Annotated in this window: 53 protein-coding genes and 2 pseudogenes (2 of these 55 running past the window's edge); 32 read left to right on the forward strand and 23 right to left on the reverse strand. The window is 36.3% G+C overall.

Features of this window, described 5'->3' with window-relative positions; all coding sequences use genetic code 11:
• Positions 1-2,491, reverse strand: partial view of a TonB-dependent receptor gene (locus MTQ00_RS03610; RefSeq protein WP_273647783.1) — the 5' portion only. The gene continues 320 nt to the left of window position 1, outside the view; only the first 2,491 of its 2,811 coding nucleotides appear in the window; the start codon lies at positions 2,489-2,491; the stop codon falls past the left edge of the window.
• A 350-nt stretch (positions 2,492-2,841) separates the two neighbouring features.
• On the opposite strand from MTQ00_RS03610, the gene MTQ00_RS03615 reads away from it, so the two are divergent.
• Both MTQ00_RS03615 and MTQ00_RS03620 read left to right on the forward strand, forming a co-directional pair.
• Positions 2,842-5,484, forward strand: a complete 2,643-nt coding sequence (locus MTQ00_RS03615; RefSeq protein WP_273647784.1) for a glycoside hydrolase family 2 TIM barrel-domain containing protein — start codon at positions 2,842-2,844, stop codon at positions 5,482-5,484.
• A gap of 121 nt (positions 5,485-5,605) precedes the next feature.
• Positions 5,606-6,928, forward strand: coding sequence for a serine hydrolase domain-containing protein (locus tag MTQ00_RS03620; protein ID WP_273647785.1), 1,323 nt, complete (start codon positions 5,606-5,608; stop codon positions 6,926-6,928).
• Positions 6,929-6,974: 46 nt separating this feature from the next.
• Here the strand turns inward: MTQ00_RS03620 and MTQ00_RS03625 are convergent, their stop codons facing one another.
• Positions 6,975-7,409 carry an organic hydroperoxide resistance protein gene (locus tag MTQ00_RS03625; RefSeq protein WP_273647786.1) on the reverse strand — a complete coding sequence of 145 codons (435 nt, stop codon included), beginning with the start codon at positions 7,407-7,409 and terminating at the stop codon, positions 6,975-6,977.
• 357 nt (positions 7,410-7,766) lie between these two features.
• Here MTQ00_RS03625 and MTQ00_RS03630 point away from each other — a divergent pair, with 357 nt between their 5' ends.
• Positions 7,767-9,047 carry an epoxide hydrolase family protein gene (locus tag MTQ00_RS03630; RefSeq protein WP_273647787.1) on the forward strand — a complete coding sequence of 427 codons (1,281 nt, stop codon included), beginning with the start codon at positions 7,767-7,769 and terminating at the stop codon, positions 9,045-9,047.
• A gap of 74 nt (positions 9,048-9,121) precedes the next feature.
• Here MTQ00_RS03630 and MTQ00_RS03635 read toward each other — a convergent pair whose 3' ends face one another.
• A complete protein-coding gene (locus MTQ00_RS03635; protein ID WP_172283382.1) occupies positions 9,122-9,526 on the reverse strand; it encodes a hypothetical protein in 405 nt (134 codons plus the stop codon).
• A gap of 158 nt (positions 9,527-9,684) precedes the next feature.
• Positions 9,685-10,884 (reverse strand): MFS transporter, encoded by a 1,200-nt coding sequence (locus tag MTQ00_RS03640; protein WP_273647788.1) that lies wholly within the window; start codon positions 10,882-10,884, stop codon positions 9,685-9,687.
• Between the two features lie 364 nt (positions 10,885-11,248).
• Between MTQ00_RS03640 and MTQ00_RS03645 the strand changes: the two genes are divergently transcribed.
• Complete coding sequence (locus tag MTQ00_RS03645; RefSeq protein WP_273647789.1) at positions 11,249-12,826, forward strand: Na+/H+ antiporter; 1,578 nt, start codon at positions 11,249-11,251, stop codon at positions 12,824-12,826.
• Here MTQ00_RS03645 and MTQ00_RS03650 read toward each other — a convergent pair whose 3' ends face one another.
• Entirely contained in the window at positions 12,827-13,162 is a 336-nt protein-coding gene (locus MTQ00_RS03650) for a hypothetical protein (protein WP_273647790.1), read from the reverse strand.
• Between the two features lie 566 nt (positions 13,163-13,728).
• Here MTQ00_RS03650 and MTQ00_RS03655 point away from each other — a divergent pair.
• Positions 13,729-13,938, forward strand: a complete 210-nt coding sequence (locus tag MTQ00_RS03655) for a hypothetical protein (protein WP_228457038.1) — start codon at positions 13,729-13,731, stop codon at positions 13,936-13,938.
• Between the two features lie 150 nt (positions 13,939-14,088).
• Here the strand turns inward: MTQ00_RS03655 and MTQ00_RS03660 are convergent, their stop codons facing one another.
• The gene (locus MTQ00_RS03660) at positions 14,089-14,736 is read right to left on the reverse strand and encodes a DUF1349 domain-containing protein (RefSeq protein WP_172283374.1); all 648 of its coding nucleotides are present in this window, start codon (positions 14,734-14,736) and stop codon (positions 14,089-14,091) included.
• 106 nt (positions 14,737-14,842) lie between these two features.
• Between MTQ00_RS03660 and MTQ00_RS03665 the strand changes: the two genes are divergently transcribed.
• The 12 genes and pseudogenes from MTQ00_RS03665 (at position 14,843) to MTQ00_RS03720 (ending at position 26,483) form a co-directional block, all read left to right on the forward strand.
• A complete protein-coding gene (locus MTQ00_RS03665; protein WP_273647791.1) occupies positions 14,843-15,595 on the forward strand; it encodes a response regulator transcription factor in 753 nt (250 codons plus the stop codon).
• Between the two features lie 93 nt (positions 15,596-15,688).
• Positions 15,689-16,084, forward strand: coding sequence for a helix-turn-helix domain-containing protein (locus tag MTQ00_RS03670; RefSeq protein WP_172283371.1), 396 nt, complete (start codon positions 15,689-15,691; stop codon positions 16,082-16,084).
• A 59-nt stretch (positions 16,085-16,143) separates the two neighbouring features.
• Positions 16,144-16,899: an SDR family oxidoreductase gene (locus tag MTQ00_RS03675; RefSeq protein WP_172283370.1), complete on the forward strand. Its 756-nt coding sequence runs from the start codon at positions 16,144-16,146 to the stop codon at positions 16,897-16,899.
• A 251-nt stretch (positions 16,900-17,150) separates the two neighbouring features.
• A complete protein-coding gene (locus MTQ00_RS03680) occupies positions 17,151-18,407 on the forward strand; it encodes an aminotransferase class I/II-fold pyridoxal phosphate-dependent enzyme (protein ID WP_273647792.1) in 1,257 nt (418 codons plus the stop codon).
• 8 nt (positions 18,408-18,415) lie between these two features.
• Complete coding sequence (locus MTQ00_RS03685) at positions 18,416-19,054, forward strand: TetR/AcrR family transcriptional regulator (protein WP_172283368.1); 639 nt, start codon at positions 18,416-18,418, stop codon at positions 19,052-19,054.
• Between the two features lie 92 nt (positions 19,055-19,146).
• Positions 19,147-20,232: a DNA polymerase III subunit gamma/tau gene (gene dnaX, locus MTQ00_RS03690; protein WP_172283367.1), complete on the forward strand. Its 1,086-nt coding sequence runs from the start codon at positions 19,147-19,149 to the stop codon at positions 20,230-20,232.
• 281 nt (positions 20,233-20,513) lie between these two features.
• Complete coding sequence (locus tag MTQ00_RS03695) at positions 20,514-20,849, forward strand: hypothetical protein (RefSeq protein ID WP_172283366.1); 336 nt, start codon at positions 20,514-20,516, stop codon at positions 20,847-20,849.
• 411 nt (positions 20,850-21,260) lie between these two features.
• Positions 21,261-22,339: pseudogene (locus MTQ00_RS03700) on the forward strand (chorismate mutase).
• Positions 22,340-22,612: 273 nt separating this feature from the next.
• Positions 22,613-23,539 carry a ribosome small subunit-dependent GTPase A gene (gene rsgA, locus MTQ00_RS03705; protein WP_172283364.1) on the forward strand — a complete coding sequence of 309 codons (927 nt, stop codon included), beginning with the start codon at positions 22,613-22,615 and terminating at the stop codon, positions 23,537-23,539.
• A gap of 8 nt (positions 23,540-23,547) precedes the next feature.
• On the forward strand, positions 23,548-24,363 hold the full coding sequence (locus MTQ00_RS03710) for a helix-turn-helix domain-containing protein (RefSeq protein WP_172283363.1): 816 nt from the start codon (positions 23,548-23,550) through the stop codon (positions 24,361-24,363).
• 125 nt (positions 24,364-24,488) lie between these two features.
• Positions 24,489-25,679 (forward strand): multidrug effflux MFS transporter, encoded by a 1,191-nt coding sequence (locus MTQ00_RS03715; RefSeq protein WP_172283362.1) that lies wholly within the window; start codon positions 24,489-24,491, stop codon positions 25,677-25,679.
• A 387-nt stretch (positions 25,680-26,066) separates the two neighbouring features.
• Complete coding sequence (locus MTQ00_RS03720; RefSeq protein ID WP_034687444.1) at positions 26,067-26,483, forward strand: nucleoside-diphosphate kinase; 417 nt, start codon at positions 26,067-26,069, stop codon at positions 26,481-26,483.
• Between the two features lie 127 nt (positions 26,484-26,610).
• Here the strand turns inward: MTQ00_RS03720 and MTQ00_RS03725 are convergent, their stop codons facing one another.
• Positions 26,611-28,449 carry an alpha-L-fucosidase gene (locus tag MTQ00_RS03725; RefSeq protein WP_273647793.1) on the reverse strand — a complete coding sequence of 613 codons (1,839 nt, stop codon included), beginning with the start codon at positions 28,447-28,449 and terminating at the stop codon, positions 26,611-26,613.
• Between the two features lie 117 nt (positions 28,450-28,566).
• Between MTQ00_RS03725 and chrI the strand changes: the two genes are divergently transcribed.
• Complete coding sequence (gene chrI / locus MTQ00_RS03730; RefSeq protein WP_273647794.1) at positions 28,567-29,082, forward strand: chryseobasin maturation helper ChrI; 516 nt, start codon at positions 28,567-28,569, stop codon at positions 29,080-29,082.
• A 211-nt stretch (positions 29,083-29,293) separates the two neighbouring features.
• On the opposite strand, the gene rpe is transcribed toward chrI, so the two are convergent.
• Positions 29,294-29,944 (reverse strand): ribulose-phosphate 3-epimerase, encoded by a 651-nt coding sequence (gene rpe, locus MTQ00_RS03735; protein WP_172283359.1) that lies wholly within the window; start codon positions 29,942-29,944, stop codon positions 29,294-29,296.
• A gap of 107 nt (positions 29,945-30,051) precedes the next feature.
• Entirely contained in the window at positions 30,052-31,128 is a 1,077-nt protein-coding gene (gene chrP, locus MTQ00_RS03740; protein WP_172283357.1) for a chryseobasin maturation metalloprotease ChrP, read from the reverse strand.
• 71 nt (positions 31,129-31,199) lie between these two features.
• Here chrP and MTQ00_RS03745 point away from each other — a divergent pair, with 71 nt between their 5' ends.
• Positions 31,200-31,883, forward strand: coding sequence for a DUF4294 domain-containing protein (locus MTQ00_RS03745; RefSeq protein WP_442868041.1), 684 nt, complete (start codon positions 31,200-31,202; stop codon positions 31,881-31,883).
• A 13-nt stretch (positions 31,884-31,896) separates the two neighbouring features.
• Here MTQ00_RS03745 and MTQ00_RS03750 read toward each other — a convergent pair whose 3' ends face one another.
• Positions 31,897-32,313 (reverse strand): NUDIX domain-containing protein, encoded by a 417-nt coding sequence (locus tag MTQ00_RS03750; protein ID WP_172283353.1) that lies wholly within the window; start codon positions 32,311-32,313, stop codon positions 31,897-31,899.
• Positions 32,314-32,484: 171 nt separating this feature from the next.
• A pseudogene (gene mnmD / locus MTQ00_RS03755) lies at positions 32,485-33,161 on the reverse strand (tRNA (5-methylaminomethyl-2-thiouridine)(34)-methyltransferase MnmD).
• An 85-nt stretch (positions 33,162-33,246) separates the two neighbouring features.
• Between mnmD and MTQ00_RS03760 the strand changes: the two are divergent.
• From MTQ00_RS03760 to MTQ00_RS03775, 4 genes are all read left to right on the forward strand, one after another.
• Entirely contained in the window at positions 33,247-34,320 is a 1,074-nt protein-coding gene (locus tag MTQ00_RS03760) for a branched-chain amino acid aminotransferase (RefSeq protein ID WP_172283349.1), read from the forward strand.
• Positions 34,321-34,410: 90 nt separating this feature from the next.
• Complete coding sequence (locus MTQ00_RS03765) at positions 34,411-34,920, forward strand: hypothetical protein (protein ID WP_172283347.1); 510 nt, start codon at positions 34,411-34,413, stop codon at positions 34,918-34,920.
• A gap of 78 nt (positions 34,921-34,998) precedes the next feature.
• Positions 34,999-36,036 carry a peptidylprolyl isomerase gene (locus MTQ00_RS03770; RefSeq protein WP_172283516.1) on the forward strand — a complete coding sequence of 346 codons (1,038 nt, stop codon included), beginning with the start codon at positions 34,999-35,001 and terminating at the stop codon, positions 36,034-36,036.
• Between the two features lie 188 nt (positions 36,037-36,224).
• Positions 36,225-37,388, forward strand: a complete 1,164-nt coding sequence (locus MTQ00_RS03775; RefSeq protein ID WP_273647795.1) for a retropepsin-like aspartic protease — start codon at positions 36,225-36,227, stop codon at positions 37,386-37,388.
• Positions 37,389-37,516: 128 nt separating this feature from the next.
• On the opposite strand, the gene MTQ00_RS03780 is transcribed toward MTQ00_RS03775, so the two are convergent.
• From MTQ00_RS03780 to MTQ00_RS03810, 7 genes are all read right to left on the reverse strand, one after another.
• The gene (locus MTQ00_RS03780) at positions 37,517-38,881 is read right to left on the reverse strand and encodes a M28 family peptidase (protein ID WP_172283343.1); all 1,365 of its coding nucleotides are present in this window, start codon (positions 38,879-38,881) and stop codon (positions 37,517-37,519) included.
• A 2-nt stretch (positions 38,882-38,883) separates the two neighbouring features.
• Complete coding sequence (locus tag MTQ00_RS03785) at positions 38,884-40,242, reverse strand: M20/M25/M40 family metallo-hydrolase (protein WP_273647796.1); 1,359 nt, start codon at positions 40,240-40,242, stop codon at positions 38,884-38,886.
• Position 40,243: 1 nt separating this feature from the next.
• Complete coding sequence (locus tag MTQ00_RS03790) at positions 40,244-41,275, reverse strand: M28 family peptidase (RefSeq protein ID WP_273647797.1); 1,032 nt, start codon at positions 41,273-41,275, stop codon at positions 40,244-40,246.
• 430 nt (positions 41,276-41,705) lie between these two features.
• Positions 41,706-42,950: a DUF1015 domain-containing protein gene (locus MTQ00_RS03795; RefSeq protein WP_273647798.1), complete on the reverse strand. Its 1,245-nt coding sequence runs from the start codon at positions 42,948-42,950 to the stop codon at positions 41,706-41,708.
• A gap of 2 nt (positions 42,951-42,952) precedes the next feature.
• Positions 42,953-43,918: a D-2-hydroxyacid dehydrogenase gene (locus tag MTQ00_RS03800; RefSeq protein ID WP_172283336.1), complete on the reverse strand. Its 966-nt coding sequence runs from the start codon at positions 43,916-43,918 to the stop codon at positions 42,953-42,955.
• 122 nt (positions 43,919-44,040) lie between these two features.
• Complete coding sequence (gene serC, locus MTQ00_RS03805; protein WP_273647799.1) at positions 44,041-45,105, reverse strand: 3-phosphoserine/phosphohydroxythreonine transaminase; 1,065 nt, start codon at positions 45,103-45,105, stop codon at positions 44,041-44,043.
• A 119-nt stretch (positions 45,106-45,224) separates the two neighbouring features.
• Complete coding sequence (locus MTQ00_RS03810; protein WP_048510542.1) at positions 45,225-45,575, reverse strand: 4Fe-4S binding protein; 351 nt, start codon at positions 45,573-45,575, stop codon at positions 45,225-45,227.
• Between the two features lie 58 nt (positions 45,576-45,633).
• On the opposite strand from MTQ00_RS03810, the gene MTQ00_RS03815 reads away from it, so the two are divergent.
• From MTQ00_RS03815 to MTQ00_RS03830, 4 genes are all read left to right on the forward strand, one after another.
• Positions 45,634-46,668 carry an acyl-CoA reductase gene (locus tag MTQ00_RS03815; RefSeq protein ID WP_273647800.1) on the forward strand — a complete coding sequence of 345 codons (1,035 nt, stop codon included), beginning with the start codon at positions 45,634-45,636 and terminating at the stop codon, positions 46,666-46,668.
• 24 nt (positions 46,669-46,692) lie between these two features.
• Positions 46,693-47,148 carry a peptidylprolyl isomerase gene (locus MTQ00_RS03820; protein WP_273647801.1) on the forward strand — a complete coding sequence of 152 codons (456 nt, stop codon included), beginning with the start codon at positions 46,693-46,695 and terminating at the stop codon, positions 47,146-47,148.
• A gap of 29 nt (positions 47,149-47,177) precedes the next feature.
• The gene (locus tag MTQ00_RS03825; protein ID WP_273647802.1) at positions 47,178-47,864 is read left to right on the forward strand and encodes a Bax inhibitor-1/YccA family protein; all 687 of its coding nucleotides are present in this window, start codon (positions 47,178-47,180) and stop codon (positions 47,862-47,864) included.
• 133 nt (positions 47,865-47,997) lie between these two features.
• Positions 47,998-48,366 carry a hypothetical protein gene (locus MTQ00_RS03830; RefSeq protein ID WP_172283320.1) on the forward strand — a complete coding sequence of 123 codons (369 nt, stop codon included), beginning with the start codon at positions 47,998-48,000 and terminating at the stop codon, positions 48,364-48,366.
• A gap of 122 nt (positions 48,367-48,488) precedes the next feature.
• Here the strand turns inward: MTQ00_RS03830 and MTQ00_RS03835 are convergent, their stop codons facing one another.
• The 5 genes from MTQ00_RS03835 to MTQ00_RS03855 form a co-directional block, all read right to left on the reverse strand.
• Positions 48,489-48,737, reverse strand: coding sequence for a DUF6952 family protein (locus MTQ00_RS03835; RefSeq protein ID WP_027375263.1), 249 nt, complete (start codon positions 48,735-48,737; stop codon positions 48,489-48,491).
• 2 nt (positions 48,738-48,739) lie between these two features.
• The gene (locus tag MTQ00_RS03840) at positions 48,740-49,045 is read right to left on the reverse strand and encodes a thioredoxin family protein (protein WP_172283318.1); all 306 of its coding nucleotides are present in this window, start codon (positions 49,043-49,045) and stop codon (positions 48,740-48,742) included.
• 61 nt (positions 49,046-49,106) lie between these two features.
• Positions 49,107-49,739 carry a peroxiredoxin gene (locus tag MTQ00_RS03845; protein ID WP_172283316.1) on the reverse strand — a complete coding sequence of 211 codons (633 nt, stop codon included), beginning with the start codon at positions 49,737-49,739 and terminating at the stop codon, positions 49,107-49,109.
• Between the two features lie 149 nt (positions 49,740-49,888).
• Positions 49,889-52,828 carry a M16 family metallopeptidase gene (locus MTQ00_RS03850; RefSeq protein WP_273647803.1) on the reverse strand — a complete coding sequence of 980 codons (2,940 nt, stop codon included), beginning with the start codon at positions 52,826-52,828 and terminating at the stop codon, positions 49,889-49,891.
• Positions 52,829-52,840: 12 nt separating this feature from the next.
• Positions 52,841-54,034, reverse strand: coding sequence for a pyridoxal phosphate-dependent aminotransferase (locus MTQ00_RS03855; protein ID WP_172283312.1), 1,194 nt, complete (start codon positions 54,032-54,034; stop codon positions 52,841-52,843).
• Positions 54,035-54,155: 121 nt separating this feature from the next.
• Between MTQ00_RS03855 and MTQ00_RS03860 the strand changes: the two genes are divergently transcribed.
• The 5 genes from MTQ00_RS03860 to MTQ00_RS03880 form a co-directional block, all read left to right on the forward strand.
• Positions 54,156-55,493, forward strand: coding sequence for a M20/M25/M40 family metallo-hydrolase (locus MTQ00_RS03860; protein ID WP_273647804.1), 1,338 nt, complete (start codon positions 54,156-54,158; stop codon positions 55,491-55,493).
• A gap of 87 nt (positions 55,494-55,580) precedes the next feature.
• Positions 55,581-56,216 (forward strand): 16S rRNA (guanine(527)-N(7))-methyltransferase RsmG, encoded by a 636-nt coding sequence (gene rsmG / locus MTQ00_RS03865; RefSeq protein ID WP_273647805.1) that lies wholly within the window; start codon positions 55,581-55,583, stop codon positions 56,214-56,216.
• Between the two features lie 62 nt (positions 56,217-56,278).
• Positions 56,279-56,683, forward strand: coding sequence for a hypothetical protein (locus MTQ00_RS03870; RefSeq protein ID WP_273647806.1), 405 nt, complete (start codon positions 56,279-56,281; stop codon positions 56,681-56,683).
• A complete protein-coding gene (locus MTQ00_RS03875; RefSeq protein WP_273647807.1) occupies positions 56,683-57,219 on the forward strand; it encodes a DUF922 domain-containing protein in 537 nt (178 codons plus the stop codon). Before MTQ00_RS03870 ends, MTQ00_RS03875 begins: the two co-directional genes overlap by 1 nt.
• On the forward strand, positions 57,216-57,671 hold the 5' end (the start) of the coding sequence (locus tag MTQ00_RS03880; protein ID WP_273647808.1) for a PD-(D/E)XK nuclease family protein. 2,244 nt of this gene lie beyond the right edge of the window; the window shows 456 of its 2,700 coding nt (coding positions 1-456); the start codon lies at positions 57,216-57,218; its stop codon lies off the right edge, out of view. Before MTQ00_RS03875 ends, MTQ00_RS03880 begins: the two co-directional genes overlap by 4 nt.

Raw genomic sequence — 57,671 nt, forward strand, 5'->3', positions numbered from 1 at the left:
ATCCTACATCTGTTCTTTCCACACCTTCTTCGTTCGTAATTCCTTTGGCTTTGGATTTAGTATAGGTATAATTAACATATACTCCAAGACCCTTCCAGAATGCCCCCGGAATAAAGTCCAGCTGTCTCTGTAAAGCGACCTCAAAACCATAGATGTCTACATTATCTCCATTTCTTTGTTGCGTAAATCTCCAGTTACTCTCCCCGTCAGGAATAGGATTGGTCTGACCTGTAAAATCTTGTGAAAAATCCGCCGCTGTATAGTTTTTTCTGGAATAGGTATAAATAAAGTCTTTCAGGTTTTTATAAAAGACACCTCCTGAAAGAATCCCCACTGATTTAAAGTACTTTTCTGCCATGAAATCGAAATTATACGCATATGTTGCTTTAAGATTTGGATTTCCTGCAGATATCAGCTCATCTGCCGAAATAACGTTTAAGAAAGGTACGAGTGCATAATAATTAGGACGTGCCAAAGCCGTAGTAAAAGCAGCCCGGAAAACAAGATTCTGTTCCGGAACATATTTGAAGGAAATATTAGGTAAAATATTAGTGTATGTGTTTTTATTATTGATCTTTCCTACAAGATTTTCTTCATCCATTACATAGTTTCCTGTATAATCAATTGTGGTCGTTTCAAGACGCGCACCGGCAATCATAGAGAATTTGTCACTGAGATCCTGATCCCATCGGATATATCCGGCATATATATGCTCTTTTGCACGGTAGTTACTGGAAAGGAATTCTTCCGGCTTAAGTTCTCCTTTAAATAGATTGGGATTAAACAGATCCAGTCCTCCCATGTACGACGTACTTACAAAAGCCCCCGGAACATAATTACCCGGCTGAAAGTTATAACCATCAAAATAGGTAGTTGGAACCGTTAAAAGACTTCCCAAACTGTTAAGCGGTTCAAAAGCATAATAATCATTTTCTCTTTCTTTTTGTTTTATACGTAAACGCGCTCCCACACGTAATCTTCCTTTCTGATCCTCAATCACAGAAAGTGGGAAACGTAGATTTACTTTTGCTCCGAATTCCTTTTCCTGGGTGAAACTGTTGGAATCAGAAAGATCACTTAATTTATAACTCCCGAGATTATCTGATGTTGCAGGATTGATCATTGGTCTTTCCGGATCACTGAGGTCACTCAGGAAATTTACGTTTTTACGTTCAAACTCTATATGTCGTTCATGAGGCTTTTTTTCACTGGCGGTAGCATAATTCATAGACCAGTCCAGATCAATTTTGGAACCCAGGAGATGTTCTCCTCTTAATGCATAGTTCTGAACTTTCTGTTTTTCAAGACGCGTATTATCGTTAGCAGTATCTCCACCTTTATCTTGTCTCGTAATACTTCCGCTCCATCCTGTGATTTCAGTTTCATCCGTATTATACACAGGTTTTATTTTGTAGCCCAAAGCATACCTGTTTTCCTTATCATTCCTGAAATTATACATTGCAGAAGCATAAATTTTGTTTTTCGAATTGAATTCATAATCCATATTCAGGTCAAAACTATGTCGTATACGATGTTCATTATAATAACGAACTCCCATTTTACTGACATAGGCTGTCTTTGCAATATCTTCGGCAAGGCTCCAGGTCGGTTCTATATTATCCGATCCGAAATTGTTATTATTATAGGAAAAACTAAAAACGGCACCCAGTTTATTATTCAGAAATCGGTTTCCATATACGAAGCCTGCGGTATAATTTCCCTTTTCACGAATCGGATTGTATCCGCCTGCTAATGTTGCGGAAATTCTTTGCCCGTTAGGTGAAGCTCTTGTAATAAGATTTACAGATCCACCTATTGCATCCGCATCCATATCCGGCGTCAATGTTTTGTTGACTTCAATTGTTGCAATCATATCGGACGGAATCAGATCCATTTGAACATTTCTGTTATCACCTTCTGCAGATGGGATACGGTCACCGTTTAAAGTCACCGAATTCAGATTGGGAGCGAGCCCTCGGATGATAAGATTTCTTGCTTCCCCCTGGTCATTCTGTATCGTAATTCCAGGAACTCTTTTCAAAGCATCCCCAATATTGGCATCCGGAAAACGCCCAATCTGATCAGAAGAGATTACATTGGTAATATTGGCATTATTCTTTTGTTTATTCAGGGCTCTGGCCTGGTTCCGTAAAGTGGCCCCGGTTACCACAACCTCTTTAATCTGGGTTTCTTTTCTGGTAAAAATGATGTTTTGTCTGGTGTTTTTATCTGCTTCCACCACAATGTTGTATTCATTACTGCCATATCCCATATAATCTACCTTCATTGTATAATTTCCCGCAGGAACATTCAGGAAAACAAAATTTCCATGCTCATCCGATGTCGTATAAATGTTTCCAGGTGCAAGGGAGATCTTTGCTCCCGGTAATGTAATTTTCGAATCATCATTGATATTTCCGGAAACGGTCCCGGATTGTGCATAAAAATAGATGGATGCACACAATAGAACAGACGTTAAAATTTTCTTCACTTTAGTATATTAATTCTCAGTGTAAAAATAGGTTCTAAAGCTTGGAACGGGCTGAAATTAAGATGAACGTTGCTTTAATAAATTATTAATAATATGTGAGTTTTTATGTTTAAATTTTAATGTAATTATAAACAAATAAAGTTGTTTTTTAATTAAATGGATAGGACTTGAACTAAAAGCATATGGAATGTCTTACAATGAAATATGAGAATGGTTTTTATATTAAAATGTGAATTAACTAAAAGAAAGAAAAAAAACTAAAGCACGATAATTTCTATTAAATTTGTATTTGTCTCTATTTGAGACAATAATTACATTGTAACAAATAATTATTTCCAAAATCCCGAAGTATGACCTATTCGATAAGAAATCTGATTATAGTATTCCTGTCATTAATTCCGTTTGTGTCTTTTTCACAAAGGATCAAGCAAAGTATTAATACTTCCTGGCAATTTCACAGAGGAGTTGAAAAAGATGATAATAAAAAAGGATATTGGGAGCAGGTAAATATTCCCCATACATGGAATGTTGAAGATGTTATGGATGATGAACCCGGGTACTATCGGGGAATAGGATGGTACCAGAAAGAATTGTACATTCCTGAGGGTTGGAAGGATAAAAACATATACCTCTATTTTGAAGGGGCCAGCCAGGTTGCAGAAGTATTTGTAAATGGTAAAAGGGCGGGGGTACATCGAGGATCTTATCTTGCATTTAGTTTCAATATTACCAGCCTTTTAAACGAAGGAAAAAATACAATCAGGGTAAAAGTGGATAACAGCCATGATCCTGATATTCCCCCGCTTGGAGGAGATTTCAGCGTATATGGTGGTATTTACCGGGATGTCTATCTCATTGCAGTAGACAAAAACCATTTCGATATGGATAATTATGCAAGTAGCGGTGTGTTTATTTCTACTCCTTCCGTAAGTGAAGAATCTGCCAGTGTTCAGATCAGGGGGAAAGTTTCTGTCAGCAAAAAGGTTAAAATTACAACAACGATTTATGATAAAGAAGGCAAAGAGGTCGCCGTTTCTGAAACGGATCCTGATAAGGATGGAAGCTTTACGGTTCAGGTAAAAAACATCAAAAAACCAAATTTATGGAGTCCTGAAAATCCTTACCTGTATAAAGTTGTGAATGTATTGAGAGATGCAAAAAATGAGATCGTATATGACGAGGTGGTCAATCCTTTAGGTTTTAGATGGTATCATTTCGATGCTGAAAAAGGATTTTATCTGAACGGTAAACCCTATAAAATTATGGGAGCAAGCAGGCATCAGGATTTTAAAGGCATGGGATCTGCTCTTTCCGACGCCTTGCATATCAATGATGTGCAATGGCTGAAGGATATGGGTGGAAATTTTTTAAGGGTTTCTCATTATCCCCAGGATCCTGCTGTTATGGAAGCATGTGATCGCCTTGGAATATTAACTGCTGTGGAAACACCGGGTAACAATCAGATCACCGAAAGTGAAGTTTACACTCATAATATGCTCGATATGCAACGTGAAATGATACGGCAGAATTATAATCATCCGAGCGTAGTTATATGGAGTTATATGAATGAGGTTCTTATTCAGCCCTTGTATAAGGACAAAACACCGGAAAGAGAAAAGTATTGGAAAAATCTTCATGAGCTTGCTCTGAAAATGGAAAATCTCTGCCGGGATGAAGATAAGGAAAGATATACTATGATTGCATTTCACGGAGATTTCGATTTATATAAAAAAGTTGGACTTATCGATATACCTAAAATCGCGGGATGGAATTTATATCAGGGATGGTATGGAGGGAAATTCGGAGACTTTGAAACTTTTGTTTTAAAGCATCATAAAGAATTTCCTTTAAAACCTTTGATTATTTCCGAGTTCGGAGCAGATTCAGATTACCGGCTTCACAGTTTCAGCCCTGTAATTTTTGATAAAACCCAGGAATATGCTAATCTTTATCATGAATCCTATCTTAAGATCATTAAAAAATACGCCTTCATTGCAGGTGCCATTGTATGGAATCTTGCAGAGTTTGGAAACGAAAGCCGTCAGGAAGCCGTTCCTCATATTAACAACAAAGGATTACTTACGACGGACCGAAAACCAAAAGACAGCTATTTCATATACAAAGCAGCATTGGCTCAACAGCCTTTTGTGAAAATTGGAGGCTCGGACTGGTTGTACCGGGCACAGCAGGCGGACCCCGGAAGTAATACAGAAGCCACTCAACCGGTAACAGTGTATAGCAATCAGAAAGAAGTGAAGCTTTGGAATAACGGACAATTGATTGGCATACAAAATGTGAAAGACGGGAAAGCTGTCTTTGCATGCAGTTTTAAAAATGGACTTAACACCCTCAAAGCTGTTACGGACAGAGGTGACGAAGATCTTATAGCCATTGATTTTCATGTAATTGCCAATCAGTTGAAAAATACGGAAAATACATTTACAACTTTAAATGTAAGTTTGGGAGATCAGAGAATGTTTGAAGATGAAGTAACGAAAGAAAGCTGGGTGCCTGAGCAGGAGTATAAACCGGGAAGCTGGGGATATGTAGGCGGAAAAGTGTATCGGGAAGATGAAAAAAGTGAAAAGTACGGTTCAAGAAGAAATATACTGGGAACTGCTTATGATGCAATGTATGAAACACAGCGTGTTGGTCTGAAAAGCTTTAAAGCTGATGTCCCTTACGGACTTTACGAAATTACACTGCACTTTGCGGAGCTCCTTACCCCTACGGAACAGGAAAAGTTGGTGTATAACCTTGAAAGCAATACCCGGTCAGAAAATAAGTTGGGATATACTCGGAAATTTGATGTTTCCCTGAATGGTTTTATTTTTCTTGAAAATCTTTCAGACGATAATCATCTTGCTCCTATTACAGCATACAGTACAAAAACTACTATTTTGGTAAATAGAGGACAGGGAATAACAGTTGGTTTTATTCCTCATGAAGGCGAAGCCATTTTAAATGGAATACAGCTTAGGAAGATATTTTAGTATCAAAATAGAGGATTTGGATAAGGCTGGGTACAGGTAAAAAAATAAACTTATTACTATATTTTTCTAACTTTAAATCGGATTATTCGTAAAGCCTTTTACCACCAAAAAACCAATAATTATGAAATATCAATTTTCGCTGATGCTTTTTTTACTGTTCTTTTCACTGGGTTTTAGTCAGGAAGGTTCGCAACTAAATGTAGGTGTGGAAAATACTACAATAAAAAAGGAAGCAGATGAATATTTTTCATCTCTTACAGCTCTAAGGCAGTTTAATGGAAATGTTATAATTGCAAAAAATGGAGTGGTGCTTCTCAATAAAACATACAATTTACAAAACGGACCTAGGGATATGCTGATCAATAGAAACAGTACATTTATTATTGCTTCTGTTTCAAAGGTTTTTGTAAAATATGGAATCCTGAAATTGGTAGAACAGAACAAAATATCGCTTAACGATCATTTGTCAAAGTTTTTGTCTGGTTTTCCGGAAGGAGAAAAAATCACCATCCGGCATCTTATGCAGCATCAGTCTGGCTTACCAAGGGAAATTACAGATTATGAAAAGTTTGATAAATTATCCGGTGACCAGATCATTGAATTGGCTAAAAAGGAAAAACTTTTATTTGAACCCGGATCCCAGACATTATACTCCAATATTGGATTTTTATTATTGCATAACATTATTAACAAAGTAGCTTCTGAGGGTTATCTAAAATTCATAAAAAAAGAAATATTTGACCCTATTGGTCTTCACAATACCAATGAATATAATGGTAAGAGTCCGATTAAAAATTTTGTGAATGGATTTGATATAGAAGATGGGAAAATAATTAAAGCTTCTGCAAAGGAACTCGATCGGTTTGAAACCGGCAATTACGCTTCAACGATTGATGATCTTTTCCATTTCTCCCAAGAAGGTTTTAATGGTAAACATCTTCAAAAAGATCTTATTAAAGAATTGTTTGACGAAAATGATGTATTGGCACAAGCTGGCGGCAGACCTGGATACCGGGCTTATTTTTATAAAAACCGGAAAACCGGATTTGATTTCATTTTTCTAAGCAACTACACCGGAGTTCCTTTTCAACAGGTGACGCAAGATATCGTGAAGATATTTGAAGGAAAAGCATACCATGTTCCTCGAGCAATAAAAAGACAAAAGATTAGTCTATCTGAAAATGTAATGAAGCGGTATGAAGGAAAATACATTCTCGAAATCGACCAATCTCAATATTTAGTCATTACCATTAAGGAGGGAAAATTGTACATTACTAACAAAGATGGCGAGACCTCAGAAGGTGTCCCTGATTCTGAATTTACATTCTTTTTTGATCCTGCCTCAAATGACGGACTGATATTTACCTTAAACAAAGATACAGGAGTTTATGAACTCGAGATGATATCGGATGGATTACATCTTAAAACTAAAAAGGTAAATTGATTAAATTCTAAAAAAATCCACAACTTCAATGTTGTGGATTTTCTTTTTAAATAAGAGTAGTACTTACCTTGATATTACCGTGTATTGCCTTAGAATAGGGGCAGGTCTGATGAGCGAGTTCTGTTAATTGCTGTGCAATCTCTCTTTCCAAACCAGGAAGAGCAATAGAAAGCCGGGCCTGTAAAAGGAAGTCTTCCCCATTCATTCCCAGATCTACTTCGGCATCCACATAAGTCTCAGAAGGGATTAGTACTCCCAATTTTTTGGCAGCAAGACCTAAAGCTCCGATATAGCAGGCGGACCATCCTGCAGCAAATAACTGTTCCGGATTTGTCCCCGCCATTTTTGATCCCGGAGGAGATAATAACAGATCCAGATTTCCATCATCACTTTTAGCGTTGCCTTGTCGTCCTCCCGTAGTTTTTGTTTTCGCAGTATAGAGTACTTTTACTATTTCTGCTGTTTTTTGATCATTGTTCATGAGTGTAAATTTTAGTTAATAATTGTTGAAATACTTTGCAAAGAAAGTCTGAATCTTCTTCGGTTACCAGCTTCATAAGGGTGAAACAGACATTTTGGAGGATGAGGCGGGCAAATAGGATCTGGGATATTTTTCAGGGGTTTTAGGAAGAACAATTTTGAAGGATATACTATGATTAGAGCAGAAAATAATGATCAGAATAAGTACTCAAAAAGCGGGTGTAGATTTTAAGTTTTGAAATGACCGGTTTATCGTTCATTTAGTCTTATTGGACCTGATGATGATTGATCTGCGACGAGCAGCACAATACATTTGCCGAAAAAATAATTAAAAAATCAACTTCTTAAAATCAAAACAATGGAAACAAAAGCAAACAATTTAAAAACGACTATTACTGCAGGTGTATTTATGTTATTATCAGCAACATCTTTTGCACAGAATACAACAAAAGAAACTGAAACCATCCGCCCTTACCATGTACGTATTCCCAAAACTGCCATCAAAGAACTTCGCCAGCGGATCAATGCGACCAGATGGCCAGGTAAAGAGACGGTAACAGACCAGTCACAAGGAGTAAGACTAAACCAGATTCAGGATCTTGTAAAATACTGGGGAAATAGTTATGACTGGCATAAGGCGGAAAATAAACTAAATGCCTATCCACAGTATATAACTAAAATAGATGGGTTGGATATTCATTTCATTCATGTACGGTCGAAATATAAAAATGCAATGCCTTTGATTATTACGCATGGTTGGCCAGGGTCTGTATTTGAAGAATTAAAAGCCATTGAACCTCTTACAGATCCTGTAAAATATGGTGGAAAAGCTGAAGACGCTTTTGATGTAATAATTCCTTCTATGCCTGGTTACGGGTTTTCAGAAAAACCTAAAACAACAGGTTGGGATGTTGAAAGGATAGGCAAAAGCTGGGATGTTCTGATGAAACGTCTGGGTTATCATCATTATGTAGCCCAGGGAGGAGATTGGGGTGCGGTTATTGCCGATGCGATGGGCCGTCAGGCTCCGGAAGGGCTTCTGGGAATCCATGTCAATATGCCTGCAACTGTGCCTGCAGAAATAGCTGATATTCTAAAAGCGGGAGGCCCGGCACCTGAAAGTTTGTCAGAAAAAGAAAAAGCAGCTTTTGCCTCATTGAATAAATTATATACCCGCGGCGGTGGTTATGCTGCAATGATGGTAACACGTCCTCAGACACTTGGTTATGGACTAACAGATTCACCTGCAGGACTAGCCTCTTTTTTCCTGGATAAATTCAATGAATGGACATACAGTGGTGGAAATGCTGAAAAATCCCTGACGAAAGATGAGATGCTTGATGATATCAGTTTATATTGGTTCACGGATACCGCTGTTTCATCTGCACAACTATACTGGGAAAATAATAATAACAATTTTAATGTCGTAGAGCAGAAAACAAGAGACATCAAAGTGCCTGTAGCCATTACTGTATTTCCCGGAGAAATTTATCAGGCTCCCAAAACATGGGCAGAAAAGGCATATCCTAACCTGATGTATTTTAATGAAGTTACAAAAGGAGGACACTTTGCATCCTGGGAAGAGCCCCAGATTTTTGCACAGGAACTCCGGTCGGCATTTAAGCCTTTAAGAAAATAAATGGGATAAAACAGAAACAAAAAAATCCACAGCTTCAGAAAGCTGTGGATTTATATATAGTTGTTATGTTTACATTATTGGTGATATTGCATTCGTGTAAAGGCCTCTTTTCCGAAAAGGCATGAAAAAATATTCTGAAACTCATGAATGTATCTGCACCGGATTGAGTTGCCGTAAATCTTTAAACCTTCTACGATTTTTTTGGGGCTCAGATCGATGTCATATTTAATAAACTCTTCCGGTCGCTCATACCGGATGCGTTGTTCAGAACTGTATGTTCTTGAAAAACCGAATTCTTCCAGCCATTCTTCAGTGATCTGGATTGGATTGATGGCATCAGCCGGGGCAGAGATACTTTGGATATCATTTTCAATTTTTACAAAATAATCTTTTGCATTATTTTGGAAGATCTCTGTGATTGTGAAAATTTGATTTTTGTACTCAACTAAATTTCTAATCTTTAAGTCTGCAACGTTCATAATATTTAGTGTTAAGGAGGTTATTAAAAATGATGTGTGTTAATAAATAGAGTTGCAAATACTATGCCTGACAGAATATATTTTATTTAAATATATGTTAATGTATTAGGTTAATATTTATGGATTATAAAATATTACTTGAAATAAATGATTATTACTTACGATACTTTGTGGATATTGTTAAATTTTAAGGATGCAAGCAGAAAGGCTGTAAGTATAGCTACAATAAGGAATATGATAAAATAACTCCACGAAGTGCCGTGTAGTAAATAACCGGTGCCACTCCCTAGAATACTGGAACCAAAATAATAAAATAGCCAATACATAGAAGTTGCAGAAGATTTTCCTTCTTTTGCACGGAGCGCTGTCATTTGGCTCGCCATAGTATGGGCCGCAAAAAAAGAAAGTGTAAATAATCCGAGTCCGAAAATAACAATGTAGATATTTTCCGAAAGAAGAAGGATAACGCCGGCAATCATAAATAATATTGATCCTTTCAGAATATTCTTCTGTTCCGTTCTCTTTGATAAACGGCTGGTAATCATCGTTCCGAACACTCCGAATGTATACATCAAAAATATAAATGCAATATAAAAATGATTGAGCGAGAATGGAGCGGCTTCCAAACGGAATGTAAGATAATTATATACACTTACAAAAGCTCCCATCAACAGCGCCGCAACAAAATACAACCTTAGCATATAAGAGTCTGTAAGGAATCTCTTCATCTGTTTTATTTTAAGGTGATAATCTACTTTTTGCGGATTGAAAAATTTTGATCCGGGAAAAAGCCTCCAGAATAGTAAACCAAGGATAAGGCTCTCGATGCCTATGATCAGGACTGCTTTCTGCCAACCCAATTCTCCTGAAAGAAGTGTCGCCAATATTCTTCCGCTCATTCCTCCTATTGTATTCCCGCTAAGATACATACTTATAGCCAGGGCAACCACAGATGTATGGACCTCCTCGGTGAGATAGGCCAGAGCTACCGCGGACACACCGGAAATCACAAAACCTTTTAGAATGCCAATGAATATCAATACGGTAAGACTTGGAATCCATGCCGAAATAATAGTGAGAACAGCTGAAGACAGAAGGGAAAATGCCATTAATCCCTTTCTTGAATAGCTGTCTGCATTAAAAGCAAAGAAAAAAAGGCCTGCTGCCATTCCTATTGTAGAAGAAGAAACGAGCAAAGAGCTGTCTCCTACGGTCGTATGGAAATGATCTGCTACCAAAGGAAGCAATGGCTGGAAAAGATAAAGTTGGGCAAATACAGATAATCCGGAAAGAAAAATACATAATTTAATGTAATGAAAACGTTTGCTTTTTCTTTCTGCTTTTTCAGATAAGTTCATGGGATACATATTCCTTTACTTCATAACCATAAAGGATTATACAAATTTCCAGATAAATTTTCAATTTGAAAAACGTTTATTTTTGATAATATAAATCGTTATAAGCGATCATGAAAAATAAATTCTTCACACTCTGATTAAAAAAGCTCTTTTTTAAATTTGAATATCTTCTAAATAATATCAACGGACTAAGGAATTCTTATCATCAACAGTGATTTCTGTTTTACGGTTTTAAAAGCGATGAAATAGAAACAAATGTTAGATTTTTTAAGGAATGACCTCTTGTAAACGTTTTATAAATTCAATTTTTTTTTTGGATTAAAAGTCAGCAAATCATTATCATTGTATTTCTAAACATGATAAAATGATTGAAAATTTCCCCTTTTATCTGTCACTTATTGTTGCTATCGTATTACTTATAATGCTGGCCAATAAAATAAAGGTGGCTTATCCTGTTCTTTTGGTAATTGCAGGATTACTGATTAGTTTTATTCCCGGTATTCCCGCCATAAAGGTTGATCCGGAACTTATCTTTATTATTTTTCTTCCACCCTTGCTTTATGAGGCAGCCTGGTCTATTTCCTGGAAGGAATTATGGAAATGGCGGCGCATTATCGGAAGTTTTGCCTTCGTTGTTGTTTTTCTTACTGCAATTTCCGTCGCTTTTGTAGCGAATTATTTCATACCCGGATTTTCTTTGGCATTAGGGTTTTTGCTGGGAGGAATTGTTTCTCCGCCGGATGCTGTAAGTGCAGGTGCCATTCTTAAATTTGTGAAAGTTCCCAAAAGGATGTCATCAATCCTGGAGGGGGAGAGCCTTTTAAACGATGCTTCTTCTCTTATTATTTTACGTTTTGCAATGGTAGCTGTAGCTACCGGGCAATTTGTATGGCATGAAGCGGCGTTAAGCTTTTCCTGGATGGTTGTAGGAGGACTCGGAATCGGCCTGGTCATAGGATGGATTTTCATGGAGTGCCATAAATACCTGCCTACAGATGCCAATATGGATACCATTCTTACAATTGTAGCCCCTTACATTATGTACATCTGTGCTGAAGAAGTGCATAGTTCCGGTGTACTTGCGGTAGTGAGCGGCGGCCTGCTACTCTCTAATCACAGGCATCGTGTATTAAGTGCTTCATCACGTTTACGGGGAATCAATGTTTGGGAAAGTTTCGCCTTTGTATTAAACGGTTTGGTGTTTGTGCTAATCGGATTAGACCTTCCTGAAATTACTTCAGGACTGGAAGGAGTAAGTCTTTCTGCAGCAATAGGATATGGCCTTTTAATAACGGGTGTGTTGATAGTTGTCCGGATTTTGTCTGCTTATGGAGCCGTGATCATTACTCTTATTGCCAGAAATTATATTACGGTAGCGGATAAGAGAAGTCCCGGATTCAAAGCTCCATTAATCATGGGATGGACGGGAATGCGTGGGGTAGTTTCTTTAGCAGCAGCACTTTCAATACCTATTAAGTTATATCCTGGTGGTCCTGATTTTCCTCAGCGAAACCTGATTTTATTTATTACTTTCATTGTTATATTGACCACATTACTGCTTCAGGGTCTGACCCTGCCTTTTATAATCAGAAAAGTAAATATGCCCTCCTTTAATGATCATCTTCCGGATGAAGAAGCCGATGAACAAATTAAAAGAGAAATGGCTCAATATACGCTTGAACATATCACGAATAATTATGGAGAAATGTTGAAGACAAGTCCTTTCTTACAAAACATACATGACAAGTGGCAGGGAAAAATAGGAGATGATGCTCAGATCAGGATTTCTCCGGAAGTTAAATCTGCATACATGGCTATCCTAAACCAACAACGGACCTGGCTGGTAGATCAGAATCATGGTGACCGCTATGATGAAGACATTATCAGAAAGCATCTGATGAGAATTGATCTTGAAGAAGAAAGAATAAGATATACCCATTAATCAATCCATGTTCAATGAGGAAAGAAGCCTCTGCAAATATTCGTTTTCCTTTAATACCTTTTGATAGGACTGCCTCGCGTAAGAAGGCGAAAGCTTATACACTTCCGTGATGGTGTGAAACTCTTCGGTTTCAATATCTTGATTGAGGTGAACGGAGTAATCGCTAATATATTTATCAATAATTCTTTTCTTCATTTCGCATAAAGTACAATTCCTTATTTTCTGCAGAGAATTTAATATAAGAGATTTATCTCCATGGAAATTAATGATATTTTTCACAAATGATAAATTATGCTTATCCTGCAATTGGTAGTGGGATTCATCTTCAAAAATCATAATCTGGCAATAGTTTTTAATTTGTTTAGAATTTTTTAAACCAATTCCATTATTTGTGTTTAAATTTTTCACTTCAAAAACCTGACCAAAATATATAAATAATGATGGAAAAAGTTTTTTCAGAATTTTTTATATGATTGTTTGTGGTTGATTACCGGTTTCCAATAAAATCTATAGCTAATGTAGAATTATTTCTACGTATTGTGACTTTTTATTCTATGCAATTTATTTTAATAAAAAGTAAGGGAGTCTTATTTTTGTTACACTGCTTTTATAATCCCGATAAGGTTCATTTTAGAAGGATAATCTTTATAAATTATAGAGCATAACAATATTTAACATACTTTTAAGTACAAGTGTTTAAGGCTGGAAACCTCTTGAAGAGATTTTCAGCCTTATCTTTTATTTAATGAAGCAAAGTTTTTGATTAAATATATTCATGTAGATTGTGTTAGTTTAATATATATTTAATCAATTGCATACTAATTATTTATATGGATTTTTAAGAAGGAAGTAAGCTTATATTTTTGGTCTCTTTTTTGATGCTAATCAGCAAACACAAAACAATGATGAAAGAAAAATTTAAGCATTTGCTTGGAAAAACACGTCGTGAAATAGTAGAAGAAATAGGTGATGGTTTTAATTTTCCGCATAATGAAATCTGGACCTATGAGGTAGGGAAAACCTGGATTGGAAGAAAAATTATTTTGTCAATCAGGTTCAAGAACAAGAAGGCTTCCGAGATCGCTTTTTATAAAAGCTTTAAAAAATGTTAAACATATATTTAGTTTAGTTCCTAATTGCTACCATATATTTTCTGAAATTTATTGAAAAAATGAAACTGAAATATCAATATGTCAATGAAAAACCTCCCAAAAATGGGAGGTATTAAAAAATTGACTGTATATTGAAATGTAACTCAATCGTTATTGATGATTGTCAAGCCATTGTAAACGTCGTTCATCGGGTAAATGCTTAACTTTAAAATTTTCGAAAACAGCATTAAATCCTGCTCCGTCAGGACATGCAGCCATTAACCCGACCATTACCGGAGTATTGTCCTGTAGATGGGCGTTACGCATCATGATGTAATTTTTATCGTCGAAAGAATAAAATACTTCTACTGCATCCAGTCTCCTTACTGCCTTTATCCATATTGCTGAAGGGATTTTATCCAGGGTAATGACACTCCAGTCGCTCGTCGTATGAGTAACGACCGTACTTAGATTATACTTTCCGTCTACAAATTCGATCCCTGCTTTGATGTAGTTTTCTTTATCCACCCTCAGCATCAAACCCATCTGATCAAATCTGGCCTTGTAGTTTCCGTTTATTTTTACTTTAGCTTCAAATTCACCACCATAAGTGGTATAATAAAAAGGCGCATCATCTACTGTAAAGCCGTAATGAGAGATTCTCCAATAATCACTTTGCGGAGTTACAAACATAGACAATGTATTGCCCTTAATCTCCCATTTTTCAGGTTCATTAAACCACATCATTTTTTCTAATGTCTGGGCGAAAGTTGTATTGATGAACAATAGGGTGCAAAAACTTAAAATGATTCTCCTCATGACGCAAAATATCTTTTCATATCAATATATAACTGAATGTAAATTATTAATTTAGCAAAAGTAAAACTTAACAATAGTATCATCAATACTGATAAATAACCATTTTATGAAGATTGTAGAAACATTGAATGAAACATTGCTGATTAAAGAGATAAATAAAAGCAATGAATGTTTATTGGATATTGATGTATATAAAAACATAGCTCGTGTGTATACCCAAATGGAAAACACCATTTCTGTATTAAGTGATATGCAGGAAAACAGAAGCTACGTTTATAAATCCGATACTGCCCTGGAACTTGGATTGGAAAGGGAGATAGAGCCACTAATCATAGATTCCATCTGGGAAGAGGAAATCCTGAAGAGAATACATCCTGATGATAAGGTTAAAAAATACATTCATGAACTGAGATTTTTCAAGCTGATGGATTCTTTTAAACCGGAAGAAAGAACCCATCATAACGTTTTATCCAGAATAAGGATGAAAGACAAGAATGGGGAATATGTCTTTGTGCAGCACCGTATGTTTTATTTCTATTCTCCTTACAATAACAAACTGAGATTTGCCCTCTGTCTTTATAATGTCGCTATTGATCAGTCTATACTTTTACCTCCGGACTTTCTGATCATTAATTCAATAAAGGGGAAGATTGTTGCGGAGGATAAACTCATTTACAGAAACATTTTATCGCAGAGAGAAATGGAAATTTTAAAATATGTAGGAGAGGGTTTTACCAGTAAGGAAATTGCAGACTTACTTTTTATTAGTGTAAATACAGTAAGCCGTCACAGGCAAAATATCCTTGAAAAGCTGAAAGTAAAAAATTCAATACAGGCATTCAATGACAGCTTTCATTGATTAATGAAGGCTAATCTTCCGAAAAGTTCACCATAAACTTGCGTAATATCTTTTTAAATTGGTATTTTTAGTAAAACACATAACGATACTTATATGAAAAAAAACGTAAGAAATTTGAAGAGGGGAGAAGAAATCACCAATAGTTATATGGTATTCTTAGATAGGCATATTCAGGATGTTATTTCCGGCAATGTATCTGAATTTATGGAAGTGAATGAGATTGCGGACAGCCTGGCTGTTTCTCACACCCACCTTACAGATACGGTAAAGAAAGAAACCGGGAACCATCCTTGTTATTTTTATGATACTAAAATCGTAGAGCAGATACAGGTAATGCTTGCACAAAGCGATTTTTCAATTGCTGAAATAGCCAGGATATTTACTTATGATCCCTCCAACTTTTCAAAATTTTTTAAAAAGTTTACAGGAATTACACCTGGAGAATACAGAAAAAGAACAAAGACAAAAGTTCCAAAAAGTTCACCATAAAAAAACTATTCCTAATGCTCACATTTGTAAGACATAACTAATTAAAAAGAAACATAATTATGTCAAAAAATGATTTAAAAGGAAAAGTGGTTTTAATTGCCGGAGGAGGAAAAAATCTTGGTGGATTATTAAGCAGAGATTTTGCCTCAAAAGGAGCAAAGCTTGCTATTCACTATAACAGTGAAAGTTCAAAAGCAGAAAGTGAAAAGACTTTAAATGAAGTTAAAGCGTTGGGAGCAGAAGCTTTTCTGTTTCAAGGGGATCTTACAAAAGTTGAAAACATCACTAGATTATTCGACGAAACGATAAAAACTTTCGGTGGAATTGACATTGCGATCAATACTGTAGGTATGGTTCTTAAGAAGCCTTTTGTGGAAACGACAGAAGCAGAATATGATTCTATGTTTAACATCAACTCCAAAGTGGCATATTTCTTTATTCAGGAAGCTGGAAAGAAATTAAATGATCACGGGAAAATATGTACGATCGTTACATCATTGCTGGCTGCTTATACCGGATTGTATTCCACATATGCAGGAGCAAAAGCCCCGGTAGAACACTTTACCAGAATGGCTTCCAAAGAATTTGGTGATCGTGGTATTTCTGTAACTGCTGTTGCACCGGGACCAATGGATACTCCGTTCTTTTATGGACAGGAAAGTGATGATGCTGTTAATTATCATAAATCTGCTTCTGCTTTAGGTGGGCTAACAGATATAAAAGATATTGCACCTCTTGTAGAGTTTTTGGTAAGTGACGGATGGTGGATTACGGGTCAGACCATATTTGCAAACGGAGGATACACAACAAGGTAGATCTCTTATTCAACCGATAAAAAAGGTGATTGTTTTATGCAATCACCTTTTTCTTTTTCTTCAGTATGGCTCTGTATTTAGCCTATAAATGTTATAATTAATTATTATAAATGGATTTTGTTGTAAAATTATTTGATTTTTAAGTGGTAAGATCGAAATATGGTATTTATAATAAATTTTCGATGAAAATTAAAATCAAGAAGAGTGAATTATTTATATATTTGCCTGCTAAACAACTAATAATATAAAGGATGAGTATCGATTTTACAACAGCGACATTTAAGGATTTTGAGAATATTCCTGATTATGATATCGCTCAGAGGGCAGAATATTTTTACGAATTCCTGGATCACATGAAAACCAGGGGACACATGAATTATAGACTGAAAAATACTTCAGCAGCCGATGCAGTGTTAAATATCAGCATTGCAGATCGCAATAAGGAGTATGTAAGTTTTGTATCAAGTGATTATTTAGGGTTTACACAACACCCGAAAGTAAAGCAGGCAGCTATTGAAGGAATTGAAAAATATGGTACGGGTACAGGAGCCTCACCGCTTATTGGGGGGTACTTTGATTATCATAATATTTTGGAAAAAAAAATCTCTGCCTTTTTTGGGAGGAATGAAGACGAAGTAGTCTTGTTTACTACCGGATATGCAGCTAATAGTGCGACTTTGCAGATTTTAATGCAGAAGGAAGATATTGCTATACTGGACATGGGAGTGCATGCAAGCGTACATGAAGGATGTGCTTTTACCAATAAAAAAACATTTCCTCACAATAATTTGGAAGCTTTGGAACATATTTTGAAGATGTCTGAGAGTATGTACCGTACAAAGCTCGTTATCATTGACGGAGTCTACTCTCAGGAGGGTGATACTTCACGGGCCAAGGAAATATATGATCTTGTGAAAAAATACAATGCCTATCTTATGATAGATGATGCCCATGGTGTTGGAGTTTTGGGAAAAACAGGAAGAGGAGCTTTAGAGGATGACGGTTTATTGGATAAAGTGGATTTTATAACAGGAACTTCGAGTAAGACTTTCGGTAACCTGGGAGGATATGTTATTGCAAATAAAAAAATAGCATCATTCCTAAAGTTTCAGTCGAGACAACATATATTCTCTGTTACATCGCCACCTTCTTCCGCCGGAATAGTAAAAGCGATTGATCTTGTTGACGAAGAACCCATTTGGAAAGATAAACTGTGGGAAAATATCAATTATCTAAAAACAGGTCTTAATGATCTGGGATTGGATACAGGAATTACCTGTTCTGCTATTATCCCGGTAAAGATTGGAGATCAAAATAAAATGTGGGATATCGGTAGAATATTAATCGAAAACGGAGTTTACACGAATCCTATCATGTATCCGGCCGTAGCGAGAAAAGATGCCCGTATCCGGATGACGGTAACAGCGCGACATGAAAAAGAACATTTAGATAAAACGCTTAATGTCTTTGATGATATTAATAAAAAAATGCATATTGCGAAAAAATAATAATAATTATGCCTAGAAAAGTGGTGCAAGGTCCTATAAGGGACAAAGAAAAAACAAAACAGAAACTGCTTGCTGCAGTGGGTAAAATTCTGAGAGTAAAAGGTTATGCCGGACTGAAAGTAAGTAAAATTGCAGCGGTTGCCGGTTTTGATAAAAAACTTATCTATGAATACTTTGGCAGTACAGATAAGCTTATTGACGAATATATTAAATCTCAGGATTATTGGAGTAAATTCAGCCCGAATATTGAGGAGGAAGTACAGGTTGGAAAAGGTAAAGAAGCCCTTACTCAAGGAATTCTTATGCAATTCGAGAGTCTGAAGAAAAATAAAGAATTACAGAAAATCATTCTGTGGGAACTTTCTGAAAGTAAGCCTATCCTTAAAAATATCTTAAAGCAAAGAGAAGATGTTGGGGCTAATTTATTTGAAAATGTTACAGACCCATATTTCGGAGAAGATGCAACAAGTTTTAGAGCTTTATTGGCTTTAATTGTAGCTGGTGTTTACTATCTTAATCTTTTCCCGGCCTATAACGGAACCGAATTTTGTGGTCTTGATATGAGAACAACTGAAGGAAGAGCCGAGATTGAAAAGGTGATTGTGGAGTTAATAGATAACGCCTACAAGAAAAAAGCTGCTCAGTAAAAATTTTCCTGTTTGATGTGAGATATATTTTTTGTGGATAATTTGAAGACTTTTGACTTTCAAATTAGAACTATATTTCTTATTTTTGACCAATGGAAAATTTTATCGTATCTGCAAGAAAATACCGCCCGCAAGAGTTTGACACTGTTGTTGGACAATCCCATATTACAGATACTTTAGAACATGCAATTGAAGAGAACCAGTTAGCACAGGCTCTACTATTTTGTGGGCCTCGTGGTGTTGGTAAGACAACCTGTGCCAGAATTCTGGCCAGAAAGATCAACGAAAAGGATGGTTCCGTTTCAGAAGACGGTTTTGCTTATAATATTTATGAGCTCGATGCTGCCTCAAACAACTCAGTGGATGATATTCGGGAACTGATCGACCAGGTTCGTTTTGCACCGCAGGTTGGCCAGTATAAGGTATACATTATTGATGAGGTGCATATGCTGTCTTCTGCAGCCTTCAATGCTTTTCTTAAAACACTGGAAGAGCCGCCCGCTCACGCAATTTTCATTCTTGCAACAACGGAAAAACATAAGATCATTCCTACGATTTTGTCCCGTTGCCAGATATATGATTTCAAAAGGATCGTTATTGAGGATATTCAGGGGCATTTAAGAAATATAGCCCAGAAAGAAAATATCCAATATGAAGATGATGCTTTATATCTTATTGCGCAGAAAGCAGACGGTGCATTAAGGGATGCCCTTTCGATTTTCGACAGGCTTTCTACATTCTCCCAGAAAAATATTACATTGGCTAAAGCTGCTGAAGTACTTAATATTCTTGATTACGATCAGTATCTCAATATTCTGGACCTGGCTAAAGACAATAAGATTCCTGAAACCCTTTCCGCATTCAATGAAATTGTAAAAAAAGGTTTTGATCCGCATATTTTTATCGCAGGACTTGGAAACCATTGTAGGGACCTCATGATGGCTCAAAATGCTTCAACGATAGATTTAATTGAGGTTGGAGAGAAAACAAAAACTAAATTTGTAGAGCAAAGCCAGAAATGGAATGTTCAGCAATTGATTGATGCCATTGAAATCTGCAATCATGCAGACATCAACTATAAAAATTCCAAAAATCCAAGACTTACTGTAGAAATTGCTTTAATGCAATTATGTTCATTGACTGCCCAGGCAGACGTTGCTAAAAAAAAAAGTTTATAATACTGGCTCCGTTTCTTAGTGAGAAACAGGAAATAAAACTTCCCAAACAGGAAAAAACAGAGCCCGTAAAACAGGTCAGCATTGAAAAACCTTCGACTCCCATAGGTCATCAGGCTGAACCAACGATAAGAAAGACATCCAAACCTTTATCAAAAGGTATTTCTTCAGGATTCAGCATTAATTCTTTTTTAAATAAGGAGGAAAAAGAAGAAAAGGAAGAAGCTGTTGTTACTAAAGCTGATAATCTTCCGCAGCATCATTTTACCGAAACAGATTTGTTAATGGAATGGAATTTATTTTTAAAACAAATCCAATTCAAACAAGCAGTAGTTTTCAATGCTATAAAATCTTTTAAACTGGTTAAAATTGATGAGACAACAGTACAGGTTTTATATCCTTCGGACTCAGCAAAAGCTGAATTTGATAAAATAAGTGGAGAATTTTTCAATCATTTTAAAAGAAAAGTACTTAATTATTCAATTGAAATTGATTATAAAAAAGACGTGCAAAACCTTAAGATAGAGGTGGTTACGAAGAAAAAAATATTTGAAAAGTTCGTTGAGAAAAATCCTTTATTAAAAGATCTTGATGATTTAATGAAGTTTGATTTGACATAATTTTATATCTTTGTCAAATCTTTTTGTTCAAAATGGATTTTTGACCAAAACAAATGATTAATTGTAAAGCTAAAGAATAGACAATTACAGAATAAAGTGGAAAAATTATTAGTCCCATCTCTGTCTACTTTAAACCTTTTTGGTTTTATACCCGCTGATTATTTTAGCGGTTATTTTAGCTTTTCGGCTACTTATTATAGAAATTTTAGAAGTTATTACCGATTTTACTGGTACTACTAATTAAATTTCTTTCCAAAAAATAGGAATTAACGGATCTTCTCTCATTAATTCCTCATCCCAATAAAAAATTTTTAAACGGCATTTTTGAAAAGAATTATAAAGAAACTTTATAAGGGAAGAACCGTTTGTGCATTATAATAAATTAAAAATAAGATAAAATAAATTAACAGAATGAATTTAAAAGATTTAAAAAACGATTGGATTAATGAGTTTTCACAGCCATTAATGATTGCCGGGCCATGCAGTGCTGAAAGTGAAGCTCAGATGTTGGAAACTGCGAGAAGGATAAAAGAAACCAATGCGCAGGTGCCTGTTTTCAGGGCAGGTATCTGGAAACCACGTACAAAACCCAATGGATTTGAGGGAGTCGGAGTTATTGGATTAAATTGGTTGAAAAAGTAAAAGAAGAATACGGCTTCAAAACAGCTACCGAGGTAGCCAACGCACATCACGTTTTTGCCGCTTTGGAAGCAGATGTGGATATTCTTTGGATCGGAGCCCGTTCTACTGTGAATCCATTCACCGTTCAGGAAATTGCAATGGCTTTAAGAGGAACGGATAAACCTGTATTGGTTAAAAATCCTGTAAATCCGGATCTGGCATTATGGATCGGAGCTTTGGAAAGACTTGTAGGGCAAGGAATTCACAATCTGGGAGCTATACACAGAGGTTTCTCTACATACCAGAAAACAAAATACAGAAACAATCCGAACTGGCAGATTGCTCTGGATTTCAAAAGCCAGTTCCCGAATATTCCGATGCTGATTGATCCTTCCCATATTTGCGGAAACAGAACTGGATTGGCAGATATTACCCAGGAGGCAATGAACGTAGGTTACCAGGGAGCTATCATTGAAAGTCACTGTAATCCAGATGAAGCATGGAGCGATGCTTCACAGCAGATTACACCGGAAGTTTTAGCTGAACTTATTGGTAATCTAAAAATGAGAAATGCAGGATTAGCAGGATTTGATGGTGAAATGGGAAGGCACAGAACGTTGATTTCTGATCTCGATTTTCAGTTAATTGAGCTTCTTTCCCAAAGGATGAAAATCTCTGAGAAAATTGGTAAGCTTAAAAAAGAAAATGATATCGCTATTTTCCAGCCGGAGCGTTGGAAAGTGATTACCGAATATGCTACTCAAAAAGCAAAAGAAACAGGAATGTCACAGGATTTTATTGAAAAGGTTTTCAAAGCGATACATGAAGAGTCGATTGAAGTACAGAACAATATTATGATTGAGAAATAACAATTATAAAATAATAAATAACGGATTCAGGGCTTAAGAATCAGACGTGCACGAAACAGAAACTTCGTTACGAAACTGAATCTTAAGTCCTGAATTTTTTAATATTGATCTTATGATGAAATCGGAAAATATATTTTCTTATTTTCAAAAGCCTTATAGTCTACTTTAGCTTTTCATTTTTCCCAGCTCTGTATTTTGAATGTTCCATTTTAAACTCTGTACTATACATCCTCCTACCTATCACCGAATTCCTTATATTTGCATTCTATACGTATGAAAGGAAAAATTATTAAATCTACAGGAAGCTGGTACCAGGTTCTGGAAATGGAAACCGGTAGAATTTTCGAAGCCAGAATTCGCGGCAAGTTTAAACTTATCAAAACCCGGCTTACGAATCCTTTAGCTGTGGGAGATTATGTAGAGTTTCAGCTGGAACAGGATGATATTGCCTGGATTACTAAAATAGAACCACGAAAGAATTACCTGATAAGGAAATCGGTAAACCTTTCCAAAGAAGCTCATATTATAGCTTCTAATATTGATCTCGCATGTTTCATTTTTACACTTCGGTATCCGGAAACTTCTCTGGGATTTTTAGATCGTTTTTTAGCGTGTTGTGAAGCATATAATATTGTACCGCTTATTTTATTTAATAAAATTGATGTCCTGAATGAAGAAGAAATAGAGATCGTAAAAGATATAGAGTTTATGTATCAGGAAATTGGATATGATACACTTGAGATATCATCATACTCCAAACTTAATCTGGATCAGCTTCAGGAAATTTTAAAAGATAAAACTTCTGTATTTTTTGGCCATTCTGGTTGTGGTAAATCCACATTGGTTAACGCAATGCAGCCCGGATTAAATCTAAAGACTTCAGAAATTTCAGATAGCCATCTGAAAGGAAAACATACGACTACGTTTGCCCAAATGCATTTTTGGAATTTTGGAGGAAATGTTATTGATACACCCGGAGTAAGGGAATTTGCGATGATTGATATAGAAAAGGAAGAAGTACAACATTACTTTCCTGAAATTTTCAAAAAACGGGAAGACTGTAAATTCCATAACTGTATGCATATCAATGAACCTAAATGCGCCGTAGTGGCTGCCCTGGAAACTGGAGAAATTCAGCATTCCCGATATTCTACCTATATAAAATTAATGGATGAAGCAGAAGAAGCTTCTCAAAAATAGTCTTATTCATGAGTGAGGAAAAGCATATTCCTGTTCATAACCTTACCTATCAGGAATTTCAGCTGACCACATTGGAAAATGGACATCCTGAAAATTTTAATGACGTCCACAGGCATAATTTTTTTGAGATCCTGTGGTTCAAAGAGGTAAAAGATGATAGTCATCTTGAACTTGATTTTGAAAATTATCACCTCAAAAATAATCAGATCTGTATTATAGCTCCGGGACAGGTGTTCAATATGAAGCTCCGGGGTGAAAAAGGATACGTCTTTGCCATAAGCCGGGAAATCTTCCAGGAAATTTGTGACGTGGAACTCATCCTTACCAATGGGGCAGCTCCTTTTTTTCCTGATTATGAAAGCCGGAAAAATTGCCAGGGGATCATTAAGCTGCTTGAGGACGAATACCATGGAAATTGCCGGATGAATTTAATCAAAGCTTATTTAAAAGCTTTTTGTATTATTATCACAGAGGATCTTACTTCACAAGAGCCTTTACTCCATGACAAGCAACGTATACAAAAGCTCATTACGCTGATCGATACCTACTATATTACACAGAAAGAAACCCGATTCTACGCAGAAAAACTTAGCATAAGCGCTCATCATCTTAATGACATTGTGCGGATTTCACGTGGGACAACAGTAAAAAAAATGATCGCTCAACGCCTTTTACTTGAGGCAAAAAGAGAGTTAAGTTTTGGAGCTCTGACAGTAAAAGAAGTAGCCTTCAGATTAGGCTTTAATGATTCTTCTTATTTTTCCCGTTTTTTTAAGAAGCATTCAGGGTACAGCCCCGAACAATTCAAAAATATGAATGACTGATTCCAGGGATAATCCTCAGTTTGTCCTGGTAAGCCTTCAATAGTTTCATTGGATGACCTTTAATTTTATAAGAATTTTGCATGCTGTAAAAGTCAATGTTGGCATGTAATGATTTAAAAAAAATTATGAAAAAACTGAGTATTATTGTATTTATTCTGGCTCTTTTAAACACGCTCGAATCTTTAAGTATAGATCTTTATCTTCCTGCTTTTCCTGTAATGGCAAAAATTTTCGGAACCGATATAGGGCATATCCAGATTTCTATTTCCATTTTTTTTGCCGGTTTTGCTATCGGGCAGCTACTATGGGGACCGTTATCTGATAAAAAGGGGAGAAAGCCTATGCTGTATTGCGGATTAATCCTATTTATGATTGGAGCCGTTGCTATTATCTTTACCGAAAATATATATGTGTTGTGGATCATGCGTTTTCTTCAGGCTTTTGGAGGAAGTGCCGGGATTGTCATTGGCAGGGCCATTGTAATAGACCTCTACGACAAAGAAAAAGCGATAACTATCTTTTCCAAGCAATCTCAGATAAGCGGGATTGCTCCCATTGTAGCGCCATTAATGGGAAGTGTTTTTCTAAGGTTTTGGGGATGGAACAGTGCGTTTAGCTTTTTAAGCATTTTAGGAGCTATCACTTTATTTCTTGTTGTTAAGTATATTCCGGAAACCAATTCCCGGATAGCATCACCTGAAACTTCGGAAACTGAAATCAAATTAAAAAATCAGCTGAAAGTTATTATTTCCAATAGAGATTTTATCAACAATACTATTATCGGGAGTATTGCTTTTGCATCACTGATTATTTATATTTCCAATGCTCCATTCCTTTTTATGGAAATTCATGGATTTTCCAGTGAAGTATTCAGCTTTATATTTGCCTTTAATTCCATGGCATTAATATTTGCAGCCTATATTACTCCGAAATTAACCCAGAGAGTTAAGGATACCCGAATTCTATTTTCTGCTGCTATCCTGTTGTTGTCAATGAGCTGTTTACATTTATTTATATCTCTGGGCCAATTGTTCGTGGGATTGGAAGTTGCGGTTCTGTTTTCTTCTCTTATAGCAATAGGACTTCTTTTTCCTATTACTACTGCCCATGCATTATCTCCTTTTAAAGAGGGTCGTGGTACAGCTGCAGCCCTGATGGGATTTATTCAGTTAATGGTTACCTTCCTCATGTCAGCTATAGTTGGTTTTTTAGAATCTCAATCCATTATGCCCATGATTATAGCGCGGATCGCACTGGCAGGGGTTGCTGTCTTTTTTGCTTATAGAACTTTTTTGGCAAAAAAGGTTTACGCTTAGAAATATCTCATTTCGATCTTGTTGATAATAAGATTTTTAAAATAAAAAAAATGCCACTTTGACATGTATGTTGGAGTGGTATTTTTTTCGAAAAAATATCGTTTTTTTACTTTTTGGGGTTCTTGGTGATGATTTTGGGGATTTTTTTTTGAGAAAATAAGGGAGATATCATAGATTTTAACAATAAAAAACCCAGCCGAAGCTGGGTAAAAACTAATAACCATGAAAACTCAAATTAAACATGAGAATCGCAATAGAATAAACAATTACTGTGCCAAAGATGAATTTACTATTTCTTAATAAAAGTTATTTTTATGTTAAAAAAAAATTAAAATGGAGATAAGGTTTTTTTTTGTAATTTTGCGGCATTAAAAAAAATATACGTTTATGTCTAACATTACATTCACTATGATTAAGCCTGACGCAGTTGCAGACGGACATATCGGTGCTATATTAGGTAAAATTGCAGAAGGAGGTTTTAAAATCAAAGCTTTGAAGTTAACTCAACTTACTGTAGCTGATGCTAAAAAATTCTATGAAGTACATGCTGAAAGACCTTTCTATGGGGAATTAGTAGAATTTATGAGCTCAGGACCAATTGTTGCAGCTGTTTTAGAAAAAGACAATGCAGTGGAAGATTTCAGAACTCTTATCGGTGCAACAAACCCTGCTGAAGCTGCAGAAGGAACTATCAGAAAAATGTTTGCAAGAAGCATAGGAGAGAATGCCGTTCACGGTTCAGATTCTGACGAAAATGCTCTTATCGAAGCACAATTCCATTTTTCCGGAAGAGAGATCTTTTAAGACCAGAATTTATTCAAAATATAAATCCGGAGATAATTCTCCGGATTTTTTATTTTCAAACCCTGCTATTGGAAACTTTTATAATAGCCGTTTTTTAGAAGCGGTTAATATGATGTAATCTCAGATCCTATAAATTACTTTCTATAGCACCTACTTTTTCACGGTATAATTCCAATGGTTTATCCAGAAGTATAGCAATGACTGTCATTTCTTTATCCAGCCTTTCTTTTGGAATGTCAATATAGATAATTCCAGGCCGGTCACTCCAGTACAATTTATTGTAAACAGTATGGTCGATCATGGAACCATCCCCAACAATACGAATTCTTGAAATGCCATTTTTAATTCCTTTTAAAGCAACCGGCCCCGTGGGAATTCCTTCTACAAAAAGATAAAGAGTTTGTTTATCTTTTGAAAGGGCACTCATACCCGCATAATGCCCATCCGGTAATCCTTTGCCGGTTTCAAAAAGAGCTTCGGCATGATCGCTGATCCATGACAAAGTTTTCGCATTCGTTTTTGAAGTCTTTGGAATGCTCATATCCATCCCATCTGCGGTAAGTCCGGAATGGTCCAGGAGATTATTGCCATTATGAAGCTGTTCAGCAATTTCATAGACAGCGGCAGAAGTATCGGAATGATCAGTGAGTTGTTTTAAAGATGGAATATCTCCTTTATGGGGGGCTTTAAACTGAATTTCCTTATTAAAAGTAAGCTCAATAACAGTCACATCATGATCAAATTGTACATTAGAAAAATGTAAAGTCAGGTTTCCGGCAGGATCGGTTACCATATTTACCTTTGCATTGGGATCACTAAGAACTTCTGCAGAAACCGGGAAGGATTTTAACCCATAGATTTTTGTGAAATTTTTAGCTTCCTCAAGATACAGAAACAGTTTTTTATGATCTTTAGATATTGCAGATTTTCCTTTGTAGTTTTCAAAAGGCAAGCCCCTGCGTGTTCCATATATAGCCTCAGGATATTTAGAGGTCCAGCGTCCCAGGTTTTGGAGGATTTTTACTTGCTCTTCCGGAATGGTTCCATCTGCTTTAGGACCGATATCCAGAAGTAAATTACCACCCATACTGATTACATCTGCCAATGTTCTGATAATCATATTAGGAGTTTTATAATGGTGATCAAAAGGTTGGTATCCCCATGAATCATTCATGGTGTAACATAATTCCCAGTATTCACTTTGAGGGCTGATGACCGGGATTCCTTGCTCCGGAGTTTCGTAATCTCCATGATTGGTTAACCTTGAATTGATAATAATATCTGGATTATATTTTTTTAAATTGTCTAAAGTTTTTGATGCCTGCCATTCCTCAGAAGTATGTTCCCAATCGCCATCAAACCATAAAAGATCGGGGTGGTAACGGTCTGACAGATCATTGAGTTGTGACTGATAATATTGGATGAAGTTTTGCCATCGTCCTGGATCATTCTTAATTTCATATCTCTTCTTTGTTCTGGTGTTGATATCATAATAAGGATGGCTCCAGTCCGGCAGAGAATAATAAAGACCAGTTTTTAACCCTGATTTTTTAAGTTCGTCAATAAAGGGTGAGAGAACATCTTTTCGGGCTATTGAATTTTTTGCAATAGTAGTCGCTTTTTCAGCCTGAGAGTTCCAGAGAGAAACCCCATCATGGTGCTTTGTAGTGATTACGGAATATTGTGCCCCCGAATTTTTAATAAGTTTTGTCCAGTAGGCTGGATTATATTTCGCAGCAGAAAATCCATTCAGCTGCTTCATATAATTTTCATGGTTAATGTAGTTATTAAAAAAAGACCAGGATTCCGAAATTCCATCTACCGAATAGATTCCCCAGTGAATAAAGATCCCCAGTTTTGCATCCTGAAACCATTCCATTTTTTTCGGGTTGGGCTTATTTTGTGCATTGCTATTTCCTGCAACCAAAGTTCCGAACAAAAAGGCAATGATCCACTTATTTCTCATGCTTATATTTTTGTGTACTAAAATAACAAAAGTCTTCTTTAATTTCCTAGTTGGAGCGCATATTCATTTTGTGAGTGATTGTATTCAGAATAAAGCTAATTTTATAAAATAAACAAAATGATAATCACCAAAACAAAAGACATGAAAATGACAACACTTATTCTGATCATTACTGGAACACTTACAGCCCTTATTGCAGGATTATTTTATGCTTATTCCTGCTCGGTTGTACTGGGATTAGGGAAACTATCCGACATGGAGTACCTGAAAGCAATGCAGTCTATAAACCGTGAAATTCTCAATCCTGTCTTCTTCCTGAGTTTTATGGGAACGGCAGCGATGCTTCCTATTTGTACTTATATATTCAGAGGGCAGCATCCGGCTTTTCTTTTGCTTTTATTGGCTACAATAATTTATCTGGTTGGCGTTTTCGGGGTTACCGTGGTAGGTAATGTACCTATGAATGATCAATTGGATCAGTTTAATATCGGAGATGCTACTGCCGAAGCATTAAAAAAAGTGCGTGAAGCTTTTGAAAACAGATGGAACCTTCTCAATAACATCAGGTCAATATGTTCTACCATCAGTATTGTTCTGGTTATTTGTGCCTGTATATGGGCTAAAACGGAATAATGTTCAGTATTAGTACTTAATGCAAATTCCGTATTTTTACGGATGCACGGTATTGTGTTTTATTAGCATCTTTACACAAGCATAGAACAACGAAAATCTAAGCTAAAGTCTGAATGACTGAAACTAATAACCATCGTAAGCTCAGATTTTCAACGAATTAAGGCAGCCTGAAGGGCTGCCTTTTTATATAGGTTCAATAATGAGACGTTACTTAAATTTTTAACAGCTCAATTGTTCTCTCAGGATTTTCAGAAGAGAAAACAGCATTTCCTGCCACCAGAACATCTGCGCCTGCTTCGAATAATTTCGATGCATTATCCAGGTTAACACCACCATCCACTTCAATAAGAGCAGTGGAATTATTGGTTAAGATCAGGTCTTTGGTCTCAGCAATCTTCTTATAGGTGTTCTCAATAAATTTTTGTCCCCCAAATCCTGGGTTTACACTCATCAACAATACCAGATCTACATCTGCTATGATATCTTCCAGCATTAGAACCGGAGTGGAAGGATTCAGTACAACTCCTGCCTTAGCGCCTCTGCTCTGAATAAGGTGGATCGTTCTGTGCAGGTGCGTGCAAGCTTCATAATGTACAGAAATCAAATCTGCTCCGTGGTCAATAAATTCCTCAACATATTTTTCCGGTTCAACGATCATTAAATGAACATCAACAAATTTTTTGGCATGCTTCTGAACCGTTTTCATTACAGGAAAACCAAATGAAATGTTCGGTACAAATCTCCCATCCATCACGTCAATATGGAACCAGTCTGCCTGAGAATTGTTCAACATTTCAATATCTCTTTGCAGATTCCCGAAGTCTGCTGATAAAAGGGAAGGAGCAATTAGCTTAGTTTTCATTTTTACTTTTATATTAGATTTATTAAAGATATCAGATGCCAGACACCAGATATCAGACCTGTTTTTTTTAAAGTCTGACATCTGACATCTTTTATCTGATGTCTTTATTAATGGTATTTCAATTTCATTTCCGGCTGGATCTTTAAAATAGTTTCATAGATCAGGGAGATCACGTTTCCTACATCTTCTTTTGAAACCATTTCTACTGTTGTGTGCATATACCGCAAAGGTAATGAAATCAATGCACTGGGAACACCACCATTAGAATGGGCAAATGCATCAGTATCCGTTCCTGTAGATCTGCTGGCTGCAGCTCTTTGGAATGGGATTTTCTTTGTTTTTGCAGTATCTATAATCAGTTCCCTGATGGTATGATGCACACTTGGAGCAAAGAAAATCACCGGCCCGTTACCACACTTCTGATCACCTTCTTTTTTCTTCTCGATCATAGGAGTGGTTGTATCATGTGTTACATCTGTCACGATGGCGATGTTAGGCTTTATAGTATCGGCAATCATATCTGCACCGTACAAGCCTACTTCTTCCTGAACAGAATTTGTAATGTACAGCCCGAAAGGAATTGTTTTTTTATTTTCTTTTAATAATCTGGCTACTTCTGCAATCATAAATCCACCGATTCTGTTATCTAAAGCCCTGCACACGAAATAGCGATTATTCATTTCGAAGAATTCGTCAGGATAAGTAATCATACATCCTACATAGATACCCATTTCTTCAACTTCTTTTTTAGAAGTTGCTCCACAATCGATGAAGATATTTTCAATTTTAGGAGTAGGCTCATTTTGATTATTGCTGCGGGTGTGAATTGCAGGCCATCCGAACACACCCTTTACAATCCCGTTTTCTCCATGGATATGAACTACTTTTGAAGGAGCTATCGTTTGGTCGGAACCTCCGTTTCTTATTACATAAATTAATCCGTCGTCCGTAATATAATTCACATACCACGAGATCTCATCAGCATGCGCTTCAATGACTACCTTGAATTCAGCTTCAGGATTGATAATTCCATAGCAGGTTCCATAGTGATCAACTTCAATTTTGTCTACATAAGGTCTGATATAATCCATCCAGACTTCCTGTCCTTTGTGCTCGTAACCCGTCGGAGATGATGTATTTAGGTATTTTTCTAAAAATTTTAAAGATTTCTTTTCAAATTTCATAAAAAGGAATGATTTTTGCGTTCAATATTAGCTCTAATACGCGTAAAAATAATGAATTTTAGCAAGATTTTTTGTCTTTTTCTTTTCTTTTTGGGATTGGTGTTTTTGGACAAACGGATTCTATTATTGCTAAACCCCTGAGCCAATACCCTCCGGAGGAGTTAAAAGTAGATGAATTTGGAAATAAATATTACTATGATGAAAGACAGAAAGCCAAATTCTATGAAATAAATGGAGAGACAGTTGTTGTGATGGATGAACTTGTCCTTCTCAACAAACCTAAATTCAATAACCAGCTGGACAGGAATTATTATTATTTTCTAAATAAAAAACTATACAGGGTATATCCTTTATTTGTAGCAGCTTTACAACAGTACAGGGATATTCAGAAAGAAATGACCAATCTCGACAGTAAGGCAAAAAGAAAATATGTAAGGGACCGTCAGAATATCCTGGCTGATCAGTACGAAAAGCAGTTACGCGATCTTACAACAACAGAAGGTCAGGTTTTTGCCAAGCTTATGAACAGGGCGACAGGAAAGAATGTTTATGAGATTATTAAAGAACTAAGGGGAGGGTGGAGTGCTTTCTGGTGGAATGTTAAAGGTAAAATGGCCAGTATCGATCTTAAAGATCAATATGACCCTCATAGAAACAGAACAGATGAATTCATAGAATCACTATTACAATCCAACTGGAATTCTGGCTATCTTCAGCCATATCCGGGAGCCGGTGATTTTAAAATAAAAAAATAATACCTGTAAGTAATTACAGGTATTTTTCTTTCAGTTTATCAAATACTATTTGATCAATGGGTAAAGGAAATGGATTGTCCGGTCTGTTGATATCAATCCATTCCGTTTTTTCTATACAAGGATCCAGAATAAGGAAATCTTCTTCGTTGATAATATTAACTATATAATATATGGTAAGGAGTTGTTCATTTTCTCTGAAACGGGATACTAAAAAATCTTCTTGTGTATAGAAGTGTTCCACGATATCTATTTTTACATTGAGCTCTTCATCAAACTCCCGGTGGAGACATTCCAGTAATCCTTCTCCGTACTCCAAACCTCCTCCCGGAAATTTTACAAGCTGGTCTCCGGCATATTCTTCAAATAAGGTAAGTACTTTTTTTTCCTTTATCGCACAGGCATATACTCTGACGTTGATCTTATCTATCATATATATATTTTGTATAGCTAAATTAAGGAAATTTGTGAAAAAAAGAAGTGAATTGAAAGTTGAAAGCTGAAAAATGAAAGGTGCGTCATAAGATCTCAGATGTTGTAAATCCTGAACCTCTGACCCGCAATTCTTATATTACAAAACCTCAGACTTTCGATTTTCTATTGATCACCCTCTCTTTATGGCATTCAGCATTTCCCTTTTCCCTGGCGGACCTTGTTTCTTCTCTACAGTAAAATTAAGTTCCTGAAGGATTCTTCGGACACTTCCTTTGGAAGAGTAGGTTGTTAATAATCCGTTCACATTCATTTTGTCTGAAACCATCTCAAATAATGGTTTTTCCCATAGATCAGGTTGTACGCGCGCACCAAAACAATCGTAGTATACAAGGTTTATTTTAGGTAAATCAATATTTTTAATTCAAAAAAATCACATTTTATTTTTTTTAAATTAAAATTTTTAACTATTTCCACTGATTTTTCCCATTCTGCAGCATGAATTTTATGATAAATTTCTTTGAATTCAATGTTATCAAAAAGTTCAAAATAGGCCAAATCTTTAATTTCCGATTCATTTATGGGATATTTTTCCAGAGAAAAATAGTTGATGACATGATTTTTATCAGTTTTTAAATATTCATTAATTGTAACCAAAACATTCAAACCTGTCCCGAAACCGAGTTCTAAAATATTAATTTCGCAATCATTTATCAAAATTAGTCCATTTTTGATAAACACGTGTTCGGCTTCTTGTAATGCTCCGTGATGAGAATGGTAGTTTTCATTTAATTCATTGATAAACAGTGTTTTGCTTCCGTCGTTTGTGGTCTTTATCTCTCGTTTCACCCTATTTTTTTGTCAAATTTAGTCTAAAATTTTTATATTTAGAAAATTATGTTAAATTTGTAGAACATCATAAAAAATTTTAGAAATGATAATTCAAAAAACTGAGAATTCCAGACTTTCATCATTCGACCCAAATAATTTTTCTTTTGGGAATACTTTCATAGACCATATGGTAATATGTGAGTATGAGAATGGAAAGTGGGGGGACGTAAAATTGGTGCCTTATGGGCCTTTAGCCTTTACACCTGCAATGATGGGGGTAAATTACGGACAAGCTTGTTTCGAAGGAATGAAAGCTTATAAAGATCAGGAGGGACAGGTTTTCCTATTCAGGCCTGAAAAGAATTTTGAACGTATCAATAAATCGGCTAAGCGTCTTGCAATGCCTGAGGTAACGGAAGAAATGTTTTTAGATGGTCTGAAAGCATTGGTAGATATCGATAGAAACTGGATCCCTCAGGGAGAAGGAATGTCTTTGTACATTAGACCTTTGATTTTTGCTACTGAAGAAGCTTTAAAAGCAAGAGTAGCAGAAAAATATATGTTTGCAATTGTTGCAACACCTGCAAAAAGTTATTATACTGAACCTGTTTCAGTAAAAATTTCCGATCATTATTCAAGAGCTGCTAACGGAGGTGTAGGATCTGCAAAAGCTGCAGGAAATTATGCTGCATCATTTTATCCTACTCAGTTGGCAATAGAAGAAGGATATGATCAGATCATCTGGACGGATGATGCTACTCACGAATATTTTGAGGAAAGCGGAACAATGAACGTTTTCGTAAGAATCAACGATACTGTATTTACTCCTCCTACTTCAGAAAAGATCCTGGACGGAGTTACAAGAGACAGTTTCATTCAATTGGCTAAAAAAAGAGGAATTGAAGTGAAAGTGGAGCCAATACCTGTAAAAGCTGTAATTGAAGCGCAGAAGAATGGTACATTGAAAGAAGTTTGGGGGGTTGGAACTGCTGTTGTTACAACTATTTTCCAGGCATTAGGATACCAGGGTGAAAAACTGGATTTACCAAAATTATCTGATGAAGAAAGCTTTGCAGCAATCCTTAAAAATGATTTGGTAAGCATACAGACGAATCTTTCGGATGATTCGTTCGGATGGAGAGTGTTAGTAGAAAAAAATGTGTTGGAAACCGTTTAATTTCTACTTTGAAAATTATATAAAAGCCAAGATATTCTTGGCTTTTTTTGTTTATTATATCCTGTGAAATGCTTATTTTCGCAAAAGTTTATGAAAAAATTACTCTTCATATCAGTATTGGGATTGCTGAGCTGTAACAGGAATTCACAGGCTCATCCGCCATTGGGTGGGGTTTTGAGCCAGAAAGATCTGGATATTTCGAAAGCAAGGATGAAAAACCTTAACGCTTCGGAAAGAATGCATATTCAGGAGTGGATCAAAAATCAGCCGGTGAAATTTTATCCTACCCAACTCAACTATTGGGTCAATGCTGAAGGTTTTGATACAAGAGAGAGGAGACCGGATAATTCCCTGATCTCTTATTCTTATGATCTTTATGATTTTGATCAGACCAAGATCTATGATCAGCCTGTTGAAAGAAGAGATGCCAAATTCGGGCACTTTGATGAATTAAAAGCGGTAGAAAATGCTTTGCGTTTTATACATGATGGTGAGGAAGTTACGATTTTGGTTCCATCTTCTCTGGCGTATGGTACTTATGGAGACGAAAAAAAAATAGATAACGACATCCCATTAATCATAAAATTAAAAGCTCAATAAATGAAATTGTTTAACAAGAATATAATTCTGGCAGCGGCAAGTATATCGCTGATGAGTTGTACACCAATTTATAAAAAAATGAACGTAGACAAAGAAACTTACGAAGGTCTTAAAGACGGACTTTATGCTAATCTTCAAACTTCAAAAGGAAACCTTATTGTAAAGTTTGAAGACAAAAAATCGCCTGTTACTGTAGCCAACTTTGTTGGTCTTGCAGAAGGGAAAATTGATAACAAATCTAAAGCTAAAGGAGTTCCTTTTTATGATGGAACTATTTTCCATAGAGTGATCAAGGATTTCATGATCCAGGGGGGAGATCCTCAGGGAACCGGAATGGGAGATCCAGGATATAAATTCGAAGATGAGAGAAACGACCTTCGCCATACAGGAAAAGGTATTTTATCAATGGCTAACTCAGGACCTAATTCAAACGGATCTCAGTTTTTCATTACAGAAGTAGCTACTCCTTGGTTGGATGGAAAACACACAATCTTCGGAAAAGTAGTAAAAGGAGAAGAGGTAATTGATGCCATCGCTAATGTTGAAAAAGGACCTCAGGATAAACCTAAAACAGATGTTGTTTTAGAGAAGGTGAATGTTTTCAGTAAAGGGGATGAATATAAGAATTATGATCCGGCTAAAACTTTCAATGAAGGAAAAGCTAAGATTCAGGAAAACAACAAGGCTTATTTAGCAAAAGAAGAAGCTGAGAGAAAGAAAAAAGAAGAAGAATTTAAGGCTAATCAGGAGAAGATGATAGAAAACCTTAAAGCGGGAATGCAGAAAACTGAATCCGGATTATATTATAAAATTACGAAGACTACGGATGGAAAAGCTCCGAAATCAGGAGACAATGTATCTGTACACTATGCAGGTAAATTGGTAGACGGTAGTGAATTCGATTCTTCTTTTAAAAGAAATGAGCCGATCGAAATTCCAATCGGAATGGGTAGAGTAATCAAAGGATGGGATGAAGGAATCCTGTTACTGAAAGAAGGTGAAACAGCTACCTTATTGATCCCGCCTGCAATGGGTTATGGAGAAAGAGGGGCAGGAGGTGTTATTCCACCAAATGCATGGTTAGTTTTCGATGTTGAGCTTGTAAAAGTGAAATAATTCAAATACCATTATAGGAAAAGCCGGCTTTTTAGTCGGCTTTTTTTATTGGGATAAAAATACAATTAATTTAAGGATGGGAAACCAACTTTTTTAGCAAGATAAGTCCATGTAGAACTATATGAGCAGGATCGTGTTTTTATTTCGTGATCAACGGTAAAATTACTATTTTAGCTCAAAATAATTTAATGAAGCAAGTATTCTCCCTATTTTTCCTTTTTATTTTAATAATGATTTCAGCTCAGGGAAAGCGATTCTTTGAAAGTGGAGAAGTACAATTGACACAGCCTGTTGAGAGAATTAATCTGAATTTTATTAATGATTTACCACTTGTAAAGGTGAACATTAACGGGAAATTGTATAATTTTTTGTTTGATTCCGGTGCCCCTACCGTTATTTCCAATACCATTTATACTGAGCTCAATCTGCAGAAAGAGCATACCAGTAAAGTAAAGGATTCCCAGAAAAATAAGCAGGAACAGATTTTCACAAAATTACCGGAAATGACTGTTGATAATGTGGTTTTTAAAAATATAGGTGCTATTGTAATGGACCTGAATGGTTCTGAGCTTGGCTGTTTTAAAATTGATGGTATTATTGGTGCTAATCAGATGGCAAAACTTTTCTGGAAAGTGAATTATTCTGAGAATTTGCTTGAAGCGACAAAAGATCTTTCGAACTTTAAGTTCGATGATTATGAAACTGTAGTCCCCTTTGATTCACAAAATCAGAAAACACCGGTCGTGGAAACTAAAATTTTAGATAAAAACATCAGGCTTACTTTTGATACCGGATTTACAGGAAGGCTTAAGATTTTAGAAAGTGATTATGATCAAAAAAAGATAAAACAATATGTTGAAACTTATGGAATTAGTTCTGTGGGGGCCTTTGGAGCAGGAAAGCCGGTCTCAGGATTTATTTTTAAAATGCCCGCATTAGGTTTAGGAAACAGAATCTTTGATAATGAAATGGTCATGACCGGAAATTCAAGATTAATAGGAAATGATTTTTTCAAAGACTTTGCATTTATAATGGACTGGCAGAATAAAAAGATTTACATGAAGAAGATTAAAAATGATCCGCCAACACTGGAATCTTTTGGTTTTGGATACCGTTTTATTGATGCCAAGCCGGTTGTTGCATTTATATTTAAAGGAGAAAGTTCCTCTTTGGAAATTGGTGATTCAATCTTAAGTATAAATGATGTGGATCTGGATCATTTGAATAAAGAATCTGCTTGCCATTATATGATGAATCGGGTGGAGAGGGACTATAAAACTATTGGAATCAGAGTAAAAAGAGCCGGTAATATTATGGATCTGAGAGTTGATAAAAAAGAATTTCTAAAATAGGTACAAACAGTCTACCTGAAATATTTCGATAACTAATCAAATAGCCTGGTTTTTCGTTACGGTAAATAATGAAAACTTCCAATAGTACATAAAATAAAAAAACCGCCGTACGGCGGTTTTTTTATATATTACCAGTTCTTATCGATCATATAAATAAGTTGGGTCATTGTTACCGCTCCCAGCAGCAATTCTCTCCGGTTTACTTTTTCGAAAGTATCTTCATGGGTATGATGAATATCAAAATACCGCTGAGAATCCGGAACCAATTCTGCTGTAGGTACTCCCATAGCATGAAGGGGAGAAATATCAGCTCCGGAGTATTTTCCTTCAAAATTATAAACTCCATAAGGGAGGAATAATGGAGCCCAGCCTTTGATCTGATTTCTTTTTGCATCATCCATCTCCAGAGCAACTCCTCTTGGACTGAAACCTCCAGCATCGGATTCTATAGCAAAAAGGTGCTTTTCATTGGTGTCTTTAGCGGTTTTTCCATATTGTAAGCCACCTTTTAATCCGTTTTCTTCGTTGGCGAAACATACTACACGGATTGTATGGTTGTTTTGAATACCTAATTTTTTAAATGTTCTCAAAACTTCTATACTCTGTACAATTCCGGCTCCGTCATCATGAGCGCCTTCGCCCACATCCCAGGAATCCAAATGTCCACCGACAACAATTACGCTTTTATCTTTTTTACCTGTTATTTCCCCGATAACAGAGTGGGAGAGCTTTTCTCCTTTCATTCCACAGTTGGAATTCAAAGTAGCCAGTACCTTTTGGGTTTTTAAAAGTTGTTCCAGTTCATCCGCTGTTGTATTTCCGATTGCAACAGCCGGTACTTTGTCTACATTATCTTCGTATCGCATAGCACCCGTGTGAGGAATATCGTCAAAAGCTGATGAAAGAGAACGGATAATGGCAAATCTGCCCCCTTTCTTAGCCGTTAAAGCTGCGGCAGTTACTCTATACTTAGCAGCATCCCCATAACCTCTGAAAGTTTCTATAAACGATTGGCTGAAAGGGTAATTAAAAAACACGATCTTGTCTTTTACTTTCTCAGCAGGAAGACGATCGTATTCTTCCATGGATTTTACCATAATGACTTCTCCGGAAACATCTTTTCCGCCCGTACCTTCAGAATTTCCTAAAGAAAGCATTTTAAGGGTCTTCCATCGGCCACTGTTTGCTGTGATCTTTAAAGATTCTTTTCCTCGTTCCCAGACAGGAATGGTAACTTCCTGAAGCCATACCTTATCAGCTCCGGCATCACGCAGCTTCTGCGCTGCCCACTGAACTGCTTTTTCATAAGCCACCGAGCCACTTAAACGATGGCCAATGTTTTTGGTCAGGTCTCTTAGCTCTGTATATCCTTTTCCGTTGTTAAGGATCTCTTTGGATATTGTACTGAATTGTATTGAATCTTCTTTTACTTTTACCTGACCAAACAAGGTCATACTTAAAAGGAATAAAGAGGTGCTTACTATTTTTTTCATGTCTACCAGTTTTTATCAATCATATAAATAAGTTGTGTCATTACTACGGATCCCAGAAGCAGTTCCCTGCGATTTACCTTCTCAAAAGTATCTTCTTCCGTATGGTGGATGTCAAAATACCTTTGAGGATCGGGAACCAGCTCAGCTGTAGGTACTCCCATCTCATGGAGAGGGGCGATGTCGGATCCTGAATATTTTCCATCAAAATTATAAACGCCATAGGGTAAAAACAAATTAACCCAACCCTGGATCTGTTTTCTTTTAATATCATCCATTTCTAAGGATATTCCTCTTGGGCTAAATCCTCCTGCATCAGACTCTATTGCAAAAAGGTGTTTCTCATTGGTCTCTTTTGCAGTTTTTCCATATTGTTTGCCTCCTTTGGTTCCATTTTCTTCATTCGCAAAACAAACTGCTCTTATGGTATGATTATTTTGAATTCCTAATTTTTTAAATGTCCTTAAGACTTCTATACTCTGTACGATTCCGGCTCCATCATCATGAGCACCTTGGCCCACATCCCAGGAATCCAGATGGCCACCTACAACAATTACGTTTTGGTCTTTTTTACCGGTAATCTCCCCGATAACAGAGTGAGAGAGTTTTTCTCCCTTCATCCCACAGTTAGAATTGAGTGTTGCAATCACTTTCTGGGTTTTTAAAAGTTCTTCCAGTTGATCTGCAGTTGTATTTCCTATACAAACTGCGGGAATCTTTTCAATATTATCCTCATATTTCATGCCTCCGGTATGCGGAACATCGTCCAATGCAGAAGACAAAGAACGGACGATTGCAAATTTACCCCCTTTCTTTGCGGTAAGTGCGGCCGCAGAGCGTCTGTAAGCACCGGCATCCCTGTAAGCTATGAAAGTCTGTACATAATTCTGATCAAAAGGATGGTTAAAGAAAACGATCTTACCTTTTACTTTTTCAGCCGGAAGCTGCTCGTATTCTTCCAATGATTTGACCATAACGATTTCTCCGGAAACATCTTTTCCTCCTGTTCCTTCAGAGTTTCCCAAAGAAAGCATTTTGAGGCTTTGGGGCTTTCCTGAACCGGCTTTTATATATAAAGACTCTTTTCCCCTTTTCCAGACTGGAATCATAACTTCCTGCAGCCATACTTTATCTGCCCCGGCATTGCGAAGTTCTTTCGCTGCCCATTGTACCGACTTTTCGTAGGCTTCCGAACCACTTAAACGATTTCCTATATTTTGTGTTAGATCTCTGAGTTCTTCATATCCTTTTCCATTATTTAGAATTTCCGTCGAAATTTTACTGAATTGTATTGAATCTCCCTGGGCCTGAGCACATGTTGCTATGCTTAAGAGAGCTAAAGTGGTTCCTATTAATTTTTTCATATTACCAATTTTTATCAATCATAAAAATCATTTGTGTCATAGCGACAGCTCCCAGGAGAAGCTCTCTTTTGTTTACTTTATCAAAAGTATCTTCGGAAGAGTGGTGGTAGTCAAAATAACGCTGAGTATCTACGACTAATTCCGCAAGTGGGATATCCAGTTTTTTTAATGGTGAAATGTCTTGTATAGCGTAGGTTTGATCGAAATCATACACTCCATAAGGGAGAAAATAGTTTTTCCAATCAAATATCAGTCTTCTTCGCTGTGGAGCCATATCCAATGAAAACCCTCTTGGAGAGTAGCCTCCCGAATCCGTACCTAAAGCAAAAATGTGTTTTTCATCTTTCTTTTTAACATAAGCAGCGTAGCCTTCTCTTCCCTGGCCACCGTTTTCACTATTGGCGTACAGGACAACTCTTATGGTGTGGTTGTTATCAATTCCTAAAGCTTTAATTGCTCTTAATACTTCGAGGCACTGTACGACTCCTGTGCCGTCATCATGAGCTCCTTCTGCAAAATCCCATGAATCCAGCTGTGCTCCTAAAAGGATTACCTTAGAATCTTTCTTTCCCGGAATTTCTCCGATGATATTATGATTGATCGTTTCTCCTTTTGATTCTGCAGACATATTGAGCTTTGCCTTGACAGTCTGTTTTTTTAACAGCATTTCAAGCTCATTGGCTGATTTTGCACCTATGGTTACTGCAGGTATTTTTACCCTGTCATCGGGTTCATAATAGATCATTTTGGCGTGGGGAACATCATCAGATGCTGTAGTGAGAGATCGGATGATCAGGCCTTTCGCCCCTTTCTTGCCAATTACAGAAGCGGAGAGCAATTTAGATTTTGCAGAAATAAGATAGGAATCTACAGTATTAATGATCTTCTGGTCAATGGGAGAGTTCACAAAAATGATTTTATCCTTTACCTGAGCTGAAGTAAGAGCATTGAGTTCCGGAATATCATTCACAAGCAAAATATCTGCTGTAAGGTCTTTACCGCCTGTTCCTTCAGAGTTTCCGAAAGAAAGCATTCTGATATTCTTCCACTCTCCATTGTTGGTTTTTATCTGTAAAGACTCCTTTCCCCTGATCCAGACTGGTACTTTAACTTCCTGCTTCCATATATTTTCGGCACCAGCTTCTTTCAGTTTTTTTTCCGCCCATTCCGTAGCTTTTGTATAACCCTGTGTAGCACTGAAACGAGGACCTATACCTTTAGTTAATTCTCCTAAATTCTCGTAGGCAGTACCATTGATTAAGATTTCATCAGAGATCTGTTTAAATTCATCTGCGTAGTTGAATTTGGCTGTGGTTAATTTTTTCTGAGGCTTTTTTTGAGTTTTTTTTGAGAAAATAAAAATCCACTCAAAAAGAGTGGAAGTATGATAATGAATATTTTTTTCATTTTTTGATTTACCTTTTCTTTTCCGTGTATAAAAGTAGGAAAAAAAAGGAAATAATTTAAGGTTTCATGTCGTACATTAAGAGTGCTGTAACCAATTTCGGTTCAATAAATGTACATTTTGGAGGCATACTCAATTTAAGATCTGAAATTTTAATCATATCGTTAAAACTTACCGGATAAATTCCAAAACCTACTCGTCCTTCACCGTTGTCTATTTTCTCTTTTAGAATAGTGATACCTTCAAGATTGGAAGTTCCCTTTACATAGGAAATTTTATCTGAACTATCAGGATCTTCTATCTTCAATATGTTTTTAAAGATGTATTTGTCCAATAAATGGTGGTCAAGGTTATCCAATGACATTTCCTGGGAACGAAGGTCATGCTTCACGTGCAGCGAATAAAATTTACCGTCGAGATACATCGAAATATGGAATTTCTGAGAAGGGTAGTATGGGGTTTCTTCTTTTTCGTGAATCAGGAAATAATGTTCAAGCTGTTTTAAGAAATCGTCAGCAGATAAGTCATTAATATCACTTACAATTCTGTTGTAATCATGGATCTTAATGGACTGATTGGACACGATAAAGCTGAATACGAAATTATAGGCTTCTGTACCATTGTGTCTTTTATTTTTATCTTTCTGATGCTTTGCATTCAATGCTGTGGAACCAATTCTGTGGTGACCGTCGGCAATATAAAAAGAATCTATTTGCTCAATGACCTCTTTGAATTGCTGTAATTTAAGACGGTTGTCTATTCTCCAGATTTTGTGTCTGATCCCTTTAGAGTCAACGTGGTTGAAGATCGGCACGTTTTTCTCCTCATGGTTCATAAGAAGCTCCACTTTGGAATTGGCAGGGTAGGTAAGAAGTACCGGTTCTGCCTGTAAGTTTACTTTTTCAAGATAGTGTGCCAGCTTTTCCTTCTTCTGAGGGATGGTACTTTCATGTCTTTTGATTTTTCCGTTCCAAAAATCTTCAAGACTTGTTAGACCAAGTAATCCTCTGAAAACCTGTTTGTTGGGGTAGATCTGTTCATAAAGATAGTATGCAGAACTGTCCTGAACGAGTTTTTTCTCTTCCAGAAGTTCTTCAAACGTAGAACGGATCTTCCTTAGGTTCCGGTCAATATCTTTTGATTTACTTACAACATAGGGCTTTATCATATTGATGTAAGTATTTTCAACCTGAGCTTTTTCTGCAATTTCCTCTTGGGTGAAATTGTCTAATGGATGGGTAGGAAAAGTTTGCTCAAGATCTTTATGAGGTCTAATTCCGCGAAATGGTTTAAAAACAGGCATATTTATTTTATAGTTTCTTTTTGTAGCTTAATAATTTGTTCTGCAAGTTCTACCCCGATCTTTTCCTGGGCATCCACTGTATTGCCTCCTACATGAGGAGAAAGAGACAAAGATGGATTCATCAGTAAGATCAGTTCAGGAGTAGGTTCATTTTCAAAAACATCCAGTGCAGCTCCCGCCACTTTTCCGGATTCAATGAAATCAAGAAGGGAAACTTCATTGATTACCCCACCTCTTGCAGTATTTACGATATAAACACCATCTTTCATTTTCTCGAACTGATCGGTGTCTATAATATATTCATTGGTTTTAGGAGTATTGATACTTATAAAATCAGTGTCCTTATAGAAAGAATCAGAATCGTTGGTAGATGTAATTTCAAAATCCAGGGTTTGTCCGTCAAAAAAAGATAACGAAAGGGTCTTTGTTTTAGGTTTTCTCGTCAATACCTTCACCTTCATTCCTAATGCAATTCCCATTTTCACTACTTCCTGACCAATACTTCCAAAACCAATCACGCCTAATGTCTTTCCCGAAAGCTCATAGGCATTGCTGAATGACTTTTTCATTGCATCAAAATGAGTTTCTCCTTCCAAAGGCATTAATCTGTTGGATTCGTGAAGAAACCTTGCTAAGGAAAAGAAATGAGCAAATACCAGCTCGGCTACGGACTTAGAAGAAGCCGTAGGGGTATTGATGATTTGTATTCCTTTGATTTTGGCATATTCTACGTCAATATTATCCATTCCGATCCCGCCTCTTCCAATAATCTTCAAACCCGGGCAGGCATCAATAAGATCCTGTTTCACTTTGGTGGCACTTCTTACCAGCAGAACATCAACATTATTTTCGTTAATAAAATTGATGACATGATCCTGCGCAACACGGTTGTTCAGAATTTCAATTCCAGCTTCTTTTAAAGCGAGTTCTCCTGCTTTGGAAATTCCATCGTTAGCTAAAACTTTCATACTTTCTTTTATTTAAAAATCTAAAGATTTGAAAAATTTAAATATTTAAAATTGGTTCGCAAATTAATAAAATTATAATTAGCATTATAATCTTTCAATTCTTCAATTTTTTAATGCCTCAATTACTTAATGGATTTCATGACATCAACAAGAACCTGAACACTTTCAATAGGCAAGGCATTGTATAGACTTGCTCTGTAACCTCCAAGGCTTCGGTGTCCGTTTAACCCATTGATTCCTGCTGCTTTCCATGCATTATCAAAAGCTTCTTTTTTAGACTCATCGACTAATCTAAAAGAAACATTCATTAGTGAACGATCCTCTTTTACACAGAACGTTTCAAACAAAGGATTGTTATCTATTTCATCGTAAAGAAGTTTAGCTTTAGCCTCATTTCTTTTTTCTGCTGCTGCAATTCCTCCGTTTCTTTCAAGATACTGAAGTGTTAATAAAGACGCATATACCGGGAAAACCGGTGGTGTATTATACATTGATTCCTTACTGATATGTTGTTCATAATCAAAATAAGAAGGCATGTTTTCTCTTCCTGTTTTTCCCAGGATTTCTTTTTTTACAACAACCAGTGTTACACCTGCAGGTCCCATATTTTTCTGAGCTCCGGCATAGATTAAATCGAATTTAGTAAAATCCAGTTGTCTTGAAAAAATATCTGAGCTCATATCGCAAACCATCAATGTATCCACTTCGGGAAACGATTTCATCTGAGTTCCATAAATAGTATTGTTGGATGTGCAATGGAAGTAATCATAATCTGAAGAAACAGTATAGTCTTTTGGAATGAAAGAGTAATTTTCCTCTTTTGAAGAACCTACAACATCTACAGTTCCTACTTTTTTAGCTTCCTTTATAGCTCCGGCAGCCCAAGTTCCTGTATCCAGGTAAGCAGCTTTACCACCTACTTTCATAAGGTTGTATGGAACCATTGCAAACTGTAAGCTAGCACCACCACCTAAATATAATACTTCATAATCATCACCCAGGCTCATCAGCCTTTTTACAATGGCACGTGCTTCGTCCATCACCGCAACAAAATCCTTACTTCTGTGAGAAATTTCAAGGATAGATAACCCGATACCGTTGAAATCAAGAATAGCTTCTGCTGATTTTTGAAATACCTCTTCTGGTAAGATACATGGTCCTGCGCTGAAATTGTGCTTTTTGCTCATATTTTTATTTTTTTGGTTGTACAGGTGTTTTTAGAACCTGTGGTTTCACTTTATATTCTTAATAGATTTATAGAAATTATAATTAAAAAGCCGTCTCATAATTGATGAGACGGCATTTTTTATTCACCGTGTAAGAACGCTTTTTTATTTAGTAGTGCTTCTTCGGATTCTACATGATCTTCATCCGGAACACAGCAATCTACAGGACAAACTGCAGCACATTGTGGTTCTTCGTGGAATCCTTTACACTCTGTACATTTATCAGTAACAATAAAATAAACATCATCACTTACAGGTTCCTGAGGTGCATCCGCATCTACCGTTAATCCTGATGGCAATGTTACAGTACCACTTAACTCAGTACCTTCGGAAGCTTTCCAGTCTACGGCTCCTTCATATATTGCATTATTCGGGCATTCCGGTTCACAGGCTCCGCAATTAATGCATTCATCAGTTATTTTAATAGCCATCGCTAATTTTTTTAAATTTGCACAAAATTACAAAATATTCCCCAATTTTGCAGTAATTATGAATATCGAAAATCAAGTTTTAGGACTTATTAAATTAAGTGATTATATAAGAGCGTATTTAGCAAAAAGTACGGAGGAGTTCAACGAAAGTGATTCTGAATTTGAATTATTGTTGAGAAAGTCGGAAATAGAGAATCCGTGGTTTACTATTGATAATCAGAAATTTGCTTTCCGGCAATGGGCTGAATTGCTTACCGAAACGAATATAAAGGATTGGCTTAAAGACTATTCTGCATCTGAAACTTCAAAGCGGGTAGGGCTTATCCTGGCGGGAAATATTCCTCTTGTAGGTTGGCACGATGTGATCTCTGTTGTATTAAGTAATCATATTCCGGTGATCAAATTATCGTCAAAAGATCAATATATAATTCCTTTTTTATTAAAAAAATGGAGGGAATTTTCTGATAATAACGTGGAGTACGAATTTGTTGAAAGATTAGACAATTTTGATGCTGTAATTGCTACAGGAAGCAATAATACCGCGAGGTACCTGGAATACTACTTTAAAAATCATCTGAATATCATTCGTAAAAACAGGACATCGGTTGCTGTTCTGAAAGGAGATGAAACAGAAGAAGAGCTTAAGCTTCTCGCGAATGATATTTTCCAATATTTCGGATTAGGTTGCAGAAATGTCACGAGGATTTTAATTCCTGAAGATTTCCTGATCGACAGGCTTTTTGAAAGTTTTATCGATCATAAAGATATCATCAATCATCATAAGTATGCTAATAATTATGATTATAACCGCGCAATTTATCTATTGAACCAGGATAAGTTCTGGGATAATAATTTTGTGATGTTAAAAGAAGACGATAAATTGTTCAGTCCTCTTTCTGCTATCAATTTCAGCAGGTATTCTTCAATGGATGAAGTGAGAAATTTTATTGCGGAAAATGAAGAAAATATCCAATGTATTGTGGCTAAAGATGAATTAGGATTAGACTCTATTCGTTTTGGAGAAGCCCAGAATCCGGGACTGAATACATATGCAGATAATGTGGATACCATGAAGTTCCTGGAAATAGTCTAACTTTAAGCCACCAAATCTCATAGTATGAAAAAATTGCTTTTTACCATAAGCCTCTTTACCGCGTCATTTTTATTTTCACAAAAAGTTGTAGGCTTAAAAATTCAAAATGATAACAGAAAGGAATCAACAGTAGAGCTTGATAAGGATAAAATTGCATTATATAATGAAAAGTATTTTGCATTTATACAGGCTCTGAAAACTTCTGCTGATCGTGCAACAATCGATGGTTTACTTTCTGAAAAGGTAAAGACCATCGTGACTGATAAGGTATTGCAGAAGCTTAAAGACGGGATTCAGCTGGAGAAAAAAGCTGAAGTCTTTAAATCAGGTCATCAGACGTTGATGGATGGAATAAGCTATCCTTTTATTCAGTATAAATATTCTGATGATAAGTCCCCTTTGCCAAAAGATCTCATTACTGTTTTATTTGAGGAAGATGGCAGGATTATTGGAGTAAAACCTGTCGAGAAAAATAAATAAATTCATTATATTTAAAGAAAATATAAATTATGATTAAAGACGTTTTAGTAGCACAGTCTACGGATGTAGAGAAGGCTGCTTTTTACAAAAAAACCTATTTGCATGTTGCGCTTTCGATCCTTGCTTTTATTGGAGTTGAAACGATCTTATTGAAAACAGTTCCACAGGAGCTGATTTTTATGATGTTTGCTCAGAAGTATGCGTGGTTATTGATTATCGGTGTTTTCTGGCTTGCTTCCGTTTTGGCAGCCAAATGGTCGTTGTCGCAAAGCAAATCAACACAATATTTAGGGCTTGGATTTTATGTTTTATTGGAAGCTGTTATTTTCCTGCCTTTGATTTATATTGCAATGATATACTCTGGGCCTAATGTTATTTTTCAGGCGGCTATGTTAACCATTGCTATGTTTGCTGGTATATCGGCCGTAGCATTTACCTCCAAAAGGGACTTTTCATTCCTGAGAAACATCATTGTGATCGGTGGATTTATAGCAATTGGCCTTATTGTAGCCGGAATGATTTTCGGGTTCAATCTTGGACTTTGGTTTTCTGTAGGTATGGTGATTCTTGCTTCTGCAACTATTCTATACCAGACAAGTAAACTTAAAGATTCTTATGCTACAGATCAATATGTAGGTGCCGCTCTTCAACTTTTCGCTTCAATCATGCTTTTATTCTGGTATGTTTTAAGCATCCTGATGAGCAGAAGAAGCTAAATAATCAACACAATATATTCGAAAGATCCCGATGCATAACATCGGGATCTTTTAGTATATCAAAGTCTTAAAAAATGCAGGATGTCTATTTTTTTGTATTTTGGGTGCAACAACTTAATACCAAAACTTAATTATGGAAACAAAATTTGAAGGAGGAGTTAATATTGCCATAAAAATTCCTAAAAACAAATACGAACAAACGATCTCTTTTTATAAAGATATTCTCAAAATGGAGATTGAAGAGAAGCCTATCGACAACCCTACAGTATCAAGAACTCACGAAGTGAAGTTTGGCGGGAATACAGTGTGGCTTGATTGTGTGGATAATTATACCCATTCCGAAACATGGCTTGAGCTTAATGTGCCTGATGTGCCGGCAGCGATATCTCATCTCAAGAATCATCATGTAGAAACATGTGATGAATTTGAAAAAATCCCTGATAATATGCATTGGATCACAGATCCGGCAGGGACGGTTTTTATTATTAAACAGCGTGATTGATATTGTCAAAGGCTGTAAACTAAAAAAATCCTGATGTATTATCATCGGGATTTTTAGTATTTAGACATCAGGTTATCTAATCTTTAAATACTTTAATCTTTTAATTTTAAAATAAATTAAAACTATTTATCTATAGATCCTAATACCTTTTGTGCAAAAGAGTTTAAAGCATCTTTTTCGCTCATTCCGTTCTGAACATTAGCATGAACTTCTAACGCTCCACAGATATTGGTAATAAGCTCTCCTGCTACATTTAAATCTTCTTCACTTGTTCCTCTGAATTCACTGAAGCTTTCCAATACTTCAAGGGTCTTTTCCAGGTTTTCAGGGGTCTGATTCTGATAAAATTGTCTGATTACGGGTAACTTCATAATTATAATTCGTTGAAAAGGTTAATTAAACTTTCTGCCTGATTGGATTGAACCTGGTTAACAAGCGCTCCGTTTTTAAAGATTGCAAACGTAGGAAGATTATCTACTTTAGCCAATTTTCTGCTTTCAGGTAATTTCTCAGCGTCTACATAAAGAAATGGAATTGCTTCATTTTCAGAAGCCAGTTTTTTGAACTTTGGTTTCATAATTCTGCAGTTTCCGCACCATGTAGCACCGTATTGAACGACTACTTTTTCATTATCGTTTACTATATTCTGTAATGTATCTTCTGTTAACTCTGTGTACATAATTGTTGTGATTTTAATTTAAAAAAAATGGGGTCTGAAAATTCAAACCCCATTATTATTTTTAGTTTTTAGCTAAATATTCAGCGGTTGAATTTCTGTCAGCTTTCATAGCCTCTTTACCTTCTTCCCAGTTTGCAGGACAAACTTCTCCATGCTTTTGAACGTGAGTATAAGCATCTATTAGTCTTAAATATTCTTTCACGTTTCTTCCAAGTGGCATATCGTTTACAGACTCATGGAAGATTTTTCCTGTTTCGTCGATAAGATATGTTGCTCTGTAAGTTACATTAGAACCTGTAAAGCTTTCATTTCCTTCTTCATCGTATTCGAAATCCTGATCTACAATTCCTAAGATGTTTGCTAATTGTCTGTGAGTATCAGCTAAAAGAGGGTAAGTTACACCTTCGATACCTCCATTATCTTTTGCAGTGTTCAACCATGCAAAGTGTACTTCGTTAGTATCACATGAAGCTCCGATTACTTTAGTGTTTCTTTTTTCGAATTCACCTAAAGCATCCTGAAAAGCATGAAGCTCTGTAGGGCAAACAAAAGTGAAATCTTTTGGATACCAGAATAAGATAACTTTCTCCTGATTTTTAGTCGTTTGTTCAAAAATGTTGATTCTTAAATCATCACCCATTTCAGACATCGCATCGATTGTTAGATTCGGGAATTTTTTTCCTACTAAAGACATAATTTTTCTGTTTTTATATTTAAATTTTCTGTTGCAAATATAGGAATGATTTGTCTATCGAACAAATGTAAATCGATTAATAAAATCTATAATTGTTTTCAAACCGATAGAAAGAAAAAAGCTCTGAATTCAGAGCTTTTTCATTATATTTAGTAACCGAAAATTTCGTTTAAGTTGAGTTTTTTTACCTCTCCTAATTTTTTCATGTCGGCTTCATTTACTTTGTCCTGAGATGCTACAATACAGTAGGTGAAATTTTTACCTTTCATTTCCTTATCATGGAAACTGTTAATGTCTGCAAATGACAGTTGAGGAGCCTGATCATAAACATTCTTTCTGATATCAGTAGAATTGCCCAGCTTTTGAGCTCTTAAATAAGTAAAGATGATTCCGTCCTGGGTGATTCTTTCCGAAGCGATAGATTTCTTTAAACCACTTTTAGCTGTTTCAAATAGTTGTTGAGACTGTGGTAAAGTAGTGAGAAGCTCATTCATCGCTGTAGTGGACTCATTGAATTTATCTGCCTGAGTTCCTACATAAGCAGTAATCATATCTTTATCTTCTTTTTTGCTTGGAAGAGAGAAGTAAGAATAAGTAGAATAAGCCAGGGCTTTGGATTCTCTTATGGTCTGGAATACAATTGATCCCATTCCACCTCCGAAATAATTATTGAATAAGCTTACCGTAGGAGTAATCGTTGCATTGTATTGCTCTCCGTTTCTTACCCAGAAAACTTCAGCCTGAACCATGTCATAATGAGCAAATAATACTTTGGTCTTATCTGTTGGTACCTGGGTGAAAGTTTTAGACTTCGGCATATCTTTTAAGGTAGTCGGAAGCTTGTGGATGGGAGTGAGGGATGCAACGGCTTCACTTCCGGATTTCGGACCGTAATACAATACTTTGTGTTTGTAGTTGAACAAATCGTGAAGTATTTTGATCAGGTCTTCTGCTTTTAAGGCATCAAGTTCTGCATCTGTCAATACATTATTAAATGGATTTTGAGGGCCATATTGTGCGTAGCTTCTCAATCCGGCCATGATGCTGCCTTTATTCTGTTTTGCATTGGCTCTCGCTTTTTTCAATCTTGCTTTATAAGAATCTAGAGCAGCCTGGTCAGCTTCACAGTTTTTGATCAGGTCTTCGAATAAAGCTAATGTTTTATCAAAATTTTCGTTGAGACCTTCTATGGTTACATAGGTTTCCTCATTTCCGGCACCTACGCTGAAACTTGATGCAAGTTTATAGAATTCCTTGCTGATGGTTTCGGACGATTTATTTTTGGTTCCGAGGTATTGAAGGTATTCTGCTGCCAAAGGAAGCATTTTGTTGTTCCATTTTCCTGAATCGAAGTGATAATACAGCCTGAATAATTCATTATCTGTATTTTTTACAGAAAGAACATCAATACCGCCTAATTTATTTTTTGCGATGTCTTTATCGAAATTCAGCCAAACCGGTGCGATGGCCGACTCAGGCATTTCGTTGATCTTTTTCAGGAAAGGAGACTGGTCGTCTCTGTTTACAGAAACAGGAGTAATTGTAGGCTTGTCTACTTTTACAATGTTTTTATCTTCTCCTTTTCTCTTATAGATGGCAACGTAATTGTTGTCCTGAAGATATTTGGAAGCAAAGTCCATGATATCTTTTTTAGTAAGTTTCGATATCTCTTCTACATATTCCAAAGCTGCTTTGTGGTCAATATCAGAAGTGAACTCATCCATTAAAGTACTTGCTCTTGAAGAGTATTTTTCATTATTCTGAATGATATTCTTCCTTTCGTTATTTACGATAGATTGTATAAGATCATCAGAGAATTCTCCTTTTCTTAATTTATCAATCTCCTGCAGTAACAATGTTTTAACCTGATCTAAAGATTGACCTTCTGTAGGGTTTCCTTGCAGGAAGAGAACAGAGTAGTCTTTTAAAACATAAGGGAAAGCATAGGCGGCTAATAATTTTTGTTTTTTCACAAGATCAAGGTCAATAAGTCCCGCTTGCCCGTTAGTTAGCATGCTTCCTATCAGATTCAGAAGTCTGGCATCTCTTGTTGTCGCTCCCGGAAATCTGAAGCCTATCGTAATGTTTTCTGGGTTAGGGCCAAATACTTCTTTAGTGATCGGTGCAGTAATAGGCTGCTCCTGCCCAACAGTGTAAGCAGGAATCTCCTTAGGTTTCATATAGGAGAATTCTTTATCGATTTTAACGATCATTTCATCAGGATTGAAATCTCCAGACATGATGATTCCCATGTTGTTAGGAACATAATAATTGTTAAAATATTCTCTGATTGCTTTTAGAGAAGGGTTCTTTAAGTGTTCAACGGTTCCGATTGTAGTTTGTTTCCCGTAATTGTTATTTGGAAATATGGCCGCGAACATCGCTTCATAAACTTTTCTTGAATCATTATCCAGGCCGCGGTTCTTTTCTTCATAAACTGCTTCCAGCTCCGTATGGAAAAGCCTTAAAATGGGTTGTCTGAATCTTTCTGCCTGAACAGCTAAGAATTTATCGGTAACATTTGAAGGGATGTCTTCCGTATACACCGTTTGTTCAAATGATGTAAAAGCATTGGTACCATCTGCTCCCATTCCTGACATCATCTTATCATATTCATTGGCAATGGCATATTTCGCTGCCTCTCCGGATACTTTGTCTATTTCTTTGTAGATCTCTTTTCTCTTGGCTTCATCCTTTGTCTGATTGTATTTTTCATACAATGCATCGATCTGATCCAGCAGAGGTTTTTCTTTTGCCCAGTCTTTGGATCCGAACTTGTCGGTACCTTTAAAAAGCATGTGTTCAAGGTAATGGGCTAAACCTGTATGGTCAGCAGGGTCGGTTTTGCTCCCTGCTTTGGTAGCAATATACGTCTGGATTCTTGGGTCCTTTTTGGTTGGACTTAAAATAACAGTTAAGCCGTTTTTCAGTTTATAATATCTTGCGGCGGTTGGGTCATTGGTTACATATCGGTAAGTATAACCGTTGGCCGTAGCTTCTTTCCACTGGAAATCCTGTGCATGAACATAGCCCGTAAAACTAGCTGCTGCAATGCTAGTTGCAATAGTGATTCTCTTTAATAAATTCATCGGTTGGTATTGTTAGTTAAATTTCTCTAATAGTTCCTTGATTCTTCTCATGGCCTCTCGTAGATCATCTTCTGATGCAGCATAAGAGAATCTGATGCATTCAGGGCTTCCAAAGGAAACACCGCCAACGCATCCTACATGGGCATTTTCTAAAATAAACATAGCAAAATCATCAGCATCTTTAATTTCGGTTCCGTTCAAAGTTTTGCCTATATAGTAAGAAATATCCGGAAAGAAATAGAAGGCTGCTTTAGGCAAAAGAACCTTGAATCCAGGGATCTCAGTGATCAGATCATAGACAAGATCTCTTCTTTTTTTGAAGGCATCGATCATGTATCTGTATTCTGAAGGGTCTGTTTTCAGAGCGGTAATAGAAGCTCTCTGGGCCATTGTATTGGCTCCGCTGGTCATTTGTCCCTGAACTTTTTCACAAGCTTTCGCCAACCATTCAGGACATGCGGAATATCCTATTCTCCAGCCTGTCATCGCAAAAGCTTTGGACATTCCGTTGATTACGGCTGTTTGCTCATATACTTCAGGAAACTGGGCAATAGATGCTGTTTTAGTTTCATAGTTGATAAACTCGTAGATTTCATCAGAAATCACAGTGACATGAGGGTATTTAGCAATGACTTTAGCCAGGGATTTTAATTCGTCGTAAGTGTAATATCCACCGGAAGGATTACAAGGTGAACTGAATAAAACAGCTTTGGTTTTATCTGTAATCGCTTCTTCCAGCTGTTCGGCAGTGATTTTGAAATCAGTTACATAAGAGGTTGGAACCATAACGGAATTTCCGCCCATCATTTTTACCATTTCGTCATAACTTACCCAATACGGTGTTGGAAGGATCACTTCATCTCCGTCATTGATGATGGCAGCCAGAACATTTAAAATAGCTTGTTTGGCACCATTGGAAACACATATTTGTGTAGGTTTATATTCTAAATGATTATCTCTTTTTAATTTATATGCAATAGCTTCACGAAGCTCCAGAAAGCCCGGAACAGGAGAGTAATGACTGTAATTTTGATTAATGGCATCAAAAGCCGCTTGTTTTATATTGTCGGGAACATCAAAATCCGGTTCGCCAAGTGTTAAGCTGATAACGTCTATTCCGTTGGCTTTCATTTCTCTAGCCTTATTAGACATTACAAAAGTCTGCGAGTATCCAAGTCTTTTTACTCTATCTGAAAGTTTGTCCATGTAATATTTTTGTATTGTAACAAAAATATATAATAAAACTTAATTTAAATATAATATTAAAATAAAAAAAGCTTCTCAAGCTGTACGTTTTGTATATTTAAATCATCTTACATTTAATCTTATGAAATATTCTGTTCTTCTGCTGTTGATTCCGTTTATAGGTTTTTCACAAATACCTGAAAAAGACGGTGAAATAAAAAAATATGTTTCCGAGGTAAACTCAGATTCCCTGAAAAGTTATATCAACAGTCTTGTAAGTTTTAATACAAGACATACGTTAAGCAAGATAAATGATCCGGAAAATGGGATAGGAGCGGCAAGGACCTGGGTTTTAAGTAAGTTTAAAGAATTTGCAAAAAATTCAGGGGGAAGAATGGAAGTTTATTTGCAGCAGCAAGATATTCAGCCGGATGGAAAAAGGGTAGATCAGGTGACTAATCTTGGGAATGCGTGTGCTTTTTTAAGGGGGACTGACCCTGATGACAAAAGGGTTTTCCTGATTTCAGGACATCTAGATTCTCGTGTTACGGATGTGATGAACAGGACATCGTTTGCTCCAGGGGCAAATGACGATGGAAGTGGAGTAAGTGCTGTGATAGAAGCGGCAAGGGTTCTCAGCAGATCCAAGTTTCCGGCATCTGTTATTTTCGTTGCTTTTTCCGGAGAAGAACAGTCGCTGCTTGGTTCTAAATTATTAGCAGAGAAAATGAAAAAGGAGAATGTGCAATTAGAAGCTGTTTTGAATAATGATATGATAGGAAATGCCAAAGCGGGAGAGACTGGTGAAATCAATGATTACACACTGCGGGTGTTCAGTGAAGGATTGCCTTATGCTGACCTGGATAAAAAAGCTTTGGGATTAAGAAATCTGGGCTTGGAAAATGATGGCGAATCCCGTCAGTTAGCGAGATACATTAAGGAGGTTGCTGAAAAATATGTGAAAAAACTTGAAGTAAAGCTGATCTACAGAAATGACAGGTTTTTACGTGGAGGAGATCATTCGAGCTTTGTGAACTATGGATTTCCTTCTGTAAGATTGACGGAATATTATGAAAATTATGATCACCAGCATCAGGATATAAGAAAAGAAAATAATAAGCAATATGGTGATCTTCCTGAGTTTATTGATTTTAATTATTTACGAAAGAATGTAGCTGCCAACGTTGCTGTATTAGCCAGTCTTGCTAAATCTGCATCAAAGCCCGAGCAGGTTGAAATAGAAGTTAAAGAACTTACCAACTCTACTGTTCTGCATTGGAAAAAACCAAAATCGGGACTGGCTGCAGGTTACTATGTGTTAGTGAGAGAAACAGATAATCCCTTGTGGCAGAAGAAAATATTTACCAAGGAGCTTTCACTGAAAATCCCGCTCTCAAAAGACAACTATATTTTTGCAGTACAAACCGTGAATACAAGCGGAAACGTAAGTGTACCGGTGATACCCGCTATTGCAAAATAATCTTATTGGCTTAAAAACCCTGATTTAGGCGACTTAATTTGAATACAACGTGAAATAAACTTATTTTTGCAAATTATAATAATTCTTATGTCTATATCGTTACTATTAAAATATTTTCCGGATCTCACAGAAAATCAGATACAACAATTTACTCAATTGGAAAGTCTCTATAATGAGTGGAATGAAAAAATCAATGTGATTTCCAGAAAAGATATGGAATCTTTATATGAAAAGCATATCCTGCATTCATTAGGGATTGCTAAAGTAATGGAGTTTTCTCCCGGAACCCGGGTTCTTGATATTGGAACGGGAGGTGGTTTTCCCGGAATTCCTTTAGCTATTTTATTTCCGGATTCTCAATTTACACTCATAGATTCCATCGGTAAGAAGATCAGTGTTGTAAATGCTGTTGCAGAAGGAGTAGGACTTACTAATGTTACTGCAATCCATGGTAGAGCTGAGAAATTAAAAGAAAAATTTCACTTTGTAGTAAGCCGGGCGGTTACTCAAATGCCTGAATTCCTAAGATGGTTGAAAGGTAAATTTGAAAAAGAACAATTTAATGCAAAGCATAATGGGGTGCTATATCTGAAAGGAGGAGATCTCGCTGAAGAACTCGCCGGTTTGAAGTGTGAAATTTATAATCTTAATACTTATTTTAAAGAAGAGTTTTTTGATACCAAAAAAGTAGTTTATTTATCGAAAGGAAATTTTAATTCTTAATTTTCGTTAACAAAGGAATAATTTTTGCTAAATATTTATTAATAATCGAAAAATATTGTGTTATGAAAAGACTTTTAAATATTGGGTTTTCTGCAATAATTTTAGGGATAGTTGTTGCTTCCTGTCATGATGATGATTATGAATCCATACAATCTATTGATAAGGTAAAAATTGATAGTGTAAAAATTTCTAAAGACACGATGAACGTTTTTGATATTCAGCATATAAAAACTTATTCTTCTTATGTGTCACAATGTGAAGGCTTCTATGGCTATGATTACATTCACAGTGATAATTTAACCAGAACGGTTACTGCTTATAAATTCCGAACTGATGCTCAATGTTCACAATCTACCCATCAGGGTATGAATCAGATCAATTTCAATCCTCAGCAGACCGGAACTTATACCTTTAAATTCTGGCAGGGAACGAACAGCTGGATCACCAAAACCATCGTAGTGAAATAATGAAGTGGACCATCTTTATTTGTCTTTTGGTATCCGTTCAGATATTCGGTCAGAAAATTATCTGGAAAGAAGATCAGAAGCTTACCTGGGATGATTTTAAAAGTCCGGTGAGCAGAAAAAGCAATAAAGATGTAGTTGCCTATACCCATTGTGGTTGGGAATATTCCGTTGTCACTTCCTCCAACCCTGCATCTCCTGTGAAAATTGAAGTTCTAACTATTTTCAATAAAGATAAGTCGTGGAAAGATGTAAAAAGGATCAATGATTATGTGTTACTCCACGAGCAAAAGCATTTTGATATTGCTGAACTATATGCCAGAAAGCTTCGGAAAGAAGTAATGGAAAACATTAAAACCGCAGGTGATTACCAGAAAAAATTCAAAGCTATTTATGACAGGGTGTTGCATGAATACAGAGATTTCCAGATTGCCTATGACAAAGAAACACAAAATGGAATGAATAAGGAAAAGCAAGCTGAATATAATACCAGTATAACGGAACAGTTAGACCAATTAAATAGCTATAAAAAGTCTTGAAATTTCTCAATAAAATCATTCACGAACTCTTAGCCCAAAATACAGATTTATCCGTATTTAATATTGTTATTCCCGGAAAAAGGCCCATTGTTTTTATCCGTCAGATCCTTGAGGAAAATAATTATTCAGGATTTCTGCCCAACTTTTATACGATAGAGGAACTTATTGACCGTATTGCGGATAAGCAACCCATTCAGGGGATTGCCCTGTGGCTTTTTGCGTTTGATGTCTATAAAAGTCTTAACCTGATTCCCAATGATAATTTCTCTGACTTTCTGAAGTGGTTTCCTACTTTACAAAAAGACTGGGATGATATTTTGAAATTTTCGGATAGTGATGAAGTAGTACTCCAGTATATGTTTGATGAAGAGAGGATCAAGGAATGGGCTCAGAATTTAGGAGAAGATGATGATGTTCCAAGGAAAAAGTTCCTTAATTTCTGGAGGAATATG

This window comes from Chryseobacterium sp. B21-037 (genome assembly GCF_028570785.1).
GTDB classification, from domain to species: domain Bacteria; phylum Bacteroidota; class Bacteroidia; order Flavobacteriales; family Weeksellaceae; genus Chryseobacterium; species Chryseobacterium proteolyticum.

Bases quoted from the DNA above. Each gene is read 5' to 3' on its own strand.
- dnaX (WP_172283367.1), top strand. From the start codon at position 19,147: ATGGAAAATTTTATCGTATCTGCAAGAAAATACCGCCCGCAAGAGTTT.
- MTQ00_RS03680 (WP_273647792.1), top strand. From the start codon at position 17,151: ATGAGTATCGATTTTACAACAGCGACATTTAAGGATTTTGAGAATATT.
- MTQ00_RS03850 (WP_273647803.1), bottom strand. From the start codon at position 52,828: ATGAATTTATTAAAGAGAATCACTATTGCAACTAGCATTGCAGCAGCT.
- chrI (WP_273647794.1), top strand. From the start codon at position 28,567: ATGATAATCACCAAAACAAAAGACATGAAAATGACAACACTTATTCTG.
- MTQ00_RS03665 (WP_273647791.1), top strand. From the start codon at position 14,843: ATGAAGATTGTAGAAACATTGAATGAAACATTGCTGATTAAAGAGATA.
- MTQ00_RS03835 (WP_027375263.1), bottom strand. From the start codon at position 48,737: ATGAAGTTACCCGTAATCAGACAATTTTATCAGAATCAGACCCCTGAA.
- MTQ00_RS03675 (WP_172283370.1), top strand. From the start codon at position 16,144: ATGTCAAAAAATGATTTAAAAGGAAAAGTGGTTTTAATTGCCGGAGGA.
- MTQ00_RS03820 (WP_273647801.1), top strand. From the start codon at position 46,693: ATGAAAAAATTGCTTTTTACCATAAGCCTCTTTACCGCGTCATTTTTA.
- MTQ00_RS03860 (WP_273647804.1), top strand. From the start codon at position 54,156: ATGAAATATTCTGTTCTTCTGCTGTTGATTCCGTTTATAGGTTTTTCA.
- MTQ00_RS03785 (WP_273647796.1), bottom strand. From the start codon at position 40,242: ATGAAAAAATTAATAGGAACCACTTTAGCTCTCTTAAGCATAGCAACA.
- MTQ00_RS03815 (WP_273647800.1), top strand. From the start codon at position 45,634: ATGAATATCGAAAATCAAGTTTTAGGACTTATTAAATTAAGTGATTAT.
- MTQ00_RS03635 (WP_172283382.1), bottom strand. From the start codon at position 9,526: ATGAACGTTGCAGACTTAAAGATTAGAAATTTAGTTGAGTACAAAAAT.
- MTQ00_RS03710 (WP_172283363.1), top strand. From the start codon at position 23,548: ATGAGTGAGGAAAAGCATATTCCTGTTCATAACCTTACCTATCAGGAA.
- MTQ00_RS03855 (WP_172283312.1), bottom strand. From the start codon at position 54,034: ATGGACAAACTTTCAGATAGAGTAAAAAGACTTGGATACTCGCAGACT.
- MTQ00_RS03770 (WP_172283516.1), top strand. From the start codon at position 34,999: ATGAACGTAGACAAAGAAACTTACGAAGGTCTTAAAGACGGACTTTAT.
- MTQ00_RS03615 (WP_273647784.1), top strand. From the start codon at position 2,842: ATGACCTATTCGATAAGAAATCTGATTATAGTATTCCTGTCATTAATT.
- MTQ00_RS03790 (WP_273647797.1), bottom strand. From the start codon at position 41,275: ATGCTTTCTTTCGGAAACTCTGAAGGAACAGGCGGTAAAGACCTTACA.
- MTQ00_RS03800 (WP_172283336.1), bottom strand. From the start codon at position 43,918: ATGAAAGTTTTAGCTAACGATGGAATTTCCAAAGCAGGAGAACTCGCT.
- MTQ00_RS03725 (WP_273647793.1), bottom strand. From the start codon at position 28,449: ATGAGAAATAAGTGGATCATTGCCTTTTTGTTCGGAACTTTGGTTGCA.
- MTQ00_RS03685 (WP_172283368.1), top strand. From the start codon at position 18,416: ATGCCTAGAAAAGTGGTGCAAGGTCCTATAAGGGACAAAGAAAAAACA.
- MTQ00_RS03695 (WP_172283366.1), top strand. From the start codon at position 20,514: ATGGAATGGAATTTATTTTTAAAACAAATCCAATTCAAACAAGCAGTA.
- MTQ00_RS03720 (WP_034687444.1), top strand. From the start codon at position 26,067: ATGTCTAACATTACATTCACTATGATTAAGCCTGACGCAGTTGCAGAC.
- rpe (WP_172283359.1), bottom strand. From the start codon at position 29,944: ATGAAAACTAAGCTAATTGCTCCTTCCCTTTTATCAGCAGACTTCGGG.
- rsmG (WP_273647805.1), top strand. From the start codon at position 55,581: ATGTCTATATCGTTACTATTAAAATATTTTCCGGATCTCACAGAAAAT.
- MTQ00_RS03650 (WP_273647790.1), bottom strand. From the start codon at position 13,162: ATGATTTTTGAAGATGAATCCCACTACCAATTGCAGGATAAGCATAAT.
- rsgA (WP_172283364.1), top strand. From the start codon at position 22,613: ATGAAAGGAAAAATTATTAAATCTACAGGAAGCTGGTACCAGGTTCTG.
- MTQ00_RS03660 (WP_172283374.1), bottom strand. From the start codon at position 14,736: ATGAGGAGAATCATTTTAAGTTTTTGCACCCTATTGTTCATCAATACA.
- chrP (WP_172283357.1), bottom strand. From the start codon at position 31,128: ATGAAATTTGAAAAGAAATCTTTAAAATTTTTAGAAAAATACCTAAAT.
- MTQ00_RS03715 (WP_172283362.1), top strand. From the start codon at position 24,489: ATGAAAAAACTGAGTATTATTGTATTTATTCTGGCTCTTTTAAACACG.
- MTQ00_RS03780 (WP_172283343.1), bottom strand. From the start codon at position 38,881: ATGAAAAAAATAGTAAGCACCTCTTTATTCCTTTTAAGTATGACCTTG.
- MTQ00_RS03765 (WP_172283347.1), top strand. From the start codon at position 34,411: ATGAAAAAATTACTCTTCATATCAGTATTGGGATTGCTGAGCTGTAAC.
- MTQ00_RS03655 (WP_228457038.1), top strand. From the start codon at position 13,729: ATGATGAAAGAAAAATTTAAGCATTTGCTTGGAAAAACACGTCGTGAA.
- MTQ00_RS03750 (WP_172283353.1), bottom strand. From the start codon at position 32,313: ATGATAGATAAGATCAACGTCAGAGTATATGCCTGTGCGATAAAGGAA.
- MTQ00_RS03870 (WP_273647806.1), top strand. From the start codon at position 56,279: ATGAAAAGACTTTTAAATATTGGGTTTTCTGCAATAATTTTAGGGATA.
- MTQ00_RS03645 (WP_273647789.1), top strand. From the start codon at position 11,249: ATGATTGAAAATTTCCCCTTTTATCTGTCACTTATTGTTGCTATCGTA.
- MTQ00_RS03845 (WP_172283316.1), bottom strand. From the start codon at position 49,739: ATGTCTTTAGTAGGAAAAAAATTCCCGAATCTAACAATCGATGCGATG.
- MTQ00_RS03640 (WP_273647788.1), bottom strand. From the start codon at position 10,884: ATGAACTTATCTGAAAAAGCAGAAAGAAAAAGCAAACGTTTTCATTAC.
- MTQ00_RS03840 (WP_172283318.1), bottom strand. From the start codon at position 49,045: ATGTACACAGAGTTAACAGAAGATACATTACAGAATATAGTAAACGAT.
- MTQ00_RS03625 (WP_273647786.1), bottom strand. From the start codon at position 7,409: ATGAACAATGATCAAAAAACAGCAGAAATAGTAAAAGTACTCTATACT.
- MTQ00_RS03760 (WP_172283349.1), top strand. From the start codon at position 33,247: ATGATAATTCAAAAAACTGAGAATTCCAGACTTTCATCATTCGACCCA.
- serC (WP_273647799.1), bottom strand. From the start codon at position 45,105: ATGAGCAAAAAGCACAATTTCAGCGCAGGACCATGTATCTTACCAGAA.
- MTQ00_RS03810 (WP_048510542.1), bottom strand. From the start codon at position 45,575: ATGGCTATTAAAATAACTGATGAATGCATTAATTGCGGAGCCTGTGAA.
- MTQ00_RS03795 (WP_273647798.1), bottom strand. From the start codon at position 42,950: ATGCCTGTTTTTAAACCATTTCGCGGAATTAGACCTCATAAAGATCTT.
- MTQ00_RS03630 (WP_273647787.1), top strand. From the start codon at position 7,767: ATGGAAACAAAAGCAAACAATTTAAAAACGACTATTACTGCAGGTGTA.
- MTQ00_RS03875 (WP_273647807.1), top strand. From the start codon at position 56,683: ATGAAGTGGACCATCTTTATTTGTCTTTTGGTATCCGTTCAGATATTC.
- MTQ00_RS03830 (WP_172283320.1), top strand. From the start codon at position 47,998: ATGGAAACAAAATTTGAAGGAGGAGTTAATATTGCCATAAAAATTCCT.
- MTQ00_RS03620 (WP_273647785.1), top strand. From the start codon at position 5,606: ATGAAATATCAATTTTCGCTGATGCTTTTTTTACTGTTCTTTTCACTG.
- MTQ00_RS03670 (WP_172283371.1), top strand. From the start codon at position 15,689: ATGAAAAAAAACGTAAGAAATTTGAAGAGGGGAGAAGAAATCACCAAT.
- MTQ00_RS03825 (WP_273647802.1), top strand. From the start codon at position 47,178: ATGATTAAAGACGTTTTAGTAGCACAGTCTACGGATGTAGAGAAGGCT.
- MTQ00_RS03775 (WP_273647795.1), top strand. From the start codon at position 36,225: ATGAAGCAAGTATTCTCCCTATTTTTCCTTTTTATTTTAATAATGATT.